This is a genomic window from Pedobacter sp., assembly GCF_046462515.1.
Classification (GTDB): Bacteria; Bacteroidota; Bacteroidia; order Sphingobacteriales; family Sphingobacteriaceae; genus Pedobacter.
Genome location: NZ_JBKGVD010000008.1, coordinates 57672 through 115342 on the forward strand (window position 1 = coordinate 57672; position 57671 = coordinate 115342).

The following is a 57671-nucleotide window of genomic DNA, read 5'->3' on the forward strand; positions in this document are numbered from 1 at the left end:
TTTTAATAATGAATAAATCCTGTAGTTGCCTGCGAAACAGATCGGAGGTAGGGCTACAATTCATATAAGAAGCGCTTCTTATATCTTTTATATGGGAAGGGTAGTGGAATAAAACGGAGCTTATAAATGGCTTCCCAAATCATTTACCAACGCCGTTTTTACTCTTTATGTAAAGTCGGTTCTTAGTGCACCTTCGTCTGTAGCTAATAGACTCTTAAACCGATTTACGAAGCAAATTTATAGGCTTAAAATGTTTGTTATCAGTGAATTCCTGTAATTCAACAGAGATTCAGGAAATGCCGGAAGTATTCAGGAAAACCGTTTAATTTTACATTAAAATTCTAAATTATGATGTTTGAAAAGTATAAAAAACAGGTAAAACTGGCCTTCGAGAAAAGGCAGTATGAACAGAAGCTTTCACTTAATTTAATTAAACCTTCTGCCGCTAAAATGAGAGAAGAATGTCTTATTGTAATTAACGAAAGAAGCGATCAGAAAGATGATGATACGCTGAGACTATTTTTTGGTGCGAAAGGTGAGGCTAAAGATTATGAAAGCATCATTGCTCACATTGACATTGACAAATTCAGACCGCTGATTAATTTTATTAAGGGGAAAACCTATAATCCGGATGAGAAGAACATAGAGCTTCTGGCCTGGCTTATAGATTTTGAGCCCAGACCTTACGCATTTTGGCGAAACTGCTTAAATGAAAAACGGACCAATAAAAATACAGAGGCATTTAGAACGAGATTTAAAGAGGAAGATGATGCTGAAGATGAAGTTTATGACAAAGACTGGATCAAGAAAAAAATCAGAAAATTTAAGATAGCGGGTTCTATGTCATTGTGCTCATTAACTTCAGTTGTGGTGGGTGGTTTTTATGTGCATGTTAATGAAGTACAGCAATGTATGTACTGGGAAACTGATCGTTATAAGCCTATATTGTGTAATGAGCGAATTGAAGGTGTAAAAATAATTACAATGGATCCACAGAAAATGGTTCATTTTAAGAAGATTACAGTTACAGATACGCTTACCAATTATTCTATTGGTAAAGTTTGGTATTCAAAAATAAATGATGAGGTTGAATTTTTTACAGCAAAAGGTAGGCATCCTGTACATCCAGAAGAAGTTTTAAAACCCGCTACTCAGTATATTATAGATACTTATAAATAATACCTGCAGAACCAGTAATTTTCGCTTTTATCTTTAACGCTATATAAATTCCAGGCATTTATCTTTAATTCAGATTTCCTGAAAAAGATGCCTTTCCTTAAAAGTCACATTATTCCATAAGAAGAGTACATTAAGTACTTATATTTCTGTCTTAATAATTCTTAAAATTAAGGTATTGTTTTACCGTACCGATTATTTTTAAGTTTATAGACTTAAATATTATGTTTTTCAGGTAAGATGTCTGTTTTACAGAGAAGTACAGAACTGTTATCAGCTTGATAAGATTTCTTCTTCTCTGTTTTTAATCTGTTTAAATGCTGGCTATTTACAATCATTGTGTATTTTTACCATTAACATGAATGGACTTCTACACCAGACTGAAGCAGTTTTTTTTGATTTTGATGGAACTCTGCAGGGCTTTGATACGCATCAGATCAGTTTATCTACCATGCGGTCATTACATGCTTTAAAAAATCAAGGCATTAAAATATTTATAGCTACAGGGCGTAGCTTGGATGGTTTTCCTGCTTTACAAGAATTGGAATTTGATGGTTATATCTTTAATAATGGTGTAATCTGTACTGATGATAAACGTGATATTTTTCATATCTCTTATATTGATGAATGGGATGTAAAACAGCTTATTGATTATTCTGTACAGGAAAATCTGGCATTTTCTGTGATGAAACTGGGGCATTTCTCCATTAACCATGTAAATGATTATGCAGAGCGAACTTTTAATTTTTTAAACATTCCTGTCCCTGAAATTGCCGATCCTTTGTTACTGCGTACAGATGATATTACACAGCTTAATATTTTTGTTGATGAAGATAAAGAGCATTTTGTGGTAAATACGGTAATGCGTAATGTAGAAAGCTCAAGATGGATGCCTTATTTTGCAGATATTAATCCCAAAGGTTTAAATAAAATGGCCGGGATTACTAAAATGGCAGAACGTTTTGGCATAGATATTAGCAAGACTTTGGCTTTTGGTGATGGGGGAAATGATAAGCCCATGCTTGCAGGTTGTGGTTTTGGGGTTGCAATGGGAACAGCCAATACAGATGTTAAACAGGCAGCTAATTATGTAACCCATTCTGCCGATGAAGATGGAGTTTATAAAGCGCTTAAATATCTGAAAATGATATAATTATAGAAATACCTTTCCGGTAAAAGCCATGGCTTTAGATAAATATGTCTTATCAAACTGGAGCACTTCTTTTTTCTCTTCCAGGTAATTCATCACATCTTCTGTTGCAATGTTGCCTGTAAGATCATCTTTTGCCATTGGACAACCGCCATACCCTTTTAAAGCACTGTCAAAACGTTTACAACCTGCTATGTACGCTGCATTAATTTTTTCTATACGAGTTTGAGGCGTACTGTGCAGGTGAACGCCAATTTCTGTGCGGTCAAATTTTTTGATCAAAGGAGGTAAGATATGGCCGATTTTTTCGGGAGTGGATATGCCAATAGTATCTGCCAATGAAAGAATCTGCACACCTTTGCTTACTAAAGTATCTGCCCATTTTTCTACAATCTCTATGTTCCACTCATCACCATAGGGATTACCAAAACCCATTGATAGGTATACTACAGCTGTTTTATGGTGTTTGTGACAAAGATTAAGCATTTCTTCCACGGTAACAAGAGAATCGGCTATGCTGCTATTGGTATTGCGTTGCTGAAAAGTTTCTGATATAGAAAAAGGAAAACCTAGATAAGTAATTTCAGGATGTTGAATGGCATCTTCAACACCTCTTATATTAGCTACGATGGCTAATAATTTTGTTTGTGTGTTATTTAAATCAAGCTGATCCAAAACCTCTCTTGTATCACGCATCTGCGGGATAGCTTTTGGGGAAACGAAACTGCCAAAATCCAAAGTATCAAAACCTACTTTTAACAACAGGTTGATATACTCGGCCTTGATCTGCGTAGGTACCCAATTGTGTAAACCCTGCATGGCATCACGTGGGCATTCAACTAACTTAATAGGACTATAATTTTCTATTTTTGTAGGCGTCATAATCTGTAAGTTCTGCTTTATAGGTGTTTTGCATAAATGGTGATGACATGATGAAATCGGCAGTAGCTACATCACAGGCCATAGGTATATTCCAAACAATACCCACTCTCAGTAAGGCTTTTACATCAGGATCATGAGGTTGCGCTTCCATAGGATCCCAAAAGAAAATCAATACATCTATTTTGCTTTCGGCAATAAGTGCACCAATCTGCTGGTCGCCCCCCAAAGGACCGCTAAGTAATTTCTGTACTGATAAGTTTAAACTCTGTTCAACCAGTTTGCCTGTGGTCCCGGTAGCAATTAAATCATGATTTTTTAACAGGTTACGATGCTTGTTTACCCATCGTAATAAATCATCTTTTTTATGATCATGTGCAACTAAGGCAATGGTTTTACGTGCAGAGAGTTCTTTATATATCATTTGAAGTATGTTCTAAATTTTTCTTTTTATACGGGCGTATAATTAATCGTGTGCCCCTGTCATAACTGAAATAGCTCCAAACCCAGTTTACAAAAACCACAAGCTTGTTTCTAAAGCCCACCAAAGTCATCAAATGTACAAACATCCATGCAAACCATGCAAACACACCCTGAAAACGTACCTTCCTAATATCTACTACTGCTCTGTTACGGCCAACTGTTGCCATAGAACCTTTATCGAAATATTCAAATGCTTTAGTAGGCTTGTTATCCAATATCGCTAAAATATTTTGAGCCAGTTGTTTACCTTGCTGTATGGCAGCCGGGGCTACGCCTGGATGTCCGTTAGGAGTCTGATCGGTAATCATTGCGGCTACATCGCCAATGGCAAAAATATTTTCATAGCCTTCAACCTTGTTGGTTACATCCACTTTAATTCTGTTGCCTCTAACGATAACATCAGGATTTAAACCTTCTATAACCGCACCTTTTACACCTGCGCTCCAAATCACTGTCGATGAACTGATTTGTTTCCCTTCACCTAAAACCAATGTTTTTCCATCGTAAGATTGTACCCGGGTTTCGGTATAAACCGTAACACCCATTTCTTCCAGGAACTGTCGCGATTTTTCCTGTGCCTGAACCGACATGGCAGATAAAAGAGCAGGAGAACCTTCTATCAAATAAATGTTTACCTTTTTAAGGTCCAGTTCCGGATAATCATTTCGTAAAACATGTTTTTTTAGTTCGGCAATTGCACCAGCCGTTTCTACACCTGTAGGGCCTCCGCCAACTACAACAAAGTTGAGTAAAGCGGCTTCGTGTTCTGGAGTTTCAGCAATTAAAGCCGCTTCCAGGTTTTGCAATATCATACTACGAAGATTTAGGGCCTCGGGTATAGATTTCATAGGCATAGCGTTATATTCAATTTCGCTCTGTCCAAAAAAGTTGCTTGTTGAACCTGTGGCTATAATTAGGTAATCATAGCTGATATCGCCAATAGAGGTATTTAATATATTTTTATCTGTATTTATTTTTTGTACTTCAGTTACCCTGAATTTAAAGTTTTTTTGTCCTTTAAAAATCTTTCTGATAGGAAAAGCGATTGAATCTGCTTCTAAACCACCTGTGGCTACCTGGTATAAAAGCGGTTGAAAAGTATGGTAGTTATGCTTGTCTAAAATGAGCACTTCTACATTGGAGTTTTTTAGTTTTTTAGCTAGTTCTATACCTCCAAATCCTCCGCCAACAATTACGATTTTTTTTCTGCTGTTTTCCATATTTAAGTAACCGATAGGAGTGAGCTTTAGTTTTTGTAAATATAAGAAGATTGCGGTATTTAGATCAAAAGATAAACTTTTGATTTATCTTGTGTAAATAAAAAAGCCCCGGAATTTTCCAGGGCTTTTTCAATTGTTAATTAAATGAGTTTATTTTTTGTCTTTATCACTTGAAAGATCGATTACAATTGGGGTAGAGATACATAATGAAGAGTATGTACCAATAATACGTCCAATCAATAAAGCGAAGATAAATCCACGGATACTGTCACCACCAAAGATGAAGATAGCGATTAACACAAAGAATACGGTTAATGAGGTTAAAATGGTACGGCTTAAGGTACTGTTTAACGCAAAATTGATCAACTGAATTCTTTCTTCGCCATGTGCATCTTCTTTTCCGTGCTGTGATAAACGCTCACGGATACGGTCAAACACGATAACGGTTTCTGTCATGGTATAACCCATTACGGTTAAGATTGCAGCTATAAAATCTTGTCCGATTTCTAATGGGAATGGTAATACACCGTCTAAAATAGTATAGAAAGATAATACCAATAGTACATCGTGGAATAATGCAATTACTGCACCCAAACCATATTGCCATTTTCTGAAACGGATCAGGATATAGATAAACATTACGATACAAGAGAATAAGATAGCTCCGTACGCCCCATAAATAATATCGCTTGCGATAGTAGGGGTTACTTTCTGAGAACTTCCGATCTCATATTTAGCGCCTAATTCGTCTAAACCTTTTCTTAAAGCTGTTTCTACAATTTTATCAGCATTAGGGTCCTGATCAGAAATATGGTAAGGCGTAGTAATTTTTAAAGAATGGTCTGTGCCGGCAGTTTTTACCAGTGCTTCTTCACCTTCAAATTTCTCTGTTAATTTTTTAGATACATCTTCGGTATTTAAAGCCTTATCAAACTTAACAATGTAAGTTCTACCACCTTTAAAATCGACACCTAAGTGCAGACCGCCATTTTTAACATAGAAAACAACACCTAAAGCAATGATGATAGCCGAAATGGTGTAGTACAATTTACGGTGGCCAACAAAGTTGAATGCTAAATTTTTAAATGCATTACGTGTAAGGTTGTTATCAAAAGTGATGTTTGATTTTTTCTCAATCATTGATTCGAAAATCAAGCGAGAAATCAATACCGCTGCAAATAATGAAGTAAGGATACCCACACATAAAGTAGTGGCAAAGCCTTGAACAGGTCCCGTACCAAATATGAAAAGAATAATACCTAATATGAATAAAGTAACGTTTGAGTCGATAATTGACGACATGGCGTGTTTAAAACCTTCTCTGATAGCTACTGCAGTATTCTTGCCATGTGCCAGTTCCTCACGTACACGTTCAAAGATCAGGATGTTCGCATCTACCGATAAACCGATGGTTAATACGATACCTGCAATACCCGGTAAGGTTAACACTGCGCCAAAAGCGGCCAGCACGCCCATAATAAAGAATACGTTGATCAATAAAGCGATGTTGGCAACCCAACCTGCTTTGTTATAATAAAATGCCATGAAGATCAGGATCACGATAAATGCGATCACGAATGACATTAAACCACTGTCAATAGCTTGTTTACCCAATGAAGGACCTACTACGAAATCTGAAACGATTTTAGCTGGTGCAGGTAATTTACCTGCTTTTAATACGTTTGAAAGGTCTTTGGTATCTTCAACAGTAAAACTTCCGGTAATTGAAGAAACGCCATTTGGAATTTCATTCTGAACGGTAGGAGCAGAATAAACGGTATTATCCAATACAATAGCAATTGCTTTTTTATTGTTTGGATCAGCAGATGCTTCAGCAGTAATTTTTTTCCATTTTGCAGCTCCATCGCTGGTCATGTACATGTTTACTTCTGGTCTGTTATTCTGATCGTAACCATAACGGGCATTAGAAATTGCATCTCCGCCTAAATCCGGACGCCCGTCTAAAGAAGTAACTTTTATAGCATACAATTCAAAAACTTTGGTGCCTTGCATAGGTTTGAGGCCCCACATGAATTTAAGTGTTGCGGGAATTAAAGGTTTTACTTCGGCGCTATGTAAGTAAGCATTAACCCTGGCAGTATCTTTTTGTTGTACCCATCCAACTACTGGTCCCGGACGTAAACCCTGTTGCCCGTTTTCTGCTGTATAAGTAGGGATACTTAAAACAGAGAATAAAGGATTGCTTTTTGCAGTTTCAGCAGCTTTTGCACTTGCTGATGTATCTTGTTTATTTTCTGCTGTAGCGCCTTTAGTTAATCCCGCTAATTTACCGCCTGCATTTTTTGTTGTATCTGCAACTTTTGCAGCAGTTGTATCTTTAACATGATTTTTTACAGATACGGCAAGCGTTTTGTTAATGTTTTCTAAAATACCATAAACGTCTTCGTTTTGATATACTTGCCAGAATTGTAATTCGGCAGAACCCTGAAGCAATTTACGTACACGTTCTTTGTCCTGAACACCAGGCATTTCAATAAAGATACGGTTAGAACCTTCCTGCTTTTGCATATTAGGGCTAACTACACCAAAACCATCTATACGACTACGTAAGATGATAAAAGAACGGTCTATAGCGCTTGTAGCTTCTTTATTTAAATAAGTTTTGATTTCTGAATTGCTGGCATTTGGACTCAACTGATTAGAGTTATCAGGATTTACAAAGAAATCGGCCAGTTTGCCATTTGGAACAAGTTTTTCATATTCATTAACAAACAAAGAGATGAAATCTTTTCCACCTGCATTCATTTGAACTTGTGCATTTTGCAAGGCTTTGTTAAAATTCTCGTCTGAAGTATTACCCGCTAAAGACTTGGTAAGTTCAGCTAAAGAAATCTCCATGGTAACATTCATACCACCTTTAAGGTCTAGCCCTAAGTTAATTTCCTTGCTTTTTACCTGTTGGTAAGTTAATCCGAAAACTGGATATACAGGTACTGTAGCCATCGAGTCTAAATAGGCTTTTTCTTTAGCCTCATCGCCTTTGGCGTATTCTTTGGCTTTTTTCTCTACGTTATAAGTAACTAAATTGAAAGAAAGTGAATACAGACAGACAATACCCAGAAGTATTGCCATAAATTTAATAAAACCTTTACCTTGCATTGTTTGTTTATTGTTTTTCTATTCTATGCTAATTTTTTACAAGTCGGCAAATCTAATTAATTTTTTAATTAATAAAACCCCCTAATGTAATTTTGTTATATATAAAGTGTTACATTCTTTCTAATGTTGAAAAAGTGTAGTCAAATTCATTTTTATCGTCGGCTTTATTTTCTACTTTTTCGGTCTCTTTCCATATACTTTTATCTATTTCAGGGAAAAAAGCGTCGGCATCAAAATGATGATGTACGGTAGTAAGATAAATTTTGCCGCAAAAAGGCAAGGCTATATTGTAGATCTGCTCACCGCCTATAATATATCCCTCTTCGTATTCGCCTAACAAGTCAATTGCATTATCTAAGGAATGTACAACTTCTGCACCTTCAATTTTGTAATCTTTGTTGCGGGTAATTACAATGTTCCTGCGGTTTGGTAGCGGCCTTCCAATAGATTCGTAGGTTTTTCGTCCCATAATAATGGTATGTCCGCTCGTTATATTCTTAAAGTGCTTTAAATCAGCTGGTAAATGCCAAAGCAGCTCATTTTCTTTACCAATGGCATTATTGGCAGAAACTGCCACTACAATGGATAATTTTTTGTTCGTTATAATCATTAGGTTATTGATTTTCCAAACTTCATTAGAGAATTTTTTCTATTAAACATATACTTCAATATCTTCTAATTTTTGGTAAGCTGTAGTTGTTTTTGAGCTAAAAAATATCGTTGATCAATTTACTAATCATATCGATCTAAACCGCAACTACACCCTTTATATGAGGATGGGCGTCATAGTTTAATAAGGTAAAATCTTCGTATTTAAACTCAAATATATCTTTAACATTTGTGTTAAGCTGCATTCGCGGTAAAGGTTTGGGATCACGGCTTAATTGGAGTTTAGCCTGCTCAATATGGTTATTATACAAGTGAGCATCTCCTAAAGTATGGATGAAATCTCCGGGTTGCAGATTGCATACTTGTGCAACCATCATGGTCAATAATGCGTAAGAAGCAATATTAAAAGGTACGCCTAAAAAAATATCTGCACTGCGTTGGTACAATTGACAGCTCAATTTGCCCTCGGCAACGTAAAACTGAAAGAAAGCATGGCAGGGTGGCAGGGCCATATGTTCAATCTCGCCTACGTTCCAAGCCGAAACAATAATCCTTCTGCTATCAGGATTATTCTTGATCATGTTAATTACCTGCGTAATCTGGTCTATATGCTTGCCATCTGGTGTAGGCCATGAACGCCACTGAGAACCATATACAGGACCCAAATTTCCGTTTTCATCAGCCCATTCGTCCCATATGCGCACACCGTTTTCTTTTAGGTAATTGATATTGGTATCGCCTTTTAAAAACCATATCAATTCATGTATGATCGATTTTAAATGCAGTTTCTTTGTGGTTACAAGCGGAAATCCTTCCTGTAAATTAAATCGCATCTGATAGCCAAATACGCTGATGGTACCCGTTCCGGTTCTGTCGTGTTTTTGCGTTCCGTTATCCAGCACATGCTGCATTAAATCTAAATATTGTTTCATGGTGAAGGTTTTATCAAAAAAACTCAGGATTTGTACAAAACTAATAAAATTACCCCGCTATCATTTAAGGTGGCCGAGTTGATTTTTCCACAATTAAGGCTTACATAAAATAATTAGGCTTAGCCTTACTTAAAACATCTTTTTTTAATTTAGCAGCATAATATATAGCAATGTTTATAAGAAGGTTTGTAGTTACATTAGTTTTTAAGTTGTTTGTTACATGCAGTATGGCGCAAAGTGCAACGGCGCTTAAGTTAAATGATGCCGCAATTGGGCTAACAAACCAGAAAGTGGTTTATGACCCTTCTTATTTTAAAATAGCTTACCCAAATGGCGATGTACCGGCAAACAAAGGTGTTTGCACAGATGTGGTTATACGCGCATACAGAAAATTAGGTATAGACCTGCAACAATTGGTACATGAGGATATGAAAAAGAATTTTAATCTTTACCCAAACAAGTGGGGTTTGCGTAAACCCGATACCAATATAGATCATCGCAGGGTGCCGAATCTGATGGTGTTTTTTGGCAGAAAAGGCGTAAAGAAAGGTATATCGGATCAAGCAGCAGATTACCTCCCCGGTGATATTGTTTGCTGGGATTTGAATGGAAAGCAAAGCCATATTGGATTGGTGATCAACAGAAAGTCTGCCGATGGTAAACGTTATTTAATTGTACATAATATTGCCAATGGGCAAGAAATTTCAGACTGCTTATTTTCGTGGAAGATTATAGGCCATTACCAATATAACCTATAGTTGAACTATATATTCTTTAATGACGCATAATTAATCACAATAAGATGCTAACTTTTGCAAATGCTAAAATCAATTTAGGGCTTTTTTTAACTGAAAAGAGGGCCGATGGTTACCATAACCTGCAAACGGTTTTCTACCCTATAAAGATTTATGATGTAATTGAACTGATTGATGCAGATGAGACATCTTGTATAGTTAAAGGGATTGATGTGCCGGGAGCAGCAACAGATAACATTTGTCTGAGTGCTTTTAAAATGTTGCAGGCAGATTTCAATTTACCACAGCAACAAATTCTTTTATTAAAGAATATACCAGTTGGTGCAGGCTTGGGAGGTGGTTCTGCTGATGCTGCGTTTTTAATTAAATTGATCAATGATAAATTTAATTTGGGGATCAGTATAGCTGAAATGGAAAATTACGCTCGTAAATTGGGTGCAGATTGTGCTTTTTTTATTCAGAATAAACCCGTTTATGCTTTTGGAAAGGGCGATGAATTTGAGAAAACGGAGATAGATCTAAGCTCCCATTTTCTGGTACTGGTAAAACCTCCTGTTCATGTATCAACGGCACAGGCCTATGCCAATGTAAGCGTAAAAGAACCATTGCAAAGTTTAAAAAAACTTACAGGGCTGCCTTTATCCGAATGGAAGGACATCATATTAAATGATTTTGAACCTTCTGTATTTGCTGCATTTCCGCAGATTGGTGAAATTAAGGCAAAACTCTATGAAGCAGGGGCCCGGTTTGCATTGATGAGCGGTAGTGGTTCTTCTGTGTTTGCCATTTTTGACCAATCTGTGCAATTACCTGAACTGGAAAAAGAGAATTTGGTTTTTTATAACATATAGAAGCAAAAATATCTAATTATCTTTTTGTAAAAAGCGGTTTATCTCTTTTTCCAAATTGCTCGAACCATCATCATTTTTCCCGAAACCTGAGAAGCGGGATACGATTTTTCCTTCAGGATCAATGAGAACAAAAGTAGGATAGCCTGATACACCATATTTTAAGGTAATTTCGCTATCCGAACCCTTACCATCCCATATGCAAAGCCATTTGGGCTGATCTCTTTTTATGCCTTCCTGCATCACTGCTTTGTTTTTTTCAGCATAAAAACTAATAATCTGCAAGCTATCTGCATATTTAGTGTTTAATGCATTAAGGGCATCTGCTGAAAGTATGCAGGGGCCACAATAAGTTTCGGTAAAATCGAGCAGAATGTATTTTCCTTTGAAATTGGAAATCCGGTACACCTTATTGTTAAGATCTTTGGCTTCAAAATCAAAAAACAGATCTCCTTTTTTTACCGGATTGCCTACTTTGATGTAATTGCTTATCCGTTGTCCAAAAGAACTGCTTTTTAATGCAGTACTTACGGTAGAAAACAATTTTGTAAATTCTACTTTATCTATTTCATTCCTTTTCCAGTATAATTCTTGCAAGCCTGCATGTGAGTTGGTATGCTGTTTAATGAAATTTAATGTAATGTTGTTAAGATTGCTGTCAATGGATTTCATTTCTTTGCTTAAGGCTTGTGTTCTGTGTTTCGCCGTATCAGGCTTTAAACCCAGAAGGTATGGCGCAATGATATTAACAATACTGTCTCTTTTACCCCATAGGGCTTTAGTGTGGTTATTAAGGATATTTGCTACATCTTGCGATTTGGATCCGTTCTTTATCACATCTCGGGGAAAATCCTTGATGTCGCCTTTAAGTTGTATTTTATCTGGACCTATCAATAGGTTGGTATATATGAACTCCTGTTTTGTGGGACGGGCATAGAGCCAAAAGCTTTTAACTGTAGATAGTGATTTTTGCATTGTAAATTTTCCATCTATAATTTCTGTGCTATCAATATCTAAATCTGCATCAAGATCTTTTAAATAAAATTTAGTACCATTTTTAAATCCACTAAAGTTAGCGTTAATTGTATATTTCTGCGCATTTGCGTGTATGCCGTAAATGATGAACAATGCTATGGTAAGGGTTAAATGCTTTTTCATAAAATAATACAGAAGATAAATTATTGTTTTTGCTTAGTTTAGGTAAAGACGATACTTGCTTTAAAATGTTGCACAAGATAAAGAAGTAAATCGTAAAAAAATGTAATGAACTTTTGAAACTTGTATAGTTTGTTTTTTAGAACATTGTTTTGTTGTTTGTTTAAAAAAAATAAAAATACAGAATAATATTTTGCGCAGATGTGCTAAATTTGCCTGCTTAAATACTTTTTCACTTAGAGAACACATCAATGGAAATCAACCTTACACGTAAAAGCGGAAAATTTAATTTTGAGGCTATAAATGAGCAGGGACATACTGTTTTGCTGGATGGCAAACCGGCTATTGGAGGGGAGGGAAAGGGATTTAGACCTATGGAAATGCTTTTGGTAGGCTTGGGAGGTTGTAGTGGAATAGATGTGGTAAATGTTCTGACCAAGCAGCGAGAACCGTTGAATGATATCAAGATCCATATTAAAGCTACACGTAAAGAAGAAGAGATGCCACCTATCTTTGATGTAATAGATATCAGATTTGATTTGTTTGGAGAGGTTAGTGAGGAGAAAGTTAAAAGGGTCTTACAAATGACTTTTGATAAATATTGCTCGGTATCTAATATCTTAGGCCGTTCGGCAACCATCAATTTTAGCTATACTATAAACAGATAATAGACTTATAAATCAGTAGTTCCCATACAATGGAAAATTTTGAAACCATAGCCATACGCACTCAAACAGAAAGAAGTGCCCATAAAGAGCATTCGGCACCTATTTACCTTACATCGAGTTATAAATTTGATGATGCCGAAGAGATGAGGGCTTTGTTTGCCAATGAAAAAGAAGGTAATGTGTATAGTCGTTATTCTAATCCAAATACCTCAGAGTTTATAGAAAAAATGGCTCTATTAGAAGGCGCAGAAGACGGTTTTGCTACTGCAACTGGTATGGCAGCGATATTTACTACTTTTGCTACTTTTCTAAAAAATGGCGATCATATTGTTTCAAGCCGTTCGGTTTTTGGTTCTACCCACCAGCTGCTTACCCATATTTTTTCGAAATGGGGGGTAACTTTTGATTATGCGGATTTGGATAAACCCGAAGATTGGGAAGCATTGATTAAGCCTAATACCAAGCTCATTTTTGTTGAAACACCCTCTAATCCGGGTATTGATATTATAGACTTAGCATTTTTAGCTGATCTGGCCAAAAAATACAATACGATCTTAGTTGTAGATAATTGTTTTGCTACTCCATACTTACAGCAACCGATAAAGTTGGGGGCTCATATTTCTATTCATTCAGCTACTAAATATATTGATGGACAAGGCAGGGCCCTGGGCGGCATCATCTTAGGGAGTAAAGCATTGATTAATGAGGTGGTGGCTTTTGCACGTCATAGTGGCCCTTCTTTATCGCCATTTAATGCGTGGCTTTTGTCAAAAAGTTTAGAAACATTGGCGGTTCGTATGGACCGTCATTGCGAAAATGCCTTAAAAGTTGCGCAGTATCTAGAAAACCATCCAAAAATTAAATTGGTAAAATACCCGTTCTTGCCATCGCATCCGCAGTATGAGATAGCAAAAAAACAAATGAAAATGGGAGGAGGCATTGTAACCATTGTGGTTAAAGATGGTGTTGAAGGTGCACGAAAATTTATGGATGGACTTAAGATGTTTTCTATTTCAGCAAATTTGGCCGATACCCGTTCCATAGCTACACATCCGGCAACAAGTACGCACAGTAAATTAACTGAAGAAGAAAGGAATATTGTGGGGATAGAGCAAGGGTCTGTACGTTTGTCTATTGGATTAGAGCATGTAGATGATATCATTGCCGATATTGAACAGGCTTTGAAAGATTGATAATAAATTTAATCTCATTTTAAAATCCATTGGTAAATGAAATAGCCAATGGATTTTTTTATTATTGTGTATCCAAACCAACTCCTCGGTATTATGAAAATTAAATTAGCCATGATATTACTTTTAGTTTTATCGGTTAATTGTTTTGCCCAAAAAGCCGATATTAAGTTTTATATAGATGCTTGGAAAGTTGCCGATACGAGCCAGACCCACCGTGCCGAGGAAACTTACGATAAAATGAGAGCGCTTAAAGATACCTGCTTATTAAAAGAGACGGTACATGCACTTTATGCGTACCTAGATAAACACCCAGACGACAGATTAAAAGTAAGAATAGATATGTATGATGTGTTAAGTAAAAAACACTACAATCTACAGTTAGTTGATTTGGATTCGGCTAAACTCTACCACGATATCAAGCTTACGCATAAACTAAAGGATGAGCAGCTCAGGGCTGAATTATATACCCTTTATGCCGAAGTAGGGGCTAATAACCATTTGTTGTACAATCTTAAAGCCATTGAACTGGAAAAAAAGCTCGGAATAAAGCATTTCAGGTACATTCATACTCGGTATTTTAATGCCAGTTTAGGCCTTTACCATAACAATGAGTATAGGCAAAGCATCAATTATGGCTTACAATGTCTTGCGTATAAAAACGTTCCGGTGAATACTTGGGATTCAAGGGTCTATGTTTTTCAGCTAGATATAATAGGGGCTTCGTACCTCAAATTGGCAAAATACGATAGTGCTAAATATTACTATCAAAAAATTATTGATACGCTGTCAAAAAAACCGGATCCTGTACCACATATGCAAAAATTATGGTTAGGTATTGCTAAAGGAAACATTGGACATGCATTAATTTTGCAAGGACACGAAGCCGAAGGTTTAGCATTAGTTGACTTGCAGTTAACCTGCAGTAGAGAGGTTAAGTCATTCAATAATATGGCTATTGCCCAAAATATTTTGGCAGCTATAGATTATAGGCATAAAAGATACATAGAGTCACTAAAAAAATGGAGACAGGCGTATGTATGGGCTATACAAAGTGAATATGATATAATTGAGCAGAAGATTTTGGCTCTACAGGGAATTGCAGATAGTTATAGAAAACTTAACCAAACAGATAGTGCTTATAAATACGATCGCCTTTATTTTAATCTTTCCAATCAAAGGGTTGTAGATGTCAATTCAAGGCAACTTTCTGCTTTGAAAGTTAAAATTCAGTTCGATGACATGCAAAATAGCCTTGAGCATATTAACGAACGTTTGGCGCAGGAAAAGTTGATCAGGAACTTGATTTTGATTGGTATTGCCTTGCTAAGCGTTATCAGTTTATTGTTATACAACCGGCAGAGATTAAAAAATATGTACAAGGCCGAAATGCTGGAAAGAGAGCGAGAAATTGCTGAAAAAGAAGTAGTAGAGGCCAAAGAAAAAATCAATGAATTTACCCGAAACATTCGTGAAAAAGAAAATCTGATCAGCGTTCTGAAACAAACTATTGGTAAAAATAATAGTGTAAACAAAGAAGAGATAAAAACTTTAAATGATAACCTGTTAAATTATGTGCTGCTTACCGATAGCGAATGGACAAAATTTAAAGAAGCATTTAATAAAGCCTATCCTATATTTTTCAGCCGATTAAAAGAGCTTATTCCACGAATAAATCCTGCTGAAGAACGCTTGGCCAGTTTGATCTGTCTGCAATTAAATAATCATCAAATAGCCAATATGCTTGGTATAGGAGCGGATAGTGTTGGCCGTAGTAAAAGACGACTTAAAAACCGGATCAATTTACCTGAAGATACTACTCTTGAAGATTATATCTCTAAACTGAATGATTGATTAGTGATTGGTCAATAAGTGTATTACTTATCAAGTTTGTGTTCTTCAACCCTACACCGCTACTGTTAACTCGTTTGTCCGCTTTTTGTCCGCGTTAAAATTTGCAATACTATGCCTGTGTTGCTAAAATTTGTGAATGCTAAAACTTAAAGGCAAACCAAATATTCCAATTATCATCATTATCCTGACCATATGCCTCATGATTTTGACTTGGTTATATTTTTATTATCGTTTAGCAAAAAATTAGAAAGATCTAACTATGCAAGAATTCAATACTCAATATTTTAAAAAAAAATCGATAATGAAAAGATATCTACAATTCCTTTCTTTTAGTATATTTCTATTGTTTATGTATAATGGGATATCAGCGAAAGCAAACTATGATTCTGTTTATAAAAATATTTCTGTCAGCAGTGGGGCAACAAAGGGTGTTAATGGCATTAGTATCCCCATTACCATTAGGGATTTCTCTGTAATTGCACCTAACAAGCATCCCGATTTTGGCATCCCCCCTTCAGGGGCTACATATGGTATGGTACAGCCTGTTTTGGGAGCCGATCGAAAACCTGTAGTGAAAACTTCGCCTTTTCCAGGTAACTTGACCTCCGAAGCCATGTTTAACAAATGGTTCAATGATGACCCACTGAATAAAAAGAAGAGTACTTTTCTTGATTTAACGGAAACCACTCCGGGTAATTTTAGTTTTTCTGATGGTTCTTATTATCCTATAAATGGTGAATTATGGGGCAATGAGGGAGAAGCCAACAACAAGAACTTTACGATAGAAATGCATGCTGAATTTGTTTATGATAATGTTGGTACACAGCAGATTACCATTACTTCTGATGATGATGCCTGGTTGTTTATTAACGGACGTTTAGCGATAGATTTGGGGGGCATACATGGGGCTGCTGCTGCTAATGTAATCTTAAACGCTACAGCTGCAACTACCTATGGGTTAACTCAAGGGCAAACGTATCGTATTGACTTCTTTAAAGCAGAAAGATCAGGGCCTGGTTCGGTTTTAAGCTTTAGTACCAACTTTGTCCTAAGTCCAATTTATGCTCCTGATGCTAATGGTATAGTATATGTAAAACAAAACGGAGCCGGTTCAAAAGACGGTAGTAATTGGGATAATGCAGCAGATGATCTGCAAGTAGCCATCAATACACTCAATGTAAAAGAGGTATGGGTGGCCGCAGGCGAATACCAACCAGCTTTAAATGCCAGTTTTGTGATGAAAGACAAAGTAAAAATTTATGGAGGTTTTCCAACTACCGGTAATCCCACGTTGAGCAACAGAAACTGGAAAAATAATGTTACCATTCTCAAAGGCAATGGCAATAGAGTAATTTATAATAATCTAAATAACCTAAATACTAATGCATTACTAGATGGTTTTACGATAACAGGAGGTACGCTTATTGCCGATGACCAAAATATTTATGGGGCAGGTATGTATAATAATAGCTCCTCACCGGTTATTAGTAACTGTATTTTTAAAAATAATGTAATTACCAGAGCAGCTACAAGTTCAAATACAATTTTTGGTAAAGGAGGGGGGATGGCTAACACTGGCGGTAGCAGCCCACAGATTATCAATTGTGTATTCATTAATAATGAGGCTTATGCAGCGGGCGGCGGTATATATAATGAAAATTCTAAACCCGAAATCAGAGCTTGCATCTTTGCAAATAACATACTTTCAGGAACTGCTTCTCATAATGGAGGCGGAGGTATGGCCAATGCAGGTTCATTATACCCAGCTGGCCTTACCAGTTGTGTTTTTGTAGGCAACCAGGCATATGTTGGCGCTGCGATTTATAATAGCTCTACTAGCGTTGTAAATCAGCAAATTATAAATTGCACGTTCAATAAAAACAATTCTACTTCTTCTCTTAAAGAACCGATCTACCATAATAACAGTGCTTTTACTTTTATTAACACTATTGTGTGGGACAATACAGGGACTTTGAGTGTAGCAAAGCAGAACGGACCTGAACCGGTAGTACAATACAGTTTATTGCAAGGTTTAAATAGCACTAATGATGGTAATCTTGACGCTACGAACGTTAATAATGCCCCACAATTTGTAGATGATAGCAATCCATCGGGTGCAGATGGCGTATTTGGTACGGCTGATGATGGTTTAATGTTAAAAAAGACCAGTCCTGTAGTTAACAGGGGAGATAATACTTTATATGGGACAAATTTAGCCTTGCATACCGATGCGGCAGGTAACCCTCGTTTGTATGGAGGTGCTATTGATATGGGAGCTTATGAAAGCTCTTATAATCCTCCCATACCCGATGTAAATGGTATTATCTATGTAAAACAAGGTGCCTTAGGCACTGCTTTGGGTAATAGTTGGATTAATGCTGTACCTGAACTGGCTGATGCCATGTTAGCTGCAAAAAACCTGAATACGGCCAATGCCGGTACGGTGAAAGAGATATGGGTGGCAAAAGGTACTTATAAACCTAAATATAGCCCTCAAGATGGAGTTAATTTTGGTACAGATAAGGGACGTGACAATACCTTTCTGTTGGTAAGTAATGTGAAAATTTACGGAGGATTTCCTGGAACTGGCAACCCAGATATGACTGATAGAAATTGGAAAGTAAATCCATGTATCCTAAGCGGTGATATAGACAATAATGATACTTTTGATGCAAATGGAAATATAACCAGTAACAAGTACACAGGTAATGCTTATCACGTGATAGTTGCATCTGCTGTAAGTAATACAGAGCTTAATGGCTTTACTATCATTAGCGGTAATGCAAGTGGTGGCGGTTATCTAACTATTAATGGTAAATTTATCTATCAAAATAATGGTGGCGGTATATATAACTATTCTTCCAGTCTTATCTTTAGTAATTTAACCGTAGTTAGTAATATGGCAACCAGTGGAGGAGGAATGCATAATACTACTTCATCCAACCCAATTCTTACTAACGTAATTTTTAGTGGTAACTCTGCTGCTTCGGGAGGAGGAATATATAATTCATCTTCTAATCCAACGCTTACCAATGTAATGTTTAGCGGTAATTCTGGTAATCCTAATGGAGGCGCCATATACAATACAAGTTCTGTCCCTATTCTTACCAATGTAACCCTAAGCGGTAATACAGCCACAAACGGGGGAGCCATATATAATAGTGGTTCCAATCCGCAGCTAGGCAATAGCATTATTTACGGTAACAGCTCAGGGATATATAACAGCAGTTCTAATCCCGTAATTTCTTATAGTTTGGTAGAGGGAAATGCTAGCACAACCAACAATAACATTGATGCAACAGGTATAACCGTAAGTCAGATTTTTACCAACCCCTTAACTCCCGCTATGGGCACCAAGGGAGATTATACGCTCAAAGCAGGTAGTCCGGCTATTGGTATGGGCAGTAATGCTTTGTTTGCTGGGCTCGATGCCGGTACCAAAGATCTTGCGGGTAACCTTAGGTTAAATGGAAGTAATATTGATTTGGGTGCCTATGAATACCAGTCTACTTTGCCTATAAGTTTAGGAAATTTTACAGCTACGGTGCAAAATAACAGTGTTAAGTTCCAATGGAACACCCTGTCTGAAAATAACAATAAAGAATTCATACTCAGTCGCAGTGCTGATGGCCAAACGTATATGGAACTGGGTAGAATAGGGGGAGCAGGAACTACGCAAGCTCCACATAATTATACATATTATGACAGCAATCCTTTAAATGGGATTAACTATTACCAATTAGAACAGCAAGACTATGACGGTAAAATAACTTTAATAGGTGAAAAAGCCTTAAAATTTGGTTTGGTGGCGGTAGATTTAAAAGCCTATCCTAACCCTACCTATAATACTGCCAGTGTGAAATTTACCAGCGGTTTATACCAAAAATCTTATTTAACCGATTTAACAGGACGTTTATTAAAAACCAAAGAAATAAAGGTAGGAGAGGACGAAATTAAATATGATCTTACAGGATATCCCAATGGGATATATTTAATCAGATTAGAGGGGGCTAAGTCGCAAATGCTGAAAGTAATTAAAGGAGGGTAATGAAAAATAAAAAGGAACTTTTTTAAAGTCTTGAAATCCGTCATTCTGAACTTGTTTCATAACCCAAAGCATTGCTGTAGCACCTTTACAAGCAAGACCCTGAAATAAATTCAGAGTGACGACCGATTTTTAGAAAGCCTCTTATAGTGAAAGCCTACTTTGCCAATGCAATTTCATGATCAGATACGGTAATCAGTCTTTCTTTGTATAAACCTCCTATGGCTTTCTTAAAAGCACTTTTGCTTACTTTAAAGCGATAGTATATTTCTTCAGGAGAGCTTTTATCGCCCAAATTGATTTTTCCACCTGTTTCCTTTAGCTCATTTAAGATTATCTCTTTGGTGTCTAAAATATGTCCAAAGCCCGATGGTTGCAGTGTAAGGTCAATCTTACCTTCAACCCTTATTTTCTTAATCCAGCCTTTGCAACGCATGCCAGGTTCAAGACGGGTAAACAATTCATTATTATAAAGCAAACCTATAAACTCATCATTAATGACGGCATTGTAGCCCAAATCAGATTTATCTACAATTAACAAATTAACCGCATCGCCTTCCTCAAAGTCATGATCAAAATGCTCAACAAACTTGTCTATTTTAGATGAGGCCAGTAAGCGATCAGAAATTTCATCAACATATACATACACTACATAACTCTCATTACGTTGCATCGGTCTTTTTTGCTCACGATTAGGAACAAAAACATCCTTGTCTATACCCAGATCTAAGTAAGCTCCGTCGTCTGTTACATCAACAACGGTCAACAGCGCAAATTCATTGGCAGTAGCTAAAGCTTTTTTGGTTGTGGCAATAGTTTGATTATCCTTGTTTTTATAAACAAAAACCTCAATGTTATCGCCAAGTTCTATGTTTTTAGGTACTTCTGTAAAAGGTAGAAGTACTTCTTCGCTGCCATCAGATAAACTTAATCCCTGGCTATTTTTAGCCGCTACACGTAAATTATTGTATTCTCCTATTCTGATCATGATGTATAATTATAGTGCAAAGATAGTTTATCAGCCGATTTTTATAGCATAAAAAAATGTGCCTGAAAAATACTTTCAGACACATTTTACGGTAATAACAATACTTGTTCTTAAATAGCTTTGGTCATTTCAGCAAGAAATGCTCTGGTTTCGTTATCCAATAAGGGGCTAACTTTTTCATAAACTTCTTTATGGTAATTGTTTAGCCAGTTAATATGATGTTTCTCCAGTAATTCTGTTTTTACTAAAGTAGTATCAATAGGCGCTAAGGTAAGAGTCTCAAATTTATAGAATTCATTGAACTCGTTTATCTCATCCTTAACGGTTAATACTAAATTTTCTATACGCACGCCATGTTTGCCTATACGGTATATTCCCGGTTCTATTGAAGTAATGCTACCTGGTTCTATGGATACAGGGGTTGCAGAAGTGTTAAATATATGCGGTCCTTCATGTACATTCAGAAAATATCCAACGCCATGTCCGGTTCCATGCCCGTAATTTAAAGCATGATCCCACATAGGCTTGCGTGTAATAGCATCAATGGCATAACCGCAGGTACCCTTAGGGAAACGGGTGCAACTGCCCTCTATCATGGCTTTAAGTACCAGAGTATAGTCTGTTTTTTCTTCTTCGGTGTTGTTGCCTAAAGGAATAACACGTGTAATATCTGTAGTGCCGTACTGGTATTGCCCACCAGAATCTACAAGAAACAGGCCTTCTGGCTTTATGGCTACATCACTCTCAGGTGTTGATGAATAATGGGGTAAGGCACCATGTTCTTTATATCCGGCAATGGTGTTAAAACTTTCGCCTACAAAACCTTCCTGAGCTGCTCTAAACTGTCTTAGTTTTTCAGCAGCAGAGATTTCCGTAATTTCTGTTTTGCCCACATTATCTTTGATCCATTTAAAGAACAAGGTCATGGCTGCGCCGTCTTTAGCCATGGTAATGCGTGTGTTTTTTATTTCGGTTTCGTTTTTAATTGCTTTAAAAACGGTAGAAGGATTGGTGTCTAAAATCTTATGTACTGAAGCAGGTATTTTTTTATACAAAGCAAAACAATTGCGCTTAGGATCTACAAAAATACTTGACTGCGCAGGAATATGTTCAAGGTCTGTACGGATAGCGTTATACTCTTTAACCGTAACCCCTGACATTTCTAATTTGGTGATGTTGTGACTGGTTAACTTGGCCTTTTCGATATATAAAGCGGCTGTTTGGCCGGTAATTAATGCAAAGCTTAATACAACAGGATTATAACCTACATCTGTACCACGCAGGTTAAAAATCCATGCCATATCATCTAATGAAGAAATCAGATGATATTCAGCATTGTTTTTTTTCAGCACTTTTCTGATTTCAGCCAGTTTAGATTCAACAGACTGTCCAATAAATTCATCATTAATCAAAAAAGCTAAATTTGAAGGTAGCTGCGGTCTGTTATCCCATATTTTACCTACAAAATCACGGTTAAGAAATTTAATTTGCTTAGATGCAAGCAGTTTTTCAAGGTGCAAGCCTAATACAACAGATACGGTATTTTCGTCAAAAGCCACTGTATCCCCATTCTTTAAATTCTCGGCTAACCATTCAACATATTCAGGAACACCTTGAGCTTTTAATTTAACCAGTTCAAAGCCACTGTTTTTTAATTGTTCTTCAGCTTGAACATAATATCTTGAATCTGCCCAGAGACCTGCAAAATCCTGGGTTATCACCACTGTACTCACAGAACCCGTAAAACCGGTCGTAAAAGCTATAGATTTATAATGTTCAGGAAGGTACTCGCTAATATGAGGATCTGCCGAAGGAATGATATAAGCTGCAATACCTTCGGTATGCATTTGTTGCCTTATGGCATTCAATTTTTCTTTGTAGGTCATAACACAAAGTTTAAAAACTACAGTGATAAATGAAAATTTTAAAATGATTTTTACTTTTAATTGTCTTTAAGATCATGTTATTTTAATATTATAAAGGCTCACTAATGAAAGTTTTACAATTTGCCGTTCCGGTTGCAGCCACGCAAACCATTATGGTTCAGGAAGACCTGATGCCACATTTTTATCCGTATCTGCATAAACATGAAGAAGCGCAGTTGATCTGGATAAAAAAGGGTACAGGCACTTTATTGATCAATAATGATATGCATCTTTTTAAAGGAGGAGATGTGTTTTTTATTGGAGCAAATCAACCTCATTTATTTAAAAGCGATTCGGCATATTTTAAAGAAGATACAGCTTTGAAAATAGAGGCGCTTTCTGTTTTCTTTGATCCTGAAGGTAAAATAGCGGGCGTATTTAAGCTGCCCGAAATGCAGGCGGTAAAACAGCTTTTAAATGAAAAAGTAGCTTTTAAAGTCAGCGAAAAATATCAAGAAAACATAGCGCATCAAATATTGGGTATTAAAAATGCCGAACCCGGGTATGCAATTGTCAAATTTATAGAATTGTTATTAGGTTTACTTGCTATTGGTACCGAGCTTGAAAGTCTGACGGTGATTCAGCATTATTCTACTGATGCCGATGCGCTTCGTATCAATTCGGTCCTACATTTCTTAATGAAGAATTATGAAAGACAATTAAGCCTGGCAGAAGTAGCCGCTTATGCCAGTATGACCCCACAGGCATTTTGCAGGTATTTTAAAAAGCATACCCGGCAAACATTTACTGCCTATATCAATAATCTGCGTATTAATGAGGTTTGCAATAAATTGATTAGAGGAGAATATCCTAATATATCAACAGCAGTTTACGAAAGCGGATTTACCAATATTACAAGCTTTAACAGGGTTTTTAAACAGATGAAAGGCAAAAACCCTAAATCTTATTTAAAACAATATTACGCAAATATAAGTTTGTAGGTTAATATTGGTAAATTATTGGTTAATCAGAGTTAAAAAATGTAAATATCTGATGCTTAAATTTGGATAAACTAAATATTGATCAGATATGAAACATATTGCATGGAAAGGCATATACCCTGCATTATTGACGCCTTTTACGGCTGAAGATGAAATTGATTATCCAATTTTCTTTAAAAATTTAGAGGCACAGATTAAAGCGGGTGTGGATGGAGTGATTATTTGTGGTTCTTTAGGTGAAGCTAGTACGCTAACCACCCCTGAGAAATTAGACTTATTGGATTTTACAGTAAAACATGTAAACGGACGAGTGCCTGTAATTATTAACGTAGCAGAGCAAATAACCAAAGAGGCGGTAAAATTTGCTGAAAATGCAGAGCGTATTGGTGCAGACGGATTAATGGTTTTACCACCTTTGCGTTATAAAGCCTCTGATGAAGAAGTTTTGGCTTTTTACAGTGCCATTGCCGAAACCACATCTTTATCTATAATGGTGTACAATAACCCTGTTGATTACGGCATAAAAATTACCTTAGATATGTTTGAATACCTTTCAAAATATCCTAATATACAAGCTGTTAAAGAAAGTACACGTGATATTTCCAATGTAACCCGCATGATTAATAGGTTTGGCAACCGCTTTAAAATCTTAGGAGGGGTAGATACTCTATCTTTTGAATGTCTTGCGGTAGGGGCAGATGGTCTGGTAGCTGGTTTAGTTGATGCGTTTCCTCAAGAAACAGTTGCAATTTACCGTTTAATTAAAGCCGACCGTTATGCAGAAGCTTTAACTATATACAGATGGTTTTTACCTTTACTGGAGCTTGATATTCATCCAAAACTGGTTCAGTATATCAAACTTGCCGCACAGGCCACAGGAATTGGTTCTGAATATGTACGTGCACCGCGTTTACAATTAAAAGGTAAAGAACGAGAAGAAGTTTTGGCAATTATAGAACAAGGTATAGCTAATCGTCCTAAATTGCCTGATTATTTATCCTTATAAAGATTTTGCCATGTCATTAAATACACAGGAGTTAGATAAAATATTAGGAAAAGCCGATCAGGCTTTTCGAATTTACAAGAAAATGAGCTTAAAGCAGCGGGCTGATTTTATGAGGACCATAGGTGAAGAGATTATGGCTTTGGGTGATGAACTGATTAAGACAGCTGCTATAGAAACCAATCTGCCCGAAGCAAGATTGATAGGTGAGCGGGCCAGAACAGTTTTTCAATTGAACAGTTATGGTGAAGCGGCAGAACGTGGAGACTGGCTTGAAGCAAGAATAGATACGGCTGATACTGCAAAAACACCTCCTAAACCTGACCTGAGGAAAATGCTGGTTCCTTTGGGACCTGTACTGGTGTTTGGAGCAAGTAATTTTCCTTTTGCTTATTCAACTGCCGGAGGTGATACGGCTTGCGCTTTTGCTGCGGGATGCCCTGTAGTGGTAAAAGCACATCCGGCTCATCAAAAAACTTCAGAATTGGTAGCACATGCTATTCTGAAAGCAGTAGAAAAATGTAAGATGCCCGATGGAATATTTAACCATATTGTCGAACCGGGCAATGCCATAGGTGAGTATCTGGTAAAACATCCGGTAATTAAAGCTGTAGGTTTTACAGGTTCTTATGGCGGCGGACGTGCATTATTTGATGCCGCTAATCAACGTAAAGTACCTATTCCGGTTTTCGCAGAAATGGGAAGTTTGAACCCGGTTTTTCTAATGCCTGATAAATTGGCTACAGATGCCGTAAATACCGCTAAACTTTACGCAGGCTCTATTACTTTAGGTATGGGGCAGTTCTGTACCAATCCGGGTTTAATATTTGGTATTGAAGGTGAGGCTTTGGATCTTTTTAAGCGCACATTGGCACATGAAATAGAACAGGTTGTTCCATTTAAAATGCTCCATCAGGGTATTGCTGATAATTTCAGCAACAAATTGCAACTATCATTGGAGCAAAAAGAAGTGAGTATTTTGGCACAGAGCAAAACAGAGGTCAAAACAGGTGAAGGTCATATAACTGTAGCTCAGGTTGATGCAGTTACTTTTCTGAACAATCCACTTTTGCACCAGGAAGTATTTGGTCCCTATTCTTTAATCATCAGTTGTAAAAATACAGATCAGATGAAAGCAATTGTAGCCCATCTTGAAGGTCAGCTTACAGCAACGGTTATGGCAACCGAAAAAGATGCAGATCAATACGAAGATTTATTTGCTGATATACAAGAAATATGTGGTCGTTTTATTTTTAATAATGTACCTACAGGTGTAGAGGTCTGCCTGTCTATGCAGCATGGGGGGCCTTTCCCGGCAACAACCGACAGTAGATACACTTCTGTTGGTGCAGATGGTATTAAACGTTTTGCACGTCCGGTGGCTTTTCAGAACTGGCCTGATCAGTTTCTTCCTAAAGAGTTGCAAAATGCCAACCCTTTACATATTTGGCGTACTGTAAACAATCAATTAAGTAAAGAAGCTCTTTCATGAAAAAGACATTCACTTGTATAGATGCCCATACCTGCGGAAATCCGGTTAGGGTAGTAGCTGGCGGCGGTCCAATTTTAAAAGGAAACAATATGATGGAACGTAGGCTTCATTTTTTGGAAGAGTATGATTGGATACGCAAAGGCCTGATGTTTGAGCCACGCGGACACGATATGATGAGTGGCAGCATTTTATACCCACCTGTAGACCCTGCTAATGATATTGGTGTTTTATATATAGAAACGAGTGGCTGCCTGCCCATGTGCGGACATGGTACCATAGGTACAGTAACGATTGCCATTGAAGAAGGATTGGTTATTCCTAAAGTACCGGGTAAACTGCGGTTGGAAACACCTGCTGGCTTGGTGCTAATAGAATATGTACAGGAAGGCGCAAAGGTAAAATCGGTAAAACTGATTAATATTAAATCTTATCTGGCAGCTCAGAATCTAACTGTAAATTGTCCGGATTTGGGCGAAATAAAAGTAGATGTAGCCTATGGAGGAAATTTTTATGCCATTGTTGATCCGCAGGAAAATTTTAAAGGCATAGAAAATTACAGTGCCGATCAGTTGATTAGTTGGAGCAGGACCTGTCGTAAACAGATGAACGAAAAATACCAGTTTGTACATCCTGAAGATAGCAACATCAATGGGTTAAGCCATTTCTTATGGGCAGGAAAGACTTTATCTGCTGATGCTACAGCACGGAATGCTGTTTTTTATGGAGATAAAGCGATAGACCGTTCGCCTTGTGGCACAGGAACTTCGGCTCGTATGGCCCAATGGCATGCAAAAGGCAAACTCAAAAAAGGAGACCAGTTTATCCATGAAAGCATAATCGGTTCAAAATTTAAGGGAACTATTGAAGAAGAAACAACCATCAATGGTATGCCGGCCATCATTCCGGGTATAGAGGGCTGGGCAATGGTAACCGGATATAACACTATTTTTATTGATGATACAGATCCTTATGCACATGGATTTCAGGTTATTTAAGCTTGCAGAATGGCTAAACAAAAAGTAATTATAATAGGAGCTGGGGTTACGGGCTTATTTTCTGCTTATTATCTTTTGCACGAAGGTTACGAAGTTACATTAATTGATAAAGGTAATCTTAAAGATAATTGTTCGTTAGGTAATGCGGGTATGATCGTACCTAGCCATTTTATTCCTTTGGCGGCTCCGGGCATGATCAGTAAAGGAATTAAATGGATGTTTAACAGCAGAAGCCCGTTTTATGTAAAACCTTCACTTAATCCAGAATTGTTACGATGGGGTATTCAGTTTTGGAAACATGCCAACACCAAACATGTGGCTACAAGTGCAGAACCACTTCGCGATTTTCACTTACTCAGCAAAGGTTTATACAATAGCTTGGCATCAGAAAGCGCTATTGAATTTGGTTTACAGCACAAAGGTATTCTGATGCTCTATAAAAATGCCGAAATAGGTAAGGAAGAGGTACATGTAGCCCAACAGGCTAAAGATTTAGGCTTAAATGTAGATATTCTCAATTCGGCACAGGTACAAGAACTTGAGCCACATGTTGAATTAGATGTTGCTGGGGCCGTTCATTACCAATGCGATTCACATCTTTATCCAAATCAACTGGTACAGAATATGATTAAATACCTTAAAGAAAAAGATGTGAGCATTATAACCAATAGTGCTATTACTTCAATAGATATTAAAAATAACCGTATCAATGCCGTTCATACAACTCTGCAAAAATATGAGGCTGATTTATTTGTGCTTACAGGTGGTGCTTGGTTGCCCGAACTGGCAAAAAAAGCAGGCCTGCCTATACCACTGATGCCCGGAAAAGGTTATTCATTTATGCACCAACCAGGAGAGAGGCAGATTATTCACCCAGCCTTATTGTTAGAGGCAAAGGTAGCGGTAACACCAATGAATAGTCAGGTACGTTTTGGTGGAACAATGGAAATAGCACCTGTAAATAATAAAATTAATATGAAACGGGTTGAGGGTATATGGAATGCTATACCACAATACTACCGTAATTATAAAGTAGCAATGCCTCAGCCTGATGAGATATGGTATGGGTTTAGGCCATGTTCACCTGATGGTTTGCCCTATTTAGGTTATACCAACAAAATAGAAAATTTAATTGTAGCAGGAGGACATGGAATGATGGGCGTAAGTTTAGCGCCTGCAACAGGTAAAATGGTTGCTCAGTTAGCTTCAGGGCAGCAAACTTTAATGGATATCAGCTTATTTAGTCCTGATAGGTTTGCTTAATATTATACCTCGGCCTTAGTAGGTACAATTAATACCGGACAGGCCGATTTACGGGCTACGTGTACGGCAACGCTACCCACTAGAAAACGGTATAAGCCGCCCCGTCCATGCGTACCCATAACAATCAGATCCGCTCCCCAATCTTCGGCTTGTTGTAAGATACCATGACTTGCCGTATCTAAAACCGAAAAATAAGTGGTTTTTATGCCTTTCCCGTATTTATTTTCGATTTCTTTCAGCAATACGTGACTATTCTCTTCACTGTTATCATACACTTCAAGAAAAACGGGTGCTAATGTAAAATCAGGAGTGGTTGCTGCCGGGGCAGGTTCAACAATATTTAATAAAGCAACCTCAGCATCATAATTTTTGGCTGTATCGTAGCCTATCTTTGCCGCTTTTTCAGAGCAAATACTATTGTCAACAGCAATTAATATTTTTTTGTAGCCCATAATATTGAGATTTAACCTACTGTATAAACAATTTTAGAGCTTAAAAGTTTATCAGTATTTGTGCATATTTGCGTTAGTTTATATAAATATATGGAAATTTATCATGTTTGCCGTGTAGCGGTAGCACCTTTAAGAAGATCAGCGGCCGATAGCAGTGAAATTGTTTCGCAGTTATTATTTGGAGACAGGGTTACTTTAATAGAAAAGACCGAAAAATGGTGTTATGTAAAAACACAACATGATAATTATGAGGGATGGATGGATTATAAACAGCTTCAGCTTATACCCGAAACCCAGTATAAAGAAGAAAGTGCTTATCGTTTCATAACAAAGCCTCAGTTAGATAATACACTGATTAATGCAAAGGGAACAAAATACTATCTGAGTCCGGCAAGTACCTTGCCATTTTATGAGGATGGTTTTTGTTATCTGGGTAATGAAAAATTTGAGGTAACTCAAAAACCTTTTATTCCGGATGTGGCTACTTTTATAAATGAAGTAGAAAAGATAGCACACTTTTATGAGAATACACCTTATTTATGGGGTGGACGCACCTTATTTGGCATAGATTGCTCAGGCTTTACCCAAACAGTTTATAAATTGTTAGGATTAAATATCAGAAGAGATGCTTCACAACAGGCCGAACAGGGAAATCTGGTAGATTTTTTGGCTTCGGCAAGATTGGGAGACCTTGCTTTTTTTGATAACGAAGAGGGAAGAATAACCCATGTAGGCCTGATGTTAGCCAACGATAAAATTATTCACGCTGCGGGCAAAGTTCGTGTTGATCCTATTGATGATCAGGGAATTTATAATGCTGAACTGGGAAAATATACCCATAAGCTGCGAATTATTAAACGTTTTGTTTAAGGGATAATAAGATTTTATAGTTTCTTATTAATTCACGTCATTTCGAATTTATTCCGGAATTTATGGGTTAAGATGCTGAAACGGACTCAATAGTACGGAATAATTACACACCCAACTCTTTCAATAATGCTTCAAAACGTTCTTTCAGCTCAGCTAATTCAGTTTCGGCTTTATTCAACCGATCTTCCAGAGCATTAGGGTCTGAACTGTTATGGATTACAATATCCTCGTCAAAATCCATATCTTCTACATCGCCGCTAAATAAGTGCATATAACGTTGCTCTTTTTGTCCAGGTCTTTTAGCTAAGAGTTTAATGTAACCTTCACTGCTCAGTTTCTGTAGAATTTCATTTACCTCTTCAAGACTTTCAAACTCGTACATGCGACCTGAGTTACTGTTGATTTCGCCAGGGGTTAAAGCGCCCCTTAAAAATAATAGACATAATACTGTTGTTTCTGGAGGAAGGAGCGGATAAGCAACCGCAAGGTTGTGTTTGTATTTGATATTGCGTATGGAACCACCTGTTACCGTTGCACTCAGCCCCGTAATTTTTAAACCGTTAAGAGCCGATACGACTGTTGCTTCATCATAATTTACCACCGGTTTACGGGAGCTTTTCTGGTTGCAGGCATTCAACAACCCATTTAAAGTCATCGGATAATAATCAGGGGTAGTTTTCGACTTTTCAATTAATGAGCCTAAAACACGAATTTGAGCTGCATCTAATAAAGGTAGTTTCAATGTTTCGTTCATGCTTTAAAAGTAGAAATAATTCAGGAATATAGCGGTTTAATTGATAAATCTTAATTAAAAGCATAATTTTATAGGCAACGCAGTATGCTTAAAATGAGAAAGAATTTATTCTGTATGATCCTTTGCCTGTTAATGGCACAAAGTTTTGTCAATGCTTATGCACAGGAAAAAGAAGTTGCACAAATTGCAGTTAAAGTAGGCGCTCCGGCTATTCAGGTGGTACATGTTAAAAAGGGGAACCTTACATCCGTAAATTTTGGAAAGAAGAAAGCAGATTCTAACGCATTGATTACCGAAAATACTGCTTTTCAGGCTGCATCCCTAACAAAAGTAATTGCTGCTTATACGTTTTTTAGACTATATGATAAAGGCCTGATTGATTTGGATAAGCCTTTGGCCGATTATTTTACTTATAACCGTTTGGTTAATGAACCGCAGGGTCGTTTAATTACTGCCCGTATGGTGCTTACACATCGTACCGGTTTTTTAAATTGGGAAGGGGCGGTAGGATCATCTGAGTGGTACAATACACCTTTACATGTACAGTTTGTACCTGGTACAAAATATAAATATTCTGGAGAAGGATTTTATTATTTGCAATTGGCTATGGAGAAAGCAACAGGTAAACCTTTCAGGCAAATTGTAAAAGAGGAAGTGCTTAAGCCATTAAAAATGGAGCATTCTGATATGCAGTGGAACGGAGAACTTTTCACAGATTATGCTTATGGGCATTACAGCGCCGATAAACCTCGTAAACTGGCTAAATGGGGCTATACCAATGCAGCCTATACACTTTATACCACTGCTTTAGACTATACCCGTTTTGTACAACAGGCTTTGGTAGAAGGAAAAGGTTTAAAAAAGAAAACCCATCTTTTAATGATCAGTAAGGCTAATGAGGCACAGAAATCATCAGGAGAAGTGAATGATGACGATAAACATGTACCTTGTGCTTTGGGTATGCGAATGCAAATTAATGAAAAAGGTACCTGGTTGTGGCATACAGGATCAAATCCAGGTTTCAGATGCTTTTTTATTGCAAATCCAACAACTAAAGAAAGCTTGGTGGCTTTTAACAATTCAGATACAGGCATGCCTGCTTTTGATGAATTGATGCGCTTATTTTTAGAAAAAGATCAAACTTTCTGGGCCTATAAATGGCGCAAAGGAGAATTGGATTAGATATTAATTATCCGTTTCTGCCCGTTCTTTTTGAATTTGTAAAATATTGTTTTGTATGTCTTTCATGATGTTGTTTGCCCACCAACTTGCATAGAATTAAATGTAGTTGTTAGTTTAAAATTGCTCCATAGATGAAGCCTGTAAGTTTTATCACTAAGTCTTTCAAGCTCATAAGTGCCATTCAAAACATCAAAATATTTGCCGCCAACAACCAAATGCTCGTCCATTGTAGTTAGTGGGATTTCATGAGGTAATGCTTTGATTGTAAACGACATTTTTTTAAGTTTAACATATTCATTTACAGTTTCGTGAAACACAAGTCCATTTGTAAAGATGGCTGCTCTGTATGCCCCAACACCCTCATAATTAAGTTCTGCCTTAACAGGTCGTGGAAAGTTTAAAAGCCTTGTTAGCCAGCCTTTGTCTTGCTCTTTTTTTATTGTTCTTACTCTTGTTACATTACTCCATATTTTTTCTGCTGGAGCATTGATGTCAATATAAGTATAGGCTTTATAGGGTGTTGAATTTGCGCCGATATAGTTTTCAAGAGGTGAAACAAAAAGAGGTAAAAGTACCAGAACGGATATATAAAGTTTACCATCTTTCTTTCTAAGTTTATAATAACAACCGATAAATCCACCAATTGATGCAGCCAATAGAAATATAGGTAAGATCATCAATAAACAAGGCCAACCTTCAATTGCAAAAAATAAGGTAATGATAAAGAAAGCAAAAATTGGTATCCAAGGAGCAAAAAACCTATACGAAAATGTTTTTACTTTTTCTACATTGGAAAAATAAACGGTTAAGGCTCCAACTATTGAAGGAAGTAAAAATAAAAATGTCTTAGACATCATATTAAATACACCATTCCAGGTTGATTCGCCAAAAATGAATCTTAACAGTAAGGCATAAATTGTGGGAATAGCAATAACTTTTAGTACCGTAATGTTTTTTTGTTTCTCCATTTGCCAGAGATGTAATAATTCCTCTAACTTAATAATTTCATGTTATTTACATACACATGAGGTATAAACTCATCATTATGGAGTTAACTCCCATACAATAACTTTCTTATCATCACCTGTAGAAATGAGTTTTGAACCATCTTTAGACCATATCAGTTTATTAACTGAATGCGTGTGACCTGTTCCGGTCTTATCTAAACTTAGGATCTTGTAGAGTTTAAAATTATTTGCATCCCAAAGTTTAATGCTTTTATCTTGACTGGCTGTAGCAAATAAATCAAGTTCAGGATGGAAGGCAATGTCATAAACAGCAAATAAATGTGCAGGAATGGATTTAACCAAATTGTAAGAAGGTAAGTTCCATATATGTAGCTGGGCATCGCGGCCACCGCTGATCAGGTAATTTCCCTGTGGATGATAAGCTACTGAAGTAACGGGATGTGTATGCGCTTTAAGTGCTTGCTTTAAACTGAAGTCTGCAGCATGATAAATTTTTATTGAATGATCTTTGCAGGCAAACGCAATTTCCTGCTCATCTGGAGATATGGCTATTGCCCTTACAGTATCAGCAGCAACAAGAAAGCGGTATTTTTCTTTCAAGTCTGTTAACGACCAAACGGCAACATGACCATCTTCTCCGGTGGTTAACAGTTCATTTTTTGATGATAGTGTCTTGATAGAGAAAATACCTTTATGATGCGCATTTATTCTTGCAATAACTTTTTGCTCTATAAAATCAAAGACACTAAAAGCACCGCTACGTTCGCCTGCAAACATTTGGTTATTATAATTGTGTAAGGTATATACAGAACTTTGTACAGGCATCTTAACCATAATAAAAGCCATTTTTTTGAGGCTCCATTCTACAACACCTTTATCGTTACCGGCACTAAAAAATATGCCCGCTTTATCAGAATTAGAAAGTGCATAAATGGGATTTTGATGTCCGGTAAAAGTATGTAGAAACGTAAGCATAGTGATAAATTAAGGTTTAACAGAAAGTGATTCTTTTTTATCGGTTTGCCAGGCTTTTATAAACTGTATGATCGCAGTGATTCCGAAGATAAGTTGAAGGAGGCCCATTCCAATTAAAAAAGGTGTATTAAGACATGAGGTAATGAACAATATAAGAGAAACTATAATTGAAAAAGAACCATATAATAAGCCTAATATCCCAATTACCCTATGCCATAGTTTGAGCGCAAAGGTTTGATGGTTTAATAAAACAATTGCAATGAGATTAAACATGACAGGAAATATGATGAAAATAGATTCCAGCATATTGTTTTGGATTTTCAGGACAGCAAAAAATACCAGTCCAAGAATCAGATTGATGTACGATAGCTTTTTTAGCATGGTTTAACCTTTATGTCTTTCGGCCAAATTTAATGCAATATCCTGTATAGTTAGCTTTTTCTCTTTTAAAAGGAACAGCAAATGGAAAACCAGATCTGATGCTTCATTGATCAGGTCTTTTTTGTTTTCTACCAATGCGGCAATTACTGTTTCAACACCCTCTTCACCAACTTTTTGAGCGATTTTATGAAGTCCTTTGTTGCGCATTTTATTGATGTAAGAACCTTCTACAGGATTTTCATAACGATCTGTTATAATGTTTTCGAGCTCAAAAATAAAGTTCTGATTAAAATCGGTCTTAAAGCAGCTTCTGCTACCTGTATGGCAGGTAGGCCCTTCGGGTTTCACTTTAATAAGAATGGTATCGCGATCGCAGTCAATATGTATGGATTTTACCCATAAAAAATTACCGCTTTCTTCGCCCTTGGTCCATAAGCGGTTTTTGCTTCGCGAAAAGAAAGTTACTTTTCCTTCTTTTTGGGTTTTCTCAAATGCCTCTGCATTCATATAACCCAGCATTAATACTTCAAGTGTTTGTTCATTTTGTATAATTACAGGTACCAGACTTTCACTTTTGCTAAAGTCAACCTGCTCTTTGTTTGTAATTGTTGTCATTTTAAACTGTTGTAAAAATGAATTTATATTCTTACGGGAATAGCGTTCTGCCGTAAGGTTGCTTTTAAATCGGGTATCAAAATTTCTCCATAATGAAATACTGAAGCTGCAAGGGCTGCATCAACATCGGTTTCTTTAAAAACTTCCACAAAATGAGCTTTGCTGCCTGCACCACCTGAAGCAATTACCGGGATGTTAACCATTTCATTGACTTTTTTGAGCAGGCCGCAATCAAAACCTGCTTTTGTACCATCATGGTCCATAGAGGTAAGCAATATTTCTCCGGCGCCCATGTTTTCGGCCTGTTTGATCCAATCTTCTGTTCCCAGATTGGTAATTATACGGCCTCCATTTAAATGGACTCTGTTTTTCCCTTCTATATTTCGTGTATCAACAGCCAGAACCACGAACTGAGCACCAAAACTACCTGCTAAATCAGCAATAAGTTGGGGATTACGTACTGCCGCAGAATTGATGCTGATTTTGTCTGCACCCGCATTTAACAAAGCTTCTGCATCGGCTATGGTAGCAATACCTCCGCCAATGGTAAAAGGAATATTAAGTTCTCTAGCTACAGCTTTTACCATTTCAACGGTTGTTTGCCTACGTTCATGGGTTGCGGTTATGTCTAAGAACACTAATTCATCTGCACCTTGCAACGCGTATTTTGCGGCTAATTCAACAGGGTCTCCGGCATCGCGCAAATGGACAAAATTTATACCTTTAACTGTTCTCCCGTCTTTTACATCAAGACAAGGAATAATTCGTTTCGATAACATTAAATGAAGATATATGCTGTTAAATACTGGTAAGTGCTTTTAAATTCCAAGCTTTAATCTCATCTATCGAGATTTTATTTTCATAGATTGCTTTTCCAACCACCACACTTCTGATAGGAAGTTTAGCCAGTTCTTCAATATCTTTCATAGAACTTACGCCACCCGATGCGATCAGTTTGATCATGGGCGAATGGTCAAGTAATTTTTTATAAAGCTCAATGGCTGTTCCGCCTAATTTCCCATCTTTATTGATATCGGTACATAAGAACCTGAAAAAACCCAGACTTAAGCATTTATCTACATAATCCATCAGTTTAATCGGCGAGCTTTCCATCCAGCCCGAATATTTGATTACTTCGTCCAGTACGTCTATGGCAATTACAATGCGATTGGCATAATCTTCTTTATGGATAAAAGCTGCACTTAACTGAGGCAGGAAATCGGGATTGCTTACTGCCTGGGTACCTACAATTACACGGTGTACTCCAGCATCCAGCAGTTGGGTAACCTGCTCTATAGTACGTATTCCACCGCCATATTGCACTTTCATTTCGGTTGCTTTAATAACCTTAAAGAGCTCAGCCTGGTTTCTAAAATCACCTTTAGCCCCGTTTAAATCTATAATGTGGATAAAGTCAGTGCCATTTGAACGGTAACGTTCGATCATTTCCTGTATGGAAACTTGGTATTCGGTTTTTTGGTTGTAATTGCCTTCTACAAGGCGAACTACTTTACCATCTAAAATATCAATAGCCGGAATAATATACATATGATTAGCTTTATGGGGTTAGGTTTGCAAAATTCTTTAATAATTGTTCGCCAGCTGCGCCCGATTTTTCGGGGTGAAACTGAACGCCAAAAAAATTGTCTTTTTGTATAGCTGCAGAAAATTTACAGCCATAATTGACAGAAGCTATATCAAAAATAGGGTTAAATTCTATAAAATAAGAATGTACAAAGTAAAATTGTGTTTGATTTAAAATGTTGTGAAACAATTTGTTGTCTTTAAAATCAACATTGTTCCAGCCCATGTGCGGAATTTTGATCTGCTGTTCTTTATCAAACAATCTGGTTTTTAAAGGAAACAGGTCAAGCAGTGCGGAGTTACCTTCTTCTGAATGCGCAGTAAGCAACTGCATACCTACACAAATGCCCAATACGGGTTTTTTTAGCAATTTTATGCTGTCTGCCAAACCTGAGGCTTTTAACTTTGACATGGCCGCTCCCGCATGACCTACACCGGGTATAATGACGTGGCTGTATAAATCAAAATCATCAGCTTTGTTGATCATACCGTAAGCAATATTTTGGCGTTCTAAGGCACAGCCCAACGAAAAAAGGTTACCCGCACCGTAATTCACAATTCCGATTTTGAAAGAAGCAGCTTTGCTGTTATCGTTTATCTCTTTTTCCATCTTTTCGCTTATAACAGACCCTTTGTACTTGGAAGCACCATTTTCTCACTGTCGCGTTTTAGCGCCATTTTTATGGCTTTGGCAAAAGCTTTGAAGATTGCTTCAATTTTGTGATGCTCATTCAGCCCTTCGGCTTTGATGTTAAGATTGCATTTTGCGGCATCGCTAAACGATTTAAAGAAATGAAAAAACATTTCTGTAGGCATATCTCCAACCTTTTCCCGTTTAAAGTCGGCATCCCATACTATCCAGCTGCGGCCACCAAAATCTATTGCCACCTGAGCGAGGCAATCGTCCATAGGCAAACAAAAACCATAACGCTCGAGCCCTAATTTATTACAAGTTGCTTTGGCAAAAGCTTCACCTAAAGCAATACCGGTATCTTCGATGGTATGATGTTCATCGATATGGAGATCCCCTCGAGTTGTGATTGTTAAATCTATATTTCCATGACGTGCAATCTGATCCAGCATATGATCAAAAAAATGCAAGCCAGTTTGGATAGAGGCTTTGCCGCTTCCATCTAAATCTAAGTTGATCAAGATTTTGGTTTCATTGGTATTTCGTTCATGCTTTACAACCCTACTTCCGGCTCTTAAAAAGGTATAAATAGTTTCCCAGTTCTGGGTTTCAAGAGCTATGATGTTTTTTAATTCTTCATACTTTTCTAAAGTTTCGCCCTTGCCTAAATTGTCGTTCTGTCTAATGTAAATACTTTTAGCGCCAAGATTTTTGGCTAAAATCACATCATTTAGCCGGTCGCCAATCACAAATGAATGTTTTAGATCATAAATGCTTTCATCAAGATACCTGGTTAATAATGCTGTTCCCGGTTTTCGGGTAGGGGCATTGTCTTTAGCAAAAGTTTTATCAATGATCACTTCATTAAAAACCACACCTTCACCTGCATAGGTGTCTATTACAAAATTGTGTACGGGCCAGAAATTTTCTTCAGGGTGTGAAGTGGTTCCCAAACCATCTTGGTTGGTAACCATTACCAGGCAGTAATCTAACTCTCTCGCTATCTTCGAAAGATAGTAAAGGGCTTTTGGATAAAATTTAAGCTTATTGAAACTGTCTACCTGTTCATCTTCGGGTTCAAGTATCAATGTGCCGTCGCGATCGATGAACAGCACTTTTGTTTTTGCGATGTTTGTAGTTGTAGGCATTATTTAAACAGTTTGTTCGGTAAGAATAGAAATGGCTTTTAACAATTCATTGTTTTCTTCTGTGGTTCCTATGGTTATCCTTAAGCAATTATCACAAAGTGTAACTTTTGAACGGTCTCTTACCACAATGCCTTGTTCTAACAGCTTGTAATATAAATTCTGAGCATCATTAATTTCAACTAAAAGAAAATTAGAATCAGAAGGATATACCTTTTTCACCACTTCTATGCGGGCTAAGGCATTGCTAAGTCTTTCTCGTTCAATTACAGTAATTCTGATCCATTCATTAACCTGTTGTATGTTTTCTAACGCAGCAAGGGCCAGATCTTGTGTGGGTTGATTGATATTGTAGGGTGGTTTAACTTTATTGAGGATATCAATTACAGGTGTAGATGAGAAAGCCATGCCTAGTCTAATGGCAGCCAGACCCCAGGCTTTGGAGAAAGTTTGTAATACTACGAGATTAGCGTATTCGGTCAATTCTTGAATAAAAGACTTCTGGCGAGAGAAATTAATGTAAGCCTCATCTATAACCACTAAACCTTTAAAGTTGGCTAAAATCGTCTCTATATCGCTTCTAATTAAAGAATTTCCTGTGGGGTTATTGGGCGAGCAGATAAAAATGATTTTTGTATTGCTGTCAATGCTTTCTGCAATGCGTTCCAGATCGAGCTGATAATTTGGAAGCAGATTTACTTTTTTAACTTCAATATCATTGATATTAGCCGAAACCTCGTACATGCCATAAGTGGGCGGTAAGATGATGATATTGTCTTTACCCGGATTACAAAATGCACGTATAAGGAGGTCTATTGCTTCATCGCTGCCATTTCCCAAGAACATATTCTCTATTGGGACACCTTTAATTTTGCTGATTGCATCTTTTAAATCTAATTGTAAAGGATCTGGGTAGCGGTTGTAATCGGCAGGTAAAGGTGAACCAAAACTGTTTTCGTTGGCATCTAAAAAAATGCTGGCTTCTCCCTTAAATTCATCTCTTGCGGTAGAGTAGGGGCTAAGGTTTTTAATATTGTCTCTTTGTAAGTTGCGGATGTCCATTTTGTAGTTTTTAGGTGGAGGTCTCGTATTAAATTATTTTATATCTCTTAAACGGATACTAATGGCATTTTTGTGTGCCTGTAATCCTTCAGCTTCTGCAAGTGTTTCAACGGTAGCTCCAATATTTTGTAATCCATTGATATCTAATTGTTGAAACGTAATTTTCTTAATAAATGTATCAACAGAAACACCTGAATAAGCTTTGGCAAAGGAACTTGTAGGTAAAGTGTGATTGGTCCCTGAAGCATAATCACCTGCACTTTCAGGAGTAAAGCTGCCGATAAATACCGATCCGGCATTGATTATCAAAGGAATAATTTTCTCATTATTTTTTGTAGCTAAAATGAGGTGTTCAGGTGCATACTGATTGCTAAAATTGATGCTTTCATCAATATTTTCGCTTAGAATGATGAAAGAATTGCGCAATGCAGCGGTAGCAATTTCTTTTCTTGGTAAAATATTTAACTGTAAATCAATTTCTTTTAAAGTTTCTTCTATAATACTTTGCGAAGTGGCAACCAAAACAGACTGACTATCAATTCCATGTTCTGCCTGTGCAAGTAGATCAGCTGCGAGATATGACGGATTGGCAGTTTCATCTGCAAGCACCAAAACTTCTGAAGGACCTGCAGGCATATCAATAGCTACAGTATTTTGCACAGTTTTTTTAGCTTCGGTTACATAACGGTTACCCGGTCCTAATATCTTGTAAACACCAGGTATGGTTTCGGTTCCGTAAGCCATTGCGGCAATGGCCTGCGCCCCACCTATAAGATAAATCCTGGAGATGCCCAAAAGCAATGCAACATAAGCGATATAGCAATTTACTTTTCCATTAATTTGCGGTGGCGAGCAAACTACAATTTCCCTACATCCGGCAATTTTAGCCGGGATACCAAGCATTAAAAAAGTACTGGGCAGAACAGCGGTACCTCCGGGTACATAGAGACCAACTCTTTCTATGGGTCTATTCTCACGCCAGCAGCTTACACCGGGCATGGTCTCAATTTTAGGTTCGGCAATAACTTGATTTTTGTGAAAAGCATAGATATTCTTGTAAGCGGTATCAATGGCGTTTTTTACTTTTTCTGGAATGTGTGCAGCAATCGATTTTAATTCTTCTTCATCTAGATAAAGCTTAGATAAGGTTACGCTATCAAACAATTCACTGTATGTAAAAAGAGCAGAATCTCCTTGTTCTTTTACCCTTTTTAGGATCTCTTCTGTTCTTAATTTAACCAGATTGTCGTCAATTATACTGCGTGAGCATATATTGTTAACTTCTTCTTTAGTTAAATTTTTTAAATTATAGATTTTCAATTTTTTAATATTTAAAATTAACTATTAGTTAATACTGTTTTTTGTATTTTTCGTAGTTTTAAGCTATGATTTTCTCAATAGGCATAACTACAATTCCCTGAGCGCCGGCGGCTTTAAGATCATTGATCTTTTGCCAGAAATCCTCTTCAGGGATTACAGAATGTACAGCTACCCAGTCTTCTTCAAATAATGGTACTACAGTAGGACTTTTTACGCCAGGAAGTAAATCTACAATGCGCTGTAAATTCTTCTTTTCTACGTTAAGCACCACATATTTTGTAGCCTTAGCTCTAAGCACCGACTGTATACGTTTTACCAGTTCCAGTACTTCGGCATTAAACTCCATACCTTTAGTTGAGATCAAAACAGCTTCTGAATCCATTACACTAACAAAAGGTTTAAGCCCGTTGTTTTTTAAAGTGCTTCCGGTTGATACAATATCAAAAATGGCATCACTTAAACCTAGTCCCGGGCCAATTTCTACCGAACCTGATATGTTCCTGATCTGGGCGTTGATGTTGTTTGCTTTAAGGTACCTGGAAAGAATTACAGGATAAGAAGTAGCAATGGCTTTGCCTTCCAATTCTTTAATTTCACTGATATCGCAGGTGTTTTTTATTGCTATTTTTAAAGCACATTTGCCAAAGCCTAATTTTTGCAGATAGGAAACATTGGCATTGGTTTCTATGATGATGTTTTCACCTACAATACCTAAATCGGCAATTCCATCTTGTACGTATTCGGGAATATCATCATCTCTCAGAAATAAAATTTCGAGGGGAAAATTACCCACTTTTGAAATCAACGAGCTTTTGTAGTTTTCGAAAGAAAGACCACAGTTTTTTAAAATCTCTACAGATTTTTCATTTAGCCTTCCAGATTTCTGGATAGCAATTTTTAAAGTTTTCACAATGAATTTATAAAAGATACAAGAAATAAACTATTTAATTTAAACCGTTTTTGACGTACAAAAACATACCACTATCTATCGCCATGATGGCGATGATGGAAATGATAATGGAAGTTTAAAGTTAAATTCATTTTAATGTTTATTCCCTTCTTAAAGAAGACGAGACGCAAATATACATCTGATATATCAAAAACAAAAAATAATGGCATTTAATTTGTTATGAGCTTGATTATATTAGAGTGCAATCCATTTAAATTAATACGTGAACTTGAGGAAATTACTACTTTTTACGCTTTTTTCTATTGTTTTAACTGCATGTAACTGGTTCAAAGAAAAACCTGAAATAGCAAAGGTGCTAAGCAGTCATTTTAACAATAAATTGTACAATAAGTTTGATACTGCAGCTTATAAGCCGGTTTTTAAAGAGGCTTTGGCAAAACATATCAATGCCAGTCTCAATCCTAAAGTTATAGAGGCTTATTATCAATCTAATGAATATTTACCACTGTTAGTTACCAAATTTTATGTTAACGGAGGATTAGACAGCCTAAAAAGATATGTTTTAAGTAGTTATGAGGATGGCTTTAATCCCGAAATCTTTCTGTCTTCGGCATTAGAAAAAGACCTCGCTATACTCAATGCCAATAAATTTAAAAATATTGACGAGGTGTATGCTGCGGTTGCTGATTTAGAAATTAGTTCGGCTTTAGCATTGAATAAATACACTAATTTTATGCGTTTTGGGGCTATTAATCCGGCCAATTTCTTAAACCGGTATTACATTAAAAATCTAAGACCTGATAGCGCTAAAATGGACTCTGTTTTAAATGCGGCAGATATTGTAGCTGAGCTCAAAAAATCGCAACCTGCTGCTCCTGCTTACCTGGCATTGAAAAAGGGGCTTGCCGTATATCGTGATAGCTTAAAGAATGAGGAAAATGAAGCGATAAAGACAATTAAAATTAACTTAGAGCGGATGCGCTGGCAATTACCTGTAAATACCAGTGAAGCGGTATGGGTAAACATACCTGATTTCAGATTAACCTGGATTAAAGGAACAGATACCTTAGCTTCAATGAAAGTTTGTGTGGGAGAAAAAAGGGAAGCCGGCTATGCAGATAAAATGAAGGCTTATCTAAAATCGGGTAAACTGGATGATAAACCTAAAAATCACGAAACCCCACAATTAGTAAGTGTTTTTAATTCTATTCAAGTAAACCCTATCTGGAATATACCGGCCAGTATCGCAAAAAGCGAAATTTATTGGATGGTAATGAAAAATCCAGCTTATTTATCGAATAATAATATTAAGGTTTACCAGAATGGCAGGCTTATAGATGAACCTGATACTATACAATGGGATAAATATCCGAGAGAGAAATTGCCTTTTTCTTTTAAACAAGGTTCGGGCGATGGAAACGCTTTAGGAAAATTCAAGTTTGTTTTTGATAACAGTTCTAGTATTTACTTACATGATACAAATGCAAAATATGGGTTTAATTTAAGTAAAAGAGCTATTAGCCATGGTTGTATAAGAGTAGAAGATCCGCTTAAATTTGCGCAGTTACTGATAAATAATGATAAGGAATATGATAAACTGCGCATGGAGGTAGATTTGCCACCCGTTGATACTGCCAAGAACGAGCTGTTTAAAACTAAGATGGCTAAAAAAACAGATACCCTAAATACTTTTCAGTTAAAGCCTACATGGTTTGCCACAAGGAAAGGTGTTGCAGTGGTAGTATCGTATTTTACAGCTTGGGCAAATAACAATAAGATAGAATTCAGGCCTGATGTTTACGGATACGACCCCATTTTATGGGAAGCTTTGAAAAGGTATATGTAAGTTCTGATTCCGTTTTGCGTCATGCTAAATTTTTTATTAAGTATTTGTGTTTTCAATAGTATGCATGATAGCTACGGCGTTTAGTTCAGCATCTTAGAAAAATAACCACATAATAGACTGCGAAACGAGTTCAGGGTAACGCTTGTAAAAGATAAAATGACGTTTAAAAAAGAAACAATAGAACACAGTTCTTCATGCTGAATTTGTTTTAACATCTTTGATTATACTTAAGCTCTATATCAGGCAAAAAACTTTTTTAGGGCAGGCTGCATTAGGTAAATTGTATAAAATTCCTAACTTTGGTTTTTAATGAATTTCCTTTATCCGGGTTTTTTGTTTGCATTACTGGCTATAGCCATTCCTATTGTTATTCACCTATTCAATTTCAGAAAATATAAAAAGGTTTACTTTAGTAATGTAGCCTTTTTAAAAGAAGTAAAAGAGCAGAATTCGTCCCGTCAAAACTTAAAAAACCTACTGATTTTACTCTGTAGGATATTAGCCATCATATTTCTGGTATTTGCTTTTGCACGCCCCTATTTTACAAATGGTAAACAGGCCGATCGTGGTATAAGAAAAATAATCAGTGTATTTGTAGATAACTCTTACAGCATGGATGCTGTAAATAAAGAAGGAAGTTTATTGGACGAAGCGAAAAGAACGGCCAAAAAAATAGTAGGTTCTTATGAGCTAAATGATAAATTCCAACTGCTAACTAACGATTTTGAAGGTAAGCATCAGCGACTGTTAAATAAAGAAGAAATCTTATCGGCGATAGATGAAATTAAAGTATCGCCTGTACACCGTGAGCTGCAACAGGTAATTAACAGGCAACAGGCTGTTTTTAGCGGAGAAGGAAATTATATCTCTTATGTCATTTCAGACTTTCAAGTAAGCTTTGCAGGAAAAGAACCGATCAAAAAAGAAGAAAATAATCAGATATCTTTAATTAAGCTGAATGCAAATGCACTGCCCAATATAGCGGTTGATAGTGTAGGTTTTCTTTCTCCGGTTCATTTGCCCGGCACTTCAGAAAAGATGGTGGTAAAAGTGCGCAATTACAGTGATGGAGACGCACAGAACATACCCCTTAAATTGTTGATCAATAACCAGCAAAAAGCGGTAGCTAACGTTACGGTAAAAGCCGGACAAAGCAAATATGATACTTTATCATTTAATGGACTAACCGCAGGGTGGCAAAAAGCAGTTGTCAGTATCAAAGACTTTCCGTTAACTTTTGATGATAACCTCAATTTTACTTTTAATGTAAATCAAAATCAATCGGTTTTGGTTGTTAACGGTAAGCAGGAACTGTCTAAGTATATAGATGCCTTATATGGGGCAGATCCGTATTTTAACTTAATCCGCTTACCAGAAAATAACATTAATTATGCTCTTATCCCAAAATTTAGCCTGGTAATTCTAAACGCACTTCAAAATCCTTCAACAGGTTTAGCTAATGAATTGAAGAAATATATTAACAATGGAGGTTCTGTTGTTATTTTTCCTGATATTAGTGCCAATAAAGAAGTTTATAATGAATTTCTAAAAATATTGGACCTTCCAACAATTGCTCAAGTTAACAAGATAGACGTTAAGGTTAGTCAGGCAGAGCTTAGGCACCCTTTGTTTAAAGATGTATTTGAGCAATTGCCCGAGAAAATGGATTTGCCACAGGTTCATCAATACTTTAATTATGGAAAAACACAGGGGCAATACCGGGAAAATTTAATGCAATTGCCTTTAGGTAATTCCTTTCTAACTAAATTTTCAAAAGGGATAGGCAATGTTTACCTCTTCTCTTCGGGTTTAAATGAAACTGAAAGTAATTTTGCCAGGCATCCTTTATTTATACCTGTAATGTACAAGATCGCATTTGCGAGTGCAAAAGACCTTCCTTTGTTTTATACGGTTGGTAAAGATCACGTTATAGAAACAGCACAGACTACGTTAGGTAAAAATCAAACCTTAAAAATAATTAACAATGATTTTGAGGTAATACCTGAAGTTAAGCAAAATGCAAACAAAACCTTGATGTACATTGATGATCAGATCAAAAAAGCCGGTTTTTATGAAGTGAAAAAAGCCGATTCAACTTTGGCGGTTATAGCTTTCAATGACGACCGATCTGAATCGTTGATGAAATTCTCTACCCAAGATGATCTGGAGAAACTTTTTGGGAAACAACCCATTCAATTTACAGATACCGGCAACAAGAGCATTCAATCGGCTGTTGAGATCAAAAATAATGGAACAGAGTTATGGAAACTTTGCCTAATTTTGTGTCTGGTTTCTATTTTAACAGAGATTTTACTGATTAGATTTTATAAAATTCAAAAACATACACATTCATGAACCTCTTAGTTAAGAGCATTAAAATTGCGGATCCGGAGAGCGAGTTTAACGGTAAAACCTGCGATATCAGAGTTGAAAAAGGAAGTATCACATCAATAGCCGAACATTTAACTGCAAATAAAAATGAGCAAGTATTTGAGGCTGCCGGATCAATCTTATCGCCGGGATTTATGGACCTGAATTGCATGATTGGCGATCCTGGATTTGAAACCAAGGAAGACCTGCAAACTGGAACTGCCGCGGCTAAGGCTGGCGGTTTTACTGCTTTGGCTATACAACCGTCAACAAAACCAGTAGTACATAGTAAAAGCGAGGTAGAATATTTGTTGAATAAAGCTAAAGGAAATCTGGTAGATGTTTATCCTTTGGGTGCTATCAGTCAAAATATGGAAGGAAAAGACCTTGCCGAGATGTATGATATGAGAACAGCCGGAGCAGTCGCTTTTTCTGAAGGTAATAAAACCCTTACCGATGATGGCTTCATGAGCAGAGCTTTACAATACGCATTGGGATTTGATGGTTTGCTCATCACATTTCCTGAAAATAAAGCCATTTCAGCAAAAGCGCATGTAAATGAAAGTGAGAACACCATTTTATTGGGTATGAAAGGTATCCCGGCTTTGGCAGAAGAAATGCAGATCTCAAGAGATTTATTTCTTGCACAATATCATAATGCGCCTCTGCATATCAGTAATATCTCCACTGCTGGTGCAGTAACCATGATAAAAAAAGCGAAGAAGGATGGCATAAAAGTAACCTGCGATGTGGCAGCGCATCAATTGGTTTTTACCGATGATCTTTTGAGTGGTTTTGATAGCAACTATAAAGTAAAGCCCCCCTTACGTGGTAAAACAGATGTAAAAGCTTTACTTGCGGGCTTAAGGGATGGGACTATAGATGCTATATCAACTCAGCACCGCCCACATGAAATCGAATTCAAAGATGTAGAATTTGAAATTGCTGCCTATGGTATCATAGCTTTGCAAACCGCCTTACCATTATTATTACAGGCAGGCCTTTCGCCTGAATTGATCGCACAAAAAATGGCGCTTAATCCAAGGAAGCTTTTAAAATTAGAAACCTCTATAATTAAAGTAGGATCAAAAGCGAATTTTGTGGTGTATAACCCTGAGCAGAAATGGCAATATACCCTGCAAAATAATTATTCTAAATCTGCCAACTCTCCATTGTTAAATAAAGAGCTTACCGGTAAAGTTCAGTTAGTATATAACAACAGTCAATATCAATCTTATGAATAATAATGTAAAAAAAGCCTTAGAAGAGGCTGTTAATCAATACGCAGCAATAGAAAGAGCCGAAGGGCAGTCATTTATAGATGGTCTTTTACCTGTTTTTGCCATGGAAACCAATTTTATGGATAAAGTAAATGCCTTTGATGCTGTGGTAGATGATAATCCGAAATTTGACGAATTAAGAGAGGTGTTGTTTGATTTGTTGATGATCAATTTCTTTACCAGTGATGTAAACAGACTAGAAGCTGATTATCTCGATTCTAAGGAATGGGAAGGTATTGAGGAAGAAACTATAGATAGAGGTACAGAGTTGCTTAACCTATTGTTGTATATCAATGAGTGTAATGATGAGCAATTGAAGCCAGGACTTGAAGATTTCTTAAAAGAATTCTTGCTGGTAGAAGAAGATGAGTTTCAGGATGAGTTTCATATTTATGAAGATATCATCAGTAACCAGCAATTGGCCGAAAGCAGTGTAGAAGACATTTGCCTGAATGCTAAAATCTTAAATCTGGGAGAGGAGATGGAAGCACTTTTTGTTCCTTTTATGACTTTCTTCCTTCAGCCCAACGGTAGCGAGCAGATTGTTAAAGACCTGATTAAATTTAGCAATAATAAGGCTTTTGATGCGGCTGTTTACAGTTTAATTGTTAAATTTAACAGAACTAAATAATTTAAATTGCTATGGTAAACAATCAACCGGGTGTAAGCCTAAAAAGTGAAGCACTAAAAAATGGACTAATTTGGGGCATCATCAATATCGTTATTTTTTTAGTTAGCTGGTATATTATGCCTTCTATAATGGGCTCATATACTTTTGGCATTATTACAATGCTAATAGGTATTGCTTTAGCTATTTTCTTCACTTTAGATATGAGAAAAAAAGCAGGTGGTTACTGGACTTTTAATCAGGCATTAGGGCCAATATTTGTAACATTTCTTCTTTCTATGGCTATTATGTATATTTTCAATATTGCTTTTGGTAAGTATATAGACCCTTCTTACCCAACCACTATGAAAGAGATGGTAATGTCTAAAAGTGAAAGTACCATGAAATCGTTGGGATTAAGTGATGAAGATACCGCAAAAGCGCTTGAAAGCACAGAAAAGAGCTTAGATAAGCAATTTTCTCCAAGTTTTGGACAGGCTATAGTTGGTTTTGGTATTTCTGCGGTAATGTACTTTATAGGTGCTCTGATTTTTGCATTGATATTTAAGAAAAGCGACCCTAACCCTTTTGCAGATGTAATTAACGAACAACCTACAGAACAATAAAAATTACAAAGAGAAGTTAAACAACGTGCGGATTTTGTCAATTTATTTGATGAAATTTGCACGTTGTTTTTTGAACACTTAACGTTAATCAACATAAATGGATATATCAGTCGTAATTCCTTTATTTAATGAAGAAGAATCATTACCCGAATTAATGGCCTGGATTAATAATGTAATGATGGCAAATAACTTTAGTTACGAAGCTATATTTGTTGATGACGGTAGTACAGACCATTCATGGCATGTAATTAACCGACTTAAAGAAGAATATCCAACTGTACGGGCAATTAAATTCAGGAGAAATTATGGTAAATCGGCGGCTTTAAATGTAGGTTTTGAAGCCACAAGAGGCGATGTGGTGATTACCATGGATGCTGATTTGCAGGATAGTCCTGATGAGATCCCAGAATTATATAGAAGGATCAAAGAAGAAAAATATGACCTGATTTCGGGTTGGAAAAAGAAACGCTACGATCCTGTTACCAAAACCATTCCTACCAAATTATTTAATGCCGCAACCCGTAAAATGAGTGGTATAAAACTCAACGATTTTAATTGTGGCTTAAAAGCATACCGCAACGATGTGGTAAAGACCATTGAAGTTTACGGTGAAATGCACAGATATATCCCGGTAATTGCAAAATGGGCAGGGTTTAGTAAAATAGGTGAGCAGGTAGTAGAACACAGAGCCCGTAAATATGGTGTAACCAAATTTGGCTTAAGCCGTTTCGTGAATGGCTTTTTGGATCTCCTTTCTATTTTCTTTGTAGGCAAATTTGGTAAACGGCCTATGCACTTTTTTGGCTCACTGGGTGTATTGAGCTTTTTACTGGGTACTATTATGGCTTTATGGATGATAGGGGTAAAACTATACCATATTTCTATGCACATCCCTTATAAAAGAGAAATCACTGAGCAACCCTTGTTTTATATTGCACTTGTGGCTATTGTTGTAGGTTCGCAAATGTTTTTAACAGGCTTTGTGGCAGAACTGGTAACACGTAGTGCCCCTGAACGTAACCAGTATTTAATAGAAAAAGAAATCAATTGAGCTTAAAGACTAAAGCTAAACTTGTTTTGGTCTTTAGTCTTTCGGCTTTTAGTCTCAAGATATGTTTTTTTCCATCATTATACCTCTATACAACCGTCCGCAGGAAATCAATGAGCTGCTTACAACTTTATGCAAACAGACCTATACACAATTTGAAGTGTTGGTTATAGAGGATGGCTCAGTTAATGATGCAAAAAATATCGTAGCTTCTTACGCTGATAAACTTGATATAAAATACTTTTATAAAGAGAATTCAGGACAGGGTTTTTCACGTAATTTTGGTTTTGAACGTGCTAAAGGCGATTATTTTATTATTTTCGACTCAGACATTTTAGTCCCTTCTAACTATCTTGAAATTGTAAAGAATTACCTTTATGAGCACAATCTTGATGCGTTTGGAGGGCCCGATGCAGCTCATGAAAGCTTTACACCTGTACAAAAAGCCATTAGCTATGCAATGACTTCTCCTTTTACTACCGGAGGCATACGTGGAAATAAAAAACATATCGGACAATTTCACCCACGCAGCTTTAATATGGGAATCTCGAGAGAGGTTTATGAAAAAGTAGGCGGATTTATTCTTACCCGTTTAGGAGAAGATATTGAATACAGTATACGCATACATGAAAACGGGTTTAAAATTGGCCTTATACCCGAGGCAAAAGTTTATCATAAACGCCGCACAAGTTTTAAACAGTTTTACAAACAATTGCATTTTTTTGGAAGAGCGCGTATTAATATTTATAAACATTTTCCTTCAGAATTAAAGCTTGTTCATTTTTTTCCTGCTGTTTTCACTTTAGGTTTGTTGTTTACTATAGTTTGTAATCTGTTTTACCGACCTTTGGCATACGTATGCAATTTTTTTCTCTTGCTTTATTTTTTGTTGATATTTTTTCATGCTTGGCAAGTTAATAAATCAATAAAAATTGCATTTTTGAGTGTTGTTGCGTCGTTTATACAGCTTACGGCTTATGGTTTAGGCTTTATGCAAGACCTTGTAAAAAGAGTGCTGTTAAAAAAAGAATGAAGCGAAGAGCGTTTAGCGCATGGCATTGATAGTAAAACTGCCAAAAGCTTATCGCCAAACGAAAAACAATTAAAAAAATGATAAACTATCTTAAAGAAAGTACTTTTGCGGTTAAAGATGTGGTTATGCAGGCCTGGAAGGTTACGCGTGATAACTATTTCTCTATAGCTACCTTATGCTTTCTGGTTTTTATAACCGCATCTACATCTACATTAATGGCGTTTTTCCTTGAAGAACTGCATGTAGGTATCAGAGCGGTAATGCTTCTAATCTTTATCCTTTGTTATTGTATAATAGAACTTTGCCTTATTAAATACATTCTGAGACTTTTAGACAATACAGAAAACGAAGAAATACAGATTGTAGATACTTTGCCTACCCGAAAAGAAGTGATTAAGTTTCTAGTAGGTACTTTGTATTTTGGACTGAGTATATTTTTTATTGTTATACTTTTAATGCCAGTCCTTTTTATCATAGACTGGGTCATTAAGTTTCTTTACCATCAGGATTTGATTTCTAATTTAAAAGCCGTAGGCGATGTAATTGTAAATGTAGCTGTTGGTATCGCTATTTTATCAGTATTCATCATTTTTATTCGCATTATCTTTTACCCGTTTTTTATTATTGATAAGCAAAGTCCACCTTTTGAATCTATTAAGCTAAGCCTAGCTACAACCAAAGGAAACTTTGTGAAGCTCTTAATGATTTTTGCAGGACTTGTTGCCGTACAGGCCGTAGTATTTGCATTTTTTTATGCCGTAATAAGAATGGGCTTTGAACTGATCAACTGGATATTTGATTACAATATCAATCAATATATATCTCTAATTGTAGTTGTTTTTAGTTCATTTGTTATTGTGCCGTTTACCACAGCTTTTTTTGCAGTAGCATATCGCAAAATCATGAGCGAATATAAAGGAGACGAGCATCCCGATATTATCCATAATATTGTATAATTGATAATTTAACGAGAGCACTCAGGAATTGTGTATGGGATTAAAATCAGCATTAAGTAAGCCCTTTGCAGCGTGGGTAGTAAAACAGATCAATAAATGGAAATACCATGCTGTTGCGGCACAGGAGCAAACCTTGTTACAATTGGTTAAAAAGGCTAAACATACAGCTTTTGGTAAAGATCATCAGTTTGTTTCCATCAATAATTATCAAGATTTTAAAGCCCAGGTACCGATAAGAGATTACGAAGGATTAAAAACTTATATAGACAGAGTTGTAGAAGGTGAAGAAGATGTATTATGGAAGGGTAAACCTCAGTATTTCGCAAAAACCTCAGGCACCACCTCAGGTGTAAAATACATCCCAATTTCTAAAGAGTCTATGCCCGAACATATTAAGGCTGCGAGAAACGCTCTATTAACTTATGTGCATGAAACAGGAAAAGCAGATTTTGTGAATGGCAAGATGATCTTTTTACAGGGAAGTCCGGTGCTTAGTATTAAAAATGGTATAAAAACAGGTCGCTTGTCGGGCATTGTTGCACATTTGGTGCCTGCATATCTTCAAAAAAACCGTCTGCCAAGCTATGAAACCAATTGTATAGAAGATTGGGAGCAAAAAGTAGATGCTATTGTAAAGGAAACGATCAATCAGGACATGACTTTGATCTCAGGTATACCGCCTTGGGTGCAAATGTATTTCGACAGGTTGAGCCAGCAATCTTCAGGGAAAAAAATCAAAGATATTTTCAAGAATTTTAGTTTGTTTGTTTACGGAGGTGTGAACTATGAACCCTACAGGGCTAAAATAGAAGCCAGTATAGGTAAAAAAATAGATTCTATAGAAACTTACCCGGCATCAGAAGGATTTATTGCCTATCAGGATAGCCAACAATCTCAGGGTTTATTGTTATTAGCCAATTCGGGTATATTTTATGAGTTTATACCGGCTGACGAGTATTATAATGAAAATCCAGCACGTTTAAGTCTTGGCGAGGTAGAACTGAATAAGAATTATGCTTTAATCCTGAATACGAATGCGGGATTATGGGGATACAGTATTGGAGATACCGTTAAGTTTGTTTCTTTAAATCCGTATAAGATTATAGTAACGGGCCGTATCAAGCATTTTATTTCTGCTTTTGGCGAGCATGTAATAGGTGAGGAAGTGGAGCAAGCATTGTTATCGGTAGCGAACGATGAAAATGTAGAGATTACAGAGTTTACAGTAGCTCCCCAGGTAAATCCAGCTGAAGGAGAGCTTCCTTATCATGAATGGTTTATAGAATTTGCTAAGGAACCTGCAGACTTAAAGACCTTTTCCCAAAAAGTAGATCAGGCTTTACAGCAAAAAAATATCTATTATTTTGATCTGATAGAAGGCAATGTATTACAACCTTTAATTATCAGATCTTTGAAAAAAGATGCCTTTGTAAATTACATGAGGTCTCAAGGTAAGCTTGGAGGACAGAATAAAGTGCCACGTTTAAGTAACGATAGAAAGATAGCAGAAGAGTTAATTCGGTATATAATTTGAAAATTTAATGTGAGAATTGTTTTATTGCTCCATTGCTTGGATAATTACTTACAATTAAACCAGCTTAAAACTCATACAAATGCTTTTTACTTAAGGAATTTTATTTAGAGGTAATTTCTTCATGTGCTTTATCAAAGGAAATATACTGATTGATTAAGTTTGCGAATGAGAAGCTGAAAGCTTAGTTAAATAATAAGACAATTTAGTCATAAGACAGATAATTAACATAAATAATAGTCATTTCAATTTGAAAAATATTTCAATATTAGGTTCAACAGGTTCAATCGGTACACAAACTTTAGATGTGGTGCGGCAAAATCCGGGCTTATATAAAGTTAATGCCTTAACTGCACAGAATAGTGCCGACCTTTTGATACAGCAAGCTTTGGAATTTAAACCCGATTTAGTGGTTATCGGTAATAAAGCGCATTATGCCAAAGTCAAAACAGCATTACCAGGTATAAAAGTTTTGTGCGGTGAGGAAGCTTTAGCAGAAGCTGTAATTCTTCCTCAAACTCACTTTGTAATTACTGCCCTTGTTGGTTCTGTAGGACTTAAACCTACTATTGCTGCAATCAAGGCTAAAAAGAATATTGGTCTGGCCAATAAGGAAACCTTAGTAGTTGCCGGTGAACTGGTGATGGAACTGGCGCAGCAAAATGGGGTAGAAATTATTCCGGTAGATTCAGAGCATTCTGCTATTTTTCAATGCCTTGTGGGCGAAAAACATAACCCGATTGAAAAGATTATACTTACTGCCTCTGGAGGGCCCTTTAGAGGTAAAGATAGAACTTTCCTGGGTTCAGTTACTAAAAAAGAAGCACTCAAACATCCTAATTGGATTATGGGGGCGAAAATTACCATAGATTCGGCTTCATTAATGAACAAAGGACTTGAAGTAATAGAAGCTAAGTGGCTTTTTAACCTTCAGCCCGAACAAATTGAAGTAGTTATACATCCACAATCTGTTATCCACTCAATGGTCCAGTTTAATGATGGGTCTATCAAAGCCCAGATGGGGGTTCCAGATATGAAACTGCCTATTCATTATGCGTTAGCCTATCCGCAGAGGATAAGTAATAATTTTAAACGTTTTGATTTTTTAAGCTACCCCGAGTTAACATTTAGTCATGCAGATACAAAAACTTTTCGTAACCTTGAGCTGGCTTATAACGCGATGAAAAAGGGGGGGAACATGCCCTGTATCATCAATGCGGCAAATGAAATAGTGGTAGAAGCATTTTTAAAAGACCAGATTGGATTTTTAGAAATGAGTGATGTAATGGAGGAAGCTATGGCAAGTATTCCTTTTATTGCTCACCCTACATTGGAGGATTATTTAAAAACCGATGAACAGACACGTATATTTGCGGCCGAAGTAGTAACAAAACATTTATTAACTAATCTAAAATAGAAAATACAAAATTATAATATGGATGGATTGATCATGGCGGGCCAGCTTTTGCTGGGATTATCGATACTGGTTATTTTACACGAATTAGGACATTTTTTAGCGGCAAGGGCTTTTGGAATTAAAGTAGAAAAATTTTATCTGTTTTTTGATGCCTGGGGCGTAAAGTTGGTGAGCTTTAAAGTAGGTGAAACAGAATACGGTATAGGGTGGCTTCCTTTGGGCGGTTATGTTAAGATATCAGGTATGATAGATGAGTCTATGGATATCGAACAGATGAAGCAACCTGCACAACCTTGGGAATTTAGGGCAAAACCTGCCTGGCAGCGCTTAATTGTAATGTTAGGAGGTATCATTGTAAATGTGATTGTAGGTATCTTCATTTTTTGGATGGTTACCTTTAAATATGGTGAAGATTACATTCCCAACGATCAGTTGGTAAATGGTGTTTACCCAGGTATTATAGGTAGAGAAATAGGTTTAAAAGACGGTGATAGAATTTTAGCTATTAACGGACAGAAAGTAATCAAGTTTGATGAGCTTTTAAGCTCTAAGGTTTTACTTGGGGGTTCTAAGCTTACCATATCAAGAGAAGGAAAGGCTATTGATTTGACTATTCCTGAAAGCGTTCTGAACAGCATCAGCAAGTATGGCATTGAAGAATTTGTGATGCCTAAAATGGTAGCGGCAAAAATTAAAAAAGTAAATGGTCCGGCAGATGTTAAAGTTAAAAAAGGACTTTTTGCTAAGTTAAGAGGATTCTTTATTGCTGAAGAACCTGTAAAGATAGCTACTCCGGCATTTGATGCAGGCTTTAAAGAAGGCGATAGTCTTTTAGCAATCAATGGAAAAGCGGTGAAATATTTGACAGATTTTACAAGCGAGGTCGAAAAATTTGCAGGTAAACCTGTTGAAGTTAATATTTTAAGAGGAGGAAAGGAACTAACTTTAACGCCAAAAGTAGCCAATGATGGTACTGTTGGAATAATTATGGGGCGTTTAGCCTTGCCAAGTAAACACATTACTTATGGCTTTGGCGAATCGTTTTCTATAGGAATACATAAAGGCATAACCACCATAACAGATAATGCCAAAGGAATCTGGAAAATGATTACAGGTAAAGTAAGTGCCCGTAACATCAGCAGCCCTATTGGTATTGCACAGGTATATGGCTCTGAATTTGACTGGGAAAAATTCTGGCGTTTAACAGGGCTAATTTCTATGGCGTTGGCTTTTATGAACTTATTACCTATACCGGCTCTTGATGGGGGGCACGTTGTGTTTTTACTGATTGAAATGATCAAAGGTAAACCGTTAAGTGATAAATTTATGGAAAAGGCACAAATCGTTGGTTTTGTGATTTTGCTTTGCTTAATGGTATTTGCATTTGGAAATGACATTTTAAAATTATTCGGTAAATAAGATAATCTTTAAATTTAGACCAGATACCGGGTTGGAGTTTCCTAAACTTATTATCCGAGTATCTGGTCTTCCTATTTAAATTTGTTATGATGGATTATTTTGAATTTTATGGACTTCCATTGAGTTTTTTCCCTGATCAGGCGGTGGTTAAGCAAAGGTTTTATGCACTGAGCAAAAAATATCATCCCGATTTCTATATCAACAAAAGCGAAGTTGAACAAGAGCAGGCATTAGAACTATCTACACTTAATAATAAGGCTTTCCAGGTATTGAAAGACCCAAAAAAGACTTTGAAATACATTCTTGAGCTCAAAGAGCTTATTGCAGAAGGAGACCATTACACCTTACCGCAGTCTTTTCTAATGGAGATGATGGATTTGAATGAAGCTATTATGGATTTGCAGTTTGATGCCAATTCGCAGAAATTAGCAGAGATAAATGCTCAACTGCAAAGTATAGAACAAAAGTTAAATACTGAACTAGAGATCTATACACAAGATTTTGAATCGGCTTCAGCAGATCAGCAAGATGCCAGTTTGTTAAAAATTAAAGATATCTATTACAGAAATAAATATCTACAGAGAATAGAAGAGCGGTTAGCTAAACTTGAACCTTAACCTATTCGGGGTAACTTAAACAAGGCTTCGCCATGCTGAATTTATTTCAGCATCTTTTGTTGTAGATAGACCCTGAAACAAGTTTAGGGTAAAGATAAAGAATGGTATATCCTTAGCTTGAAATTATATTAATTAAGTATCTTAAATTATATTTTTGATAATTTAACCAAATGTTATCCTTTGGTCATCTCGTTTTTATTGAAGTAGCTAAGTACCTGAATTTTACAAGAGCAGGAGAAGTGCTGTTTATTAGTCAGCCGGCTATAAGTAAGCATATTCATAACTTAGAACAACATTATAAAACACCGCTTTTTGAGCGTAAGAGAGGTGTTGTTATACTTACCCCTGCCGGAAAAATACTGCAGAAATACCTGCAAGATGCTTTGTCGCTCGCTAAGCAAATAGAATTTGATATTGGAAGCATTAATGATGAGCATCTGTTAAGAGGGGAGCTAAAACTGGGGGCTAGTACCACCATCGCGTTATACGTTATACCCATGGTACTTTCTGCATTTAGAAAACAGAATAAGGCGGTTAAAATGAGTTTACTGAACAGGAACTCAGAAAATGTGATGACGGCTTTGCTCAACCATGAAATAGATCTGGCTATTATTGAAGGAAAAGATAAGATGTCTGATGTGCACAGCCAGTATTTTATGACCGAAAAAGTAGTGGCAGTATGTGCAAGCAAGAGCTATTTGGCACAGCGAAGAGATTACAGTTTAGAAGAATTGAAACAAATGCCCTTGTCTCTGAGAGAACGGGGTTCAGGAACTTTAAAAGCCATTATAGAAGCACTGGCTGTACACGAAATTAAAATAACTGATTTGGATGTAAGCATGCGTCTGGGTGGAACAGAAGCACTGAAAAACTTTATACTGGCAGATGACAGCTTGGGATTTTTACCACTTAAGGCCGTAAGCAAAGAGTTGGCACAGGGAGATCTGGTCCAGATCAATATCAAGGATTTAACTATTCAAAGACATTTTTATTTTGTGCAGCGTTTGGGAGAAGAGAGCGATGGGATGAACAAAGCCTTCATTAGGTTTGCTAAAAATAACTATAACTTTTAGTTATGGTTTATGCTAAAATGATATTGGCTTAGGTTTTTGTTTTGGGCTAATTTAGCCTTAATTCATAAACATAACTTTAGAGTTTAGCTAATGTCTATAATTACAAATTATCATTTAAAGTGTACTTCATGCGGAGTATCATATCAAAAAGAAGAGCTTAACACTTTTTGTAAAGTATGTCAATCGCCTATTGGCGTGCAATTTGAACTTTCTACATTATCTCCATTTTCCATAATTAACCAGAATGAAAGGTCTATGTGGCGTTATGCAAAAGTAATGCCCTTATCAGATGAAAAAAACAAGGTGAG

The 57671-nt window shown here is 36.7% G+C and carries 51 protein-coding genes (1 of these 51 only partly in view); 29 read left to right on the forward strand and 22 right to left on the reverse strand.

All coding sequences use genetic code 11. The annotated features are described in order from the left end of the window. The first annotated feature begins 348 nt into the window (after positions 1-348). Together ACLHG9_RS08285 and ACLHG9_RS08290 are read left to right on the forward strand one after the other, a co-directional pair. On the forward strand, positions 349-1179 hold the full coding sequence (locus ACLHG9_RS08285; RefSeq protein ID WP_410221030.1) for a hypothetical protein: 831 nt from the start codon (positions 349-351) through the stop codon (positions 1177-1179). A gap of 355 nt (positions 1180-1534) precedes the next feature. Continuing rightward, positions 1535-2329: a Cof-type HAD-IIB family hydrolase gene (locus ACLHG9_RS08290; protein ID WP_410221031.1), complete on the forward strand. Its 795-nt coding sequence runs from the start codon at positions 1535-1537 to the stop codon at positions 2327-2329. On the opposite strand, the gene ACLHG9_RS08295 is transcribed toward ACLHG9_RS08290, so the two are convergent. The 6 genes from ACLHG9_RS08295 to ACLHG9_RS08320 all read right to left on the reverse strand — a co-directional run bounded on the left by ACLHG9_RS08295 (position 2330) and on the right by ACLHG9_RS08320 (position 9569). Next, complete coding sequence (locus ACLHG9_RS08295) at positions 2330-3208, reverse strand: hydroxymethylglutaryl-CoA lyase (RefSeq protein ID WP_410221032.1); 879 nt, start codon at positions 3206-3208, stop codon at positions 2330-2332. Continuing rightward, a complete protein-coding gene (locus ACLHG9_RS08300) occupies positions 3180-3629 on the reverse strand; it encodes a methylglyoxal synthase (protein ID WP_410221033.1) in 450 nt (149 codons plus the stop codon). Before ACLHG9_RS08300 ends, ACLHG9_RS08295 begins: the two co-directional genes overlap by 29 nt. Further along, entirely contained in the window at positions 3619-4908 is a 1290-nt protein-coding gene (locus ACLHG9_RS08305) for an NAD(P)/FAD-dependent oxidoreductase (RefSeq protein ID WP_410221034.1), read from the reverse strand. Before ACLHG9_RS08305 ends, ACLHG9_RS08300 begins: the two co-directional genes overlap by 11 nt. A gap of 150 nt (positions 4909-5058) precedes the next feature. Then, positions 5059-8028, reverse strand: coding sequence for a protein translocase subunit SecDF (secDF, locus tag ACLHG9_RS08310; RefSeq protein WP_410221035.1), 2970 nt, complete (start codon positions 8026-8028; stop codon positions 5059-5061). Between the two features lie 109 nt (positions 8029-8137). Continuing rightward, complete coding sequence (locus tag ACLHG9_RS08315; RefSeq protein ID WP_410221036.1) at positions 8138-8638, reverse strand: dihydrofolate reductase; 501 nt, start codon at positions 8636-8638, stop codon at positions 8138-8140. A 136-nt stretch (positions 8639-8774) separates the two neighbouring features. Continuing rightward, positions 8775-9569: a thymidylate synthase gene (locus ACLHG9_RS08320; RefSeq protein WP_410221037.1), complete on the reverse strand. Its 795-nt coding sequence runs from the start codon at positions 9567-9569 to the stop codon at positions 8775-8777. 227 nt (positions 9570-9796) lie between these two features. Between ACLHG9_RS08320 and ACLHG9_RS08325 the strand changes: the two genes are divergently transcribed. Then, the gene (locus ACLHG9_RS08325; protein WP_410221038.1) at positions 9797-10327 is read left to right on the forward strand and encodes a DUF1287 domain-containing protein; all 531 of its coding nucleotides are present in this window, start codon (positions 9797-9799) and stop codon (positions 10325-10327) included. Positions 10328-10371: 44 nt separating this feature from the next. After that, entirely contained in the window at positions 10372-11175 is an 804-nt protein-coding gene (ispE, locus tag ACLHG9_RS08330) for a 4-(cytidine 5'-diphospho)-2-C-methyl-D-erythritol kinase (protein ID WP_410221039.1), read from the forward strand. 12 nt (positions 11176-11187) lie between these two features. Here the strand turns inward: ispE and ACLHG9_RS08335 are convergent, their stop codons facing one another. Then, entirely contained in the window at positions 11188-12330 is a 1143-nt protein-coding gene (locus tag ACLHG9_RS08335; RefSeq protein WP_410221040.1) for a redoxin family protein, read from the reverse strand. A 248-nt stretch (positions 12331-12578) separates the two neighbouring features. Between ACLHG9_RS08335 and ACLHG9_RS08340 the strand changes: the two genes are divergently transcribed. The 4 genes from ACLHG9_RS08340 to ACLHG9_RS08355 all read left to right on the forward strand — a co-directional run bounded on the left by ACLHG9_RS08340 (position 12579) and on the right by ACLHG9_RS08355 (position 20087). Next, positions 12579-12995 carry an OsmC family protein gene (locus ACLHG9_RS08340; RefSeq protein WP_410221041.1) on the forward strand — a complete coding sequence of 139 codons (417 nt, stop codon included), beginning with the start codon at positions 12579-12581 and terminating at the stop codon, positions 12993-12995. Positions 12996-13024: 29 nt separating this feature from the next. Further along, positions 13025-14188: an O-succinylhomoserine sulfhydrylase gene (metZ, locus tag ACLHG9_RS08345; RefSeq protein WP_410221042.1), complete on the forward strand. Its 1164-nt coding sequence runs from the start codon at positions 13025-13027 to the stop codon at positions 14186-14188. A gap of 93 nt (positions 14189-14281) precedes the next feature. Beyond that, entirely contained in the window at positions 14282-16039 is a 1758-nt protein-coding gene (locus ACLHG9_RS08350) for a hypothetical protein (RefSeq protein WP_410221043.1), read from the forward strand. A gap of 301 nt (positions 16040-16340) precedes the next feature. Beyond that, positions 16341-20087: a fibro-slime domain-containing protein gene (locus ACLHG9_RS08355; RefSeq protein ID WP_410221044.1), complete on the forward strand. Its 3747-nt coding sequence runs from the start codon at positions 16341-16343 to the stop codon at positions 20085-20087. Between the two features lie 154 nt (positions 20088-20241). Here ACLHG9_RS08355 and ACLHG9_RS08360 read toward each other — a convergent pair whose 3' ends face one another. Both ACLHG9_RS08360 and ACLHG9_RS08365 read right to left on the reverse strand, forming a co-directional pair. Continuing rightward, positions 20242-21072, reverse strand: a complete 831-nt coding sequence (locus tag ACLHG9_RS08360) for a S1 RNA-binding domain-containing protein (RefSeq protein WP_410221045.1) — start codon at positions 21070-21072, stop codon at positions 20242-20244. Between the two features lie 110 nt (positions 21073-21182). Further along, complete coding sequence (locus ACLHG9_RS08365; protein WP_410221046.1) at positions 21183-22958, reverse strand: aminopeptidase P family protein; 1776 nt, start codon at positions 22956-22958, stop codon at positions 21183-21185. A 104-nt stretch (positions 22959-23062) separates the two neighbouring features. On the opposite strand from ACLHG9_RS08365, the gene ACLHG9_RS08370 reads away from it, so the two are divergent. The 5 genes from ACLHG9_RS08370 (at position 23063) to ACLHG9_RS08390 (ending at position 28691) form a co-directional block, all read left to right on the forward strand. Next, complete coding sequence (locus ACLHG9_RS08370; RefSeq protein WP_410221047.1) at positions 23063-23938, forward strand: AraC family transcriptional regulator; 876 nt, start codon at positions 23063-23065, stop codon at positions 23936-23938. Positions 23939-24026: 88 nt separating this feature from the next. Further along, entirely contained in the window at positions 24027-24944 is a 918-nt protein-coding gene (locus tag ACLHG9_RS08375; RefSeq protein WP_410221048.1) for a dihydrodipicolinate synthase family protein, read from the forward strand. Positions 24945-24954: 10 nt separating this feature from the next. Continuing rightward, positions 24955-26433, forward strand: a complete 1479-nt coding sequence (locus ACLHG9_RS08380) for an aldehyde dehydrogenase (NADP(+)) (RefSeq protein ID WP_410221049.1) — start codon at positions 24955-24957, stop codon at positions 26431-26433. Further along, positions 26430-27428 carry a 4-hydroxyproline epimerase gene (locus ACLHG9_RS08385; protein WP_410221050.1) on the forward strand — a complete coding sequence of 333 codons (999 nt, stop codon included), beginning with the start codon at positions 26430-26432 and terminating at the stop codon, positions 27426-27428. The genes ACLHG9_RS08380 and ACLHG9_RS08385 overlap by 4 nt, the downstream gene beginning before the upstream one ends. A 9-nt stretch (positions 27429-27437) precedes the next feature. After that, a complete protein-coding gene (locus ACLHG9_RS08390) occupies positions 27438-28691 on the forward strand; it encodes an NAD(P)/FAD-dependent oxidoreductase (RefSeq protein ID WP_410221051.1) in 1254 nt (417 codons plus the stop codon). Between the two features lie 2 nt (positions 28692-28693). Here the strand turns inward: ACLHG9_RS08390 and ACLHG9_RS08395 are convergent, their stop codons facing one another. Continuing rightward, positions 28694-29143 carry a universal stress protein gene (locus ACLHG9_RS08395; RefSeq protein WP_410221052.1) on the reverse strand — a complete coding sequence of 150 codons (450 nt, stop codon included), beginning with the start codon at positions 29141-29143 and terminating at the stop codon, positions 28694-28696. 90 nt (positions 29144-29233) lie between these two features. On the opposite strand from ACLHG9_RS08395, the gene ACLHG9_RS08400 reads away from it, so the two are divergent. Further along, on the forward strand, positions 29234-30013 hold the full coding sequence (locus tag ACLHG9_RS08400; RefSeq protein WP_410221053.1) for an NlpC/P60 family protein: 780 nt from the start codon (positions 29234-29236) through the stop codon (positions 30011-30013). Positions 30014-30116: 103 nt separating this feature from the next. On the opposite strand, the gene ACLHG9_RS08405 is transcribed toward ACLHG9_RS08400, so the two are convergent. Then, positions 30117-30767, reverse strand: coding sequence for a YceH family protein (locus tag ACLHG9_RS08405; protein WP_410221054.1), 651 nt, complete (start codon positions 30765-30767; stop codon positions 30117-30119). 93 nt (positions 30768-30860) lie between these two features. On the opposite strand from ACLHG9_RS08405, the gene ACLHG9_RS08410 reads away from it, so the two are divergent. Beyond that, positions 30861-31949 (forward strand): serine hydrolase domain-containing protein, encoded by a 1089-nt coding sequence (locus ACLHG9_RS08410; protein WP_410221055.1) that lies wholly within the window; start codon positions 30861-30863, stop codon positions 31947-31949. Between the two features lie 62 nt (positions 31950-32011). Here the strand turns inward: ACLHG9_RS08410 and ACLHG9_RS08415 are convergent, their stop codons facing one another. From ACLHG9_RS08415 to hisG, 11 genes are all read right to left on the reverse strand, one after another. Beyond that, a complete protein-coding gene (locus ACLHG9_RS08415) occupies positions 32012-32917 on the reverse strand; it encodes a hypothetical protein (protein ID WP_410221056.1) in 906 nt (301 codons plus the stop codon). 75 nt (positions 32918-32992) lie between these two features. Next, positions 32993-33892: a WD40 repeat domain-containing protein gene (locus ACLHG9_RS08420; protein WP_410221057.1), complete on the reverse strand. Its 900-nt coding sequence runs from the start codon at positions 33890-33892 to the stop codon at positions 32993-32995. A gap of 9 nt (positions 33893-33901) precedes the next feature. After that, positions 33902-34273 (reverse strand): hypothetical protein, encoded by a 372-nt coding sequence (locus ACLHG9_RS08425; RefSeq protein WP_410221058.1) that lies wholly within the window; start codon positions 34271-34273, stop codon positions 33902-33904. A 3-nt stretch (positions 34274-34276) separates the two neighbouring features. Further along, the gene (gene hisIE / locus ACLHG9_RS08430) at positions 34277-34888 is read right to left on the reverse strand and encodes a bifunctional phosphoribosyl-AMP cyclohydrolase/phosphoribosyl-ATP diphosphatase HisIE (protein ID WP_410221059.1); all 612 of its coding nucleotides are present in this window, start codon (positions 34886-34888) and stop codon (positions 34277-34279) included. Between the two features lie 23 nt (positions 34889-34911). Next, on the reverse strand, positions 34912-35667 hold the full coding sequence (hisF, locus tag ACLHG9_RS08435; protein ID WP_410221060.1) for an imidazole glycerol phosphate synthase subunit HisF: 756 nt from the start codon (positions 35665-35667) through the stop codon (positions 34912-34914). Between the two features lie 19 nt (positions 35668-35686). Continuing rightward, entirely contained in the window at positions 35687-36436 is a 750-nt protein-coding gene (gene hisA, locus ACLHG9_RS08440) for a 1-(5-phosphoribosyl)-5-[(5-phosphoribosylamino)methylideneamino]imidazole-4-carboxamide isomerase (RefSeq protein ID WP_410221061.1), read from the reverse strand. Between the two features lie 10 nt (positions 36437-36446). Next, complete coding sequence (hisH, locus tag ACLHG9_RS08445; RefSeq protein ID WP_410221062.1) at positions 36447-37082, reverse strand: imidazole glycerol phosphate synthase subunit HisH; 636 nt, start codon at positions 37080-37082, stop codon at positions 36447-36449. Between the two features lie 8 nt (positions 37083-37090). Next, the gene (gene hisB / locus ACLHG9_RS08450; RefSeq protein ID WP_410221063.1) at positions 37091-38251 is read right to left on the reverse strand and encodes a bifunctional histidinol-phosphatase/imidazoleglycerol-phosphate dehydratase HisB; all 1161 of its coding nucleotides are present in this window, start codon (positions 38249-38251) and stop codon (positions 37091-37093) included. A gap of 3 nt (positions 38252-38254) precedes the next feature. Continuing rightward, on the reverse strand, positions 38255-39310 hold the full coding sequence (gene hisC, locus ACLHG9_RS08455; protein ID WP_410221064.1) for a histidinol-phosphate transaminase: 1056 nt from the start codon (positions 39308-39310) through the stop codon (positions 38255-38257). A gap of 33 nt (positions 39311-39343) precedes the next feature. After that, positions 39344-40630 (reverse strand): histidinol dehydrogenase, encoded by a 1287-nt coding sequence (hisD, locus tag ACLHG9_RS08460; protein WP_410221065.1) that lies wholly within the window; start codon positions 40628-40630, stop codon positions 39344-39346. Positions 40631-40688: 58 nt separating this feature from the next. Further along, positions 40689-41540: an ATP phosphoribosyltransferase gene (gene hisG, locus ACLHG9_RS08465; RefSeq protein WP_410221066.1), complete on the reverse strand. Its 852-nt coding sequence runs from the start codon at positions 41538-41540 to the stop codon at positions 40689-40691. 262 nt (positions 41541-41802) lie between these two features. On the opposite strand from hisG, the gene ACLHG9_RS08470 reads away from it, so the two are divergent. The 14 genes from ACLHG9_RS08470 to ACLHG9_RS08535 all read left to right on the forward strand — a co-directional run. Further along, positions 41803-43386, forward strand: a complete 1584-nt coding sequence (locus ACLHG9_RS08470) for a L,D-transpeptidase family protein (protein ID WP_410221067.1) — start codon at positions 41803-41805, stop codon at positions 43384-43386. 309 nt (positions 43387-43695) lie between these two features. Next, on the forward strand, positions 43696-45741 hold the full coding sequence (locus ACLHG9_RS08475; protein WP_410221068.1) for a BatA domain-containing protein: 2046 nt from the start codon (positions 43696-43698) through the stop codon (positions 45739-45741). Beyond that, a complete protein-coding gene (locus ACLHG9_RS08480) occupies positions 45738-47000 on the forward strand; it encodes a dihydroorotase (protein ID WP_410221069.1) in 1263 nt (420 codons plus the stop codon). Before ACLHG9_RS08475 ends, ACLHG9_RS08480 begins: the two co-directional genes overlap by 4 nt. Further along, positions 46993-47667: a hypothetical protein gene (locus tag ACLHG9_RS08485; RefSeq protein WP_410221070.1), complete on the forward strand. Its 675-nt coding sequence runs from the start codon at positions 46993-46995 to the stop codon at positions 47665-47667. Before ACLHG9_RS08480 ends, ACLHG9_RS08485 begins: the two co-directional genes overlap by 8 nt. A gap of 11 nt (positions 47668-47678) precedes the next feature. Next, positions 47679-48269, forward strand: coding sequence for a DUF4199 domain-containing protein (locus ACLHG9_RS08490; protein WP_410221071.1), 591 nt, complete (start codon positions 47679-47681; stop codon positions 48267-48269). A 97-nt stretch (positions 48270-48366) separates the two neighbouring features. Further along, positions 48367-49320, forward strand: a complete 954-nt coding sequence (locus ACLHG9_RS08495; RefSeq protein WP_410221072.1) for a glycosyltransferase family 2 protein — start codon at positions 48367-48369, stop codon at positions 49318-49320. A gap of 61 nt (positions 49321-49381) precedes the next feature. Next, positions 49382-50350 (forward strand): glycosyltransferase, encoded by a 969-nt coding sequence (locus ACLHG9_RS08500; RefSeq protein WP_410221073.1) that lies wholly within the window; start codon positions 49382-49384, stop codon positions 50348-50350. Between the two features lie 77 nt (positions 50351-50427). Then, complete coding sequence (locus tag ACLHG9_RS08505) at positions 50428-51306, forward strand: hypothetical protein (RefSeq protein WP_410221074.1); 879 nt, start codon at positions 50428-50430, stop codon at positions 51304-51306. A gap of 34 nt (positions 51307-51340) precedes the next feature. Further along, a complete protein-coding gene (locus ACLHG9_RS08510) occupies positions 51341-52840 on the forward strand; it encodes a GH3 auxin-responsive promoter family protein (protein ID WP_410221075.1) in 1500 nt (499 codons plus the stop codon). 247 nt (positions 52841-53087) lie between these two features. Further along, a complete protein-coding gene (locus ACLHG9_RS08515; protein WP_410221076.1) occupies positions 53088-54254 on the forward strand; it encodes a 1-deoxy-D-xylulose-5-phosphate reductoisomerase in 1167 nt (388 codons plus the stop codon). 18 nt (positions 54255-54272) lie between these two features. Further along, complete coding sequence (gene rseP / locus ACLHG9_RS08520; protein WP_410221077.1) at positions 54273-55673, forward strand: RIP metalloprotease RseP; 1401 nt, start codon at positions 54273-54275, stop codon at positions 55671-55673. Between the two features lie 86 nt (positions 55674-55759). After that, positions 55760-56290, forward strand: a complete 531-nt coding sequence (gene hscB / locus ACLHG9_RS08525; RefSeq protein WP_410221078.1) for a Fe-S protein assembly co-chaperone HscB — start codon at positions 55760-55762, stop codon at positions 56288-56290. Positions 56291-56460: 170 nt separating this feature from the next. Continuing rightward, entirely contained in the window at positions 56461-57363 is a 903-nt protein-coding gene (locus tag ACLHG9_RS08530; RefSeq protein ID WP_410221079.1) for a LysR substrate-binding domain-containing protein, read from the forward strand. A gap of 90 nt (positions 57364-57453) precedes the next feature. Then, positions 57454-57671, forward strand: partial view of a threonine synthase gene (locus tag ACLHG9_RS08535; protein ID WP_410221080.1) — the 5' end (the start) only. Its footprint extends 952 nt past the window's final position; the window shows 218 of its 1170 coding nt (coding positions 1-218); its start codon is at positions 57454-57456; its stop codon lies off the right edge, out of view.

Excerpts from the sequence above, each read along its gene's own strand:
- ACLHG9_RS08285 (WP_410221030.1), top strand. The coding sequence starts at position 349 with ATGATGTTTGAAAAGTATAAAAAACAGGTAAAACTGGCCTTCGAGAAA.
- ACLHG9_RS08290 (WP_410221031.1), top strand. The coding sequence starts at position 1,535 with ATGAATGGACTTCTACACCAGACTGAAGCAGTTTTTTTTGATTTTGAT.
- ACLHG9_RS08295 (WP_410221032.1), bottom strand. The coding sequence starts at position 3,208 with ATGACGCCTACAAAAATAGAAAATTATAGTCCTATTAAGTTAGTTGAA.
- ACLHG9_RS08300 (WP_410221033.1), bottom strand. The coding sequence starts at position 3,629 with ATGATATATAAAGAACTCTCTGCACGTAAAACCATTGCCTTAGTTGCA.
- ACLHG9_RS08305 (WP_410221034.1), bottom strand. The coding sequence starts at position 4,908 with ATGGAAAACAGCAGAAAAAAAATCGTAATTGTTGGCGGAGGATTTGGA.
- secDF (WP_410221035.1), bottom strand. The coding sequence starts at position 8,028 with ATGCAAGGTAAAGGTTTTATTAAATTTATGGCAATACTTCTGGGTATT.
- ACLHG9_RS08315 (WP_410221036.1), bottom strand. The coding sequence starts at position 8,638 with ATGATTATAACGAACAAAAAATTATCCATTGTAGTGGCAGTTTCTGCC.
- ACLHG9_RS08320 (WP_410221037.1), bottom strand. The coding sequence starts at position 9,569 with ATGAAACAATATTTAGATTTAATGCAGCATGTGCTGGATAACGGAACG.
- ACLHG9_RS08325 (WP_410221038.1), top strand. The coding sequence starts at position 9,797 with ATGGCGCAAAGTGCAACGGCGCTTAAGTTAAATGATGCCGCAATTGGG.
- ispE (WP_410221039.1), top strand. The coding sequence starts at position 10,372 with ATGCTAACTTTTGCAAATGCTAAAATCAATTTAGGGCTTTTTTTAACT.
- ACLHG9_RS08335 (WP_410221040.1), bottom strand. The coding sequence starts at position 12,330 with ATGAAAAAGCATTTAACCCTTACCATAGCATTGTTCATCATTTACGGC.
- ACLHG9_RS08340 (WP_410221041.1), top strand. The coding sequence starts at position 12,579 with ATGGAAATCAACCTTACACGTAAAAGCGGAAAATTTAATTTTGAGGCT.
- metZ (WP_410221042.1), top strand. The coding sequence starts at position 13,025 with ATGGAAAATTTTGAAACCATAGCCATACGCACTCAAACAGAAAGAAGT.
- ACLHG9_RS08350 (WP_410221043.1), top strand. The coding sequence starts at position 14,282 with ATGAAAATTAAATTAGCCATGATATTACTTTTAGTTTTATCGGTTAAT.
- ACLHG9_RS08355 (WP_410221044.1), top strand. The coding sequence starts at position 16,341 with ATGAAAAGATATCTACAATTCCTTTCTTTTAGTATATTTCTATTGTTT.
- ACLHG9_RS08360 (WP_410221045.1), bottom strand. The coding sequence starts at position 21,072 with ATGATCAGAATAGGAGAATACAATAATTTACGTGTAGCGGCTAAAAAT.
- ACLHG9_RS08365 (WP_410221046.1), bottom strand. The coding sequence starts at position 22,958 with ATGACCTACAAAGAAAAATTGAATGCCATAAGGCAACAAATGCATACC.
- ACLHG9_RS08370 (WP_410221047.1), top strand. The coding sequence starts at position 23,063 with ATGAAAGTTTTACAATTTGCCGTTCCGGTTGCAGCCACGCAAACCATT.
- ACLHG9_RS08375 (WP_410221048.1), top strand. The coding sequence starts at position 24,027 with ATGAAACATATTGCATGGAAAGGCATATACCCTGCATTATTGACGCCT.
- ACLHG9_RS08380 (WP_410221049.1), top strand. The coding sequence starts at position 24,955 with ATGTCATTAAATACACAGGAGTTAGATAAAATATTAGGAAAAGCCGAT.
- ACLHG9_RS08385 (WP_410221050.1), top strand. The coding sequence starts at position 26,430 with ATGAAAAAGACATTCACTTGTATAGATGCCCATACCTGCGGAAATCCG.
- ACLHG9_RS08390 (WP_410221051.1), top strand. The coding sequence starts at position 27,438 with ATGGCTAAACAAAAAGTAATTATAATAGGAGCTGGGGTTACGGGCTTA.
- ACLHG9_RS08395 (WP_410221052.1), bottom strand. The coding sequence starts at position 29,143 with ATGGGCTACAAAAAAATATTAATTGCTGTTGACAATAGTATTTGCTCT.
- ACLHG9_RS08400 (WP_410221053.1), top strand. The coding sequence starts at position 29,234 with ATGGAAATTTATCATGTTTGCCGTGTAGCGGTAGCACCTTTAAGAAGA.
- ACLHG9_RS08405 (WP_410221054.1), bottom strand. The coding sequence starts at position 30,767 with ATGAACGAAACATTGAAACTACCTTTATTAGATGCAGCTCAAATTCGT.
- ACLHG9_RS08410 (WP_410221055.1), top strand. The coding sequence starts at position 30,861 with ATGAGAAAGAATTTATTCTGTATGATCCTTTGCCTGTTAATGGCACAA.
- ACLHG9_RS08415 (WP_410221056.1), bottom strand. The coding sequence starts at position 32,917 with ATGGAGAAACAAAAAAACATTACGGTACTAAAAGTTATTGCTATTCCC.
- ACLHG9_RS08420 (WP_410221057.1), bottom strand. The coding sequence starts at position 33,892 with ATGCTTACGTTTCTACATACTTTTACCGGACATCAAAATCCCATTTAT.
- ACLHG9_RS08425 (WP_410221058.1), bottom strand. The coding sequence starts at position 34,273 with ATGCTAAAAAAGCTATCGTACATCAATCTGATTCTTGGACTGGTATTT.
- hisIE (WP_410221059.1), bottom strand. The coding sequence starts at position 34,888 with ATGACAACAATTACAAACAAAGAGCAGGTTGACTTTAGCAAAAGTGAA.
- hisF (WP_410221060.1), bottom strand. The coding sequence starts at position 35,667 with ATGTTATCGAAACGAATTATTCCTTGTCTTGATGTAAAAGACGGGAGA.
- hisA (WP_410221061.1), bottom strand. The coding sequence starts at position 36,436 with ATGTATATTATTCCGGCTATTGATATTTTAGATGGTAAAGTAGTTCGC.
- hisH (WP_410221062.1), bottom strand. The coding sequence starts at position 37,082 with ATGGAAAAAGAGATAAACGATAACAGCAAAGCTGCTTCTTTCAAAATC.
- hisB (WP_410221063.1), bottom strand. The coding sequence starts at position 38,251 with ATGCCTACAACTACAAACATCGCAAAAACAAAAGTGCTGTTCATCGAT.
- hisC (WP_410221064.1), bottom strand. The coding sequence starts at position 39,310 with ATGGACATCCGCAACTTACAAAGAGACAATATTAAAAACCTTAGCCCC.
- ACLHG9_RS08475 (WP_410221068.1), top strand. The coding sequence starts at position 43,696 with ATGAATTTCCTTTATCCGGGTTTTTTGTTTGCATTACTGGCTATAGCC.
- ACLHG9_RS08480 (WP_410221069.1), top strand. The coding sequence starts at position 45,738 with ATGAACCTCTTAGTTAAGAGCATTAAAATTGCGGATCCGGAGAGCGAG.
- ACLHG9_RS08485 (WP_410221070.1), top strand. The coding sequence starts at position 46,993 with ATGAATAATAATGTAAAAAAAGCCTTAGAAGAGGCTGTTAATCAATAC.
- ACLHG9_RS08490 (WP_410221071.1), top strand. The coding sequence starts at position 47,679 with ATGGTAAACAATCAACCGGGTGTAAGCCTAAAAAGTGAAGCACTAAAA.
- ACLHG9_RS08495 (WP_410221072.1), top strand. The coding sequence starts at position 48,367 with ATGGATATATCAGTCGTAATTCCTTTATTTAATGAAGAAGAATCATTA.
- ACLHG9_RS08500 (WP_410221073.1), top strand. The coding sequence starts at position 49,382 with ATGTTTTTTTCCATCATTATACCTCTATACAACCGTCCGCAGGAAATC.
- ACLHG9_RS08505 (WP_410221074.1), top strand. The coding sequence starts at position 50,428 with ATGATAAACTATCTTAAAGAAAGTACTTTTGCGGTTAAAGATGTGGTT.
- ACLHG9_RS08510 (WP_410221075.1), top strand. The coding sequence starts at position 51,341 with ATGGGATTAAAATCAGCATTAAGTAAGCCCTTTGCAGCGTGGGTAGTA.
- rseP (WP_410221077.1), top strand. The coding sequence starts at position 54,273 with ATGGATGGATTGATCATGGCGGGCCAGCTTTTGCTGGGATTATCGATA.
- hscB (WP_410221078.1), top strand. The coding sequence starts at position 55,760 with ATGATGGATTATTTTGAATTTTATGGACTTCCATTGAGTTTTTTCCCT.
- ACLHG9_RS08530 (WP_410221079.1), top strand. The coding sequence starts at position 56,461 with ATGTTATCCTTTGGTCATCTCGTTTTTATTGAAGTAGCTAAGTACCTG.